Consider the following 55,689-nt stretch of genomic DNA (forward strand, 5'->3'; position numbering starts at 1 on the left):
AGGGTGACCGGCACCTCGAAGCGCAGCTGTGCTGCTCGATGGCCGTGATGCGGCTCGTGCAGGGCGATCTCGACGAGGCGGAGACCTGGTTCGACGGGGCTCTGCGACAGGCTCGGGCCCTCGGCGACGCGCATCGGGTGGCGGTGGTGTTGCGGCGGTTCAGCCGCCTGCACGACCGGCGCGGCGACCCGGACGCGGCGCTGAGCTGCCTGGGGCAGGCGCTGACCACGTTCGAGGAGCTGGCCGACGAGCGGTGCGCCGCGTACACACTGCTGGAGGTCGGCCGCGTGCACGCCGGTCAGCACTACCGGGACCGGGCGGTGCCGGCGTTGGAGCGTGCGGCGGACCTGTTCCACCGGCACGGCGACCGCCACGACGAGGCCGAATGCTGGCAGCTGCTCGGCGACCTGGCCGCCGCTGCCGGCCTCGATGACCTGGCTCTCGACCACCGACGACGGGCGCAGCGGCTGTGGCAGACGATCGGCGACGTTCCGTCGCGGCCGTCGTCTCCCTAGAGCTCCAAGATCGTCCCGTCGGGGACGACCTCGACGCCGCCGAGCCCGCCGGACTCCCGGGAATCGGGGTCCAGCAAAGGATTCGTGTTGTTGAGGTGGGTGTAGATCCGGCGCATGCCGGGGAACTTGCCCAGGTGCGCCAGGCTGCCGTCGTCGCCGAAGACGGGGATGTGGCCCATCCTGGACTGGCCCTTGGCGTCGCCGGTGCTCGTCCCCATCTCGTCGGGGGAGCAGAAGGTGCCGTCCAGCAGCAGGCAGTCGACGCCGTCGAGCAGGGCTTCGAAGTCGGCGGACCAGTTCGCCAGGCAGGGCGCGTAGAGCAGCGTGCCGCCGGTCGACGGGTCGTGGATCCGGTAGGCCACGACCCAGGGGCCCGGCAGCTCGCTGGTGTACTTGGGGCGTTTGACGCCGACGGCATGGGCGGTGGCGGTCAGGCCGCCGGTGAGCTCGAACGGTTGCCCCGGAACGGCTTCGTGCCACGACCAGCCGGCGTAGCGGTCGAGGACGCCCCGTAGGCCGAGGTCCTCGCTCAGCGCGGTCAACGCATTGGCTGGGGCGTAAAGGGATTGGCCCCCGCCCTCCCGGAGGGAGAACACCCCGAGGGAGTGGTCCAGCTCGGACGAGGTGAGCAGCACGCCGCGTACGGGTGTGTCGCGGCGGCCGGGACCGGGGGCGAGCTCGGGGCAGCCCAGGAGCTGCACGCGGATGTCGGGGGAGGCGTTGAGCAGCCACCAGTCGCAGCCGTTTCCGCTGACGGCAAGGCAATCCTGGGTCCGGCTCGGCAACTCGCCGGCTCGGGCCCGCACGCACAGCGCGCAGGCGCAGTTCCACTGCGGGAAGCCGCCGCCGGCGGCCGTCCCGAGCACGACGACCCTCACACCGACCGCCTCATCGCCAACTCCGGCCGCACCGGGATGATCTCGGCACCCAGAATGTCCTGCACCAGGCCATGATCCGGCGACAGCGTGCACACCGGGTCGGTGGCGGCCGCGTCGCCGGTGAGCTGGAACGCCTGGCACCGGCAGCCGCCGAAGTCGATCTCCTTGCGCGGGCAGCTCCGGCACGGCTCCCGCATCCACTCCGTGCCGCGATAGGCGTTGAACGTCTCGGAGTCGTACCAGATCTCCGCCAGCGAGGACCGCCGCACGTTCTGCACCGGCAAGGTGGTGATCACGCTCGCCGCCGGGCACGGCAGCACATCGCCGTTGGGGGCCACGGTCAGCTGCCGCGCGCCCCAGCCGTACATGCACGGCTTGGGGTTCGCCTCGTGGTAGTCGGCGACCACGTATACGATCTCCATCCGCCCGTCGAGACGCTGCTTCGCCTGCTGCACAACGGGTCCGGCGGCGGCAAGCTGCTCGCGGGTCGGCAGCAGCGCGGCTCGGTTGCGCAGCGCCCAGCCGTAGTACTGGGTGTTGGCCAGTTCCAGGCGGTCCGCACCCATCCGCTCGGCCAGCTCGATGATGCCGCCGATGTTGTCGAGATTCGCCTTGTGCAGCACCGCGTTCACCGTCAGCGGCAGCTCGGCGTCCTTGATCAAAGCGGCGGCGGCGAGCTTGCGGTCGTAGCCCTTCACGCCGGCGATCAGGTTGGCGTTGCCGGGATCCGAGTCCTGCACCGACAGCTGCACGTGGTCGAGCCCGCGCTCGACCAGGTCGGCCAGCCGCTCGGCGGTCAGCCCGAGGCCGCTGGTGACGAGATTGGTGTAGCAGCCCAGGCCGCTGGCGTGGGCGAGCAGCTGCGGCAGGTCCGGCCGGGCCAGCGGCTCTCCGCCGGACAGGTGCACCTGCAACACGCCGAGTTCCCGGCCCTCGTCGAAAACCCGTTGCCACGTGGCGGTGTCCAGCTCGTCGGCCCGCTGCACCAGCTCGATCGGGTTCGAGCAGTACGGGCAGTGCAGCGGACAGCGGTGGGTCAGCTCGGCGAGCAGCCCCAGCGGCGCCTCAGTCAACGTCCACCACCCTTCGTGCCACCAACCGATCGACCACCTCGATCACGTCATCGGGTTGCACGCCCTCGAACTCGTCGGCCAGCGCCAGCGCGATGTCGCCGATGCTCGCCGCGCCGTCGCACCGGGACACCACGGCCGCGGCCGTCTCGTTCAGCAGCAGCACACCCTCCGGGAAGAGCACGACATCGCTGTCCCGGGTCTTGTCGTACGTGCACCGCACGCCGCGCCGCACCCGTGGCACGGAGTCCAGCGACGTCATGAGTGGTAGTCCACGGTGTCCAGGATCGCTTGCAGCACATCGCACTTGAACGCCAGCGCCGCCAGGCAGGCCTCCTGCTGCTCACGGGTCCGCGCGTGCTCGACCACGATGTCCAGAGTGGACTTGCCCTCGCCGGCGATCACCGTCAGCCGGGACACGAAGTAGGCGAAACCGGACTCGCCGATCCACGGGTACTTCTCGCGCATGTCGGCCAGCCGCCGGCGCATCAGCCCCGGAGAGAACATCTCGGTCAGCCCGGAGGCGACCGACTCCACCCACGGCTTGGTGCGCGCGAAGTTCACGTAGGCGTCGACCGCGAACCGCACGCCCGGCAGCACGTGCCGCTCGTCCAGCACCTCGGCCCGGTCCAGGCCCACCGCCTCGGCCATGCGCAGCCAGTTCTCGGCCCCGCCCTCGCCGTCGCGGTTGCCGTCGTGATAGACGATCCGCTCCATCCAGTGCCGCCTGACCTGCGGCAGCGGGCAGTTGGCGAGGATCGCGGCGTCCTTCTGCGGCAGGCTGCGCTGGTAGTACCAGCGGTTGGCCGCCCACCGCTGGAGTTCCTCGCGGCTGAGCTCGCCGGCGTGCAGGCGCAGGTGGAACGGGTGGTCGTGCCAGTAGCGCGGCGCCAGCGCCCGCAGCTCGGCGATGAATTCCTCGGCCGCCAGCATGATCGACTCCTCGATGCGCGTGGGTGAAAGGACCATTCCCGCACCCAACGTGAGGAATGGTCCTTTCCAAGCGAGAAAACCTTGACAGGTCAGACGCGCGCGGAGTACGCGGTGACCTCCATCGGGGTGTCGTACTCGCTGAAGTCCGGCTTCACCCAGGGGCGGCGGGTGGGCTTCTGCACGGCCTTCTCGGCGCGCTTGACGGTCTTCGGTGCGGACATCGCTCACTCCTTGGACGACGTACGTGGGCAAGGACGCGGCGGACCCCAACAGTAAGCCCTTTCTGCGGCCCGCGGCTAGACACCTTCAGACCCGATGCGCGCGTCTTTCGTAGGATGACCGGCTCTCAGTTGTGCGCTGCCGGCAGCGCCCGCAGCGACGTCAGCACCGCCGGATCCTGGAGTTGCAGCCACTGGATCACCTGCGTGTACGTGGCGCAGACGGTCTCCGACTTGGCGCAGGTCTCGCTCATGAACTGCTCGACCGCGCCGGAGAAGGCGCCGCCGGCCCAGTCGTTGAAGTGGTTGGCGATCACCAGCGGCGCCCGGTTGCCGTTGAACGCGGCCTGGTACACCGACCGGTAGGTGTCCAGCACGATCGGCGTGAACTCCGGCCCGCGAGCGTCGTCGCCCTCCTGCGCGCCGTCCAACAGGTACCAGAAGTTGTAGTCCATCATGACCACGTTCTTGTCCAGCGCCGGCACCCGCACCTCGGGCAGCGGGAACTCCCACAGCCCCCGGTCGACCGTCGGCCAGGTCACGCCGAACGAGACATGGCTGGTGTCATAGACGAAACCGTGCGCCCTCATCGACGGGAACAGTTGGTCCCAGTTGCCCTCCAGGCACGGCGTGCGGCCGCCCTTGATCATGTCCGGGGTGATCTTCAGGCCCTTGCCGTCGATCTCCTTGAGGAAGGAGAAGAACTGGTCCAGCTCGGTGTTCCAGCCGGCGGTCGACCAGAAGCCGACGCTGGGCTCCACGCCCTGGCAGAAGTGCCCGTTGTAGTGCGTGCCGAACTCCATGCCGTCGGCCGCCGCCCGGTTGAGGTAGGCGACGCGGGTCCGGATGTCGGCGTCGGAGCCGCCGAAGCCGATCTCGCTGGTGCCGGTCGGATGCCCCGGCCCGGTGTACTCGTCCTTCTCCCGGTCCGGGATCAGGTACGGCCCGGACAGCATCGCCGTCACCTTCGCCCCGGTCCGCTCGGCGATCGGCAGCACCTTCTCCCAGTGTGGGCCGGACGCGCCGCCGTCGAAGGAGAACAGGATGAACTGGGGAGGCTTCTCGCCGGGCGCGAGCTTGTGCATCCACTTCGGCTGCGGGCCGGTCGGCGCCGGCAGGGCGGGGGTGGGGCCGGCGGCCGGACCGGCCTGGCCGGCGGGTGTGATCGGCCCCGGATTCGTCGTGGTCGTGGTCGGCCCCGGCTGGGCCGTGGTCTGCTGTCCCGACTGCTGTCCCATCACGATCACGACGACCACGGCCAGCACCAGCGCCACCGCGGTCGTCAGCCAACCCCACCTCTGCCTGAGCCCCATGACCGGTGAGACGACGCAGCGCCCGGCCGGGTTGTCGCCGAGGAATGGGATTCAGGGCACGGGATGCGCGATCACAACGCGGTTCTGGTCATAGCCCAGGGCCCCGCCGACCCACTTGCCACCGCACGTGACCAGCACCAACCGGTGCGATCCGGTCTGACCGAAAAGCTCGTCCGCGTGCTGCGGGAGATTGTCCTTGTCGACGGTCAGCACCTGGTCGATGACGAAGGTCAGCGGCTTGCCGCTGCCGTCGATCACCGTGACGGTCTGGCCGGCCTGCGCGCCCCACAGCTCGGCGAACGGCCCGGCGGCGCCCGCCCAGTTGATGTGCCCCGCCAGCAGCGTCGCGCCGGTCGGGGAGTCCAGGGCCGCACCCCACAGCGCCGCCTGCGTGATGCTGTTGGGGATCTGGAGCGTGCCGTCCCCGGCGACACCGCTGCGCACCAGCGCCGCGCGGCCGCCCTTGGGCAGCAGGACGGTGTTCGGCGCGGGCGGCTTCGGCGCTTCCGCCGTCGTGGTGCCGGTGATCGCGTTGGTGGTCGGCGGCGGCACGGTGACCGGCGCCGGCCCGGCCTGCGGGTCGACGGTCTGGGTGTGGCCGACCGGCAGCGGCGAGCCCGGCACCTGCTGCGGCTGGCCCACCAGCGTCGCGCCCGCCGCCAGGACGATCATCGTCAGCCCGACCGCGCCGCTGACCGCCGTGGTCGCGGCGGCCGTCGGGTTCCGGTAGCGGGACCGCCCGGCGACGGGAAACCCGCCGGCCGCCACCGGCCAGCGGGTTCCCGACGCGCGATGCCTACCCACGCGAGGCGAGCCTCCGGCGACGCAGCACCAGGCCGACGCCCGCGAGGGCGGCCAGCACGAGCCCGCCGACCGCGGCCAGCGCGCCCGGGTTCAGCTCGGTCGCCGTGCCCGCGGTCAGGACCGGCGGCGAGCCGCCGGCCGGGATCTTCACCGGCACCGTCGGCGTGTTCGGCGTGTTGGCCAGTTGCAGCGTCAGCGTCTTGCCCGGCTCCACCGATCCGCACACGGTCGGCGGTGAGGACGCGTCGAAGTTCTCGTCGTACCCGCTGGGCGCGGCCACCTCGACCAGGCAGATGTCCTGCGGCGTGCGCAGACCGTCCACAGTGGCCGCGCCGTCCGCGCCGGTCGTGACCACCAGCGGCTTGCCGGCGGCGCCGTTGAGCGGGCTGCCGTCCTGCTTGACCGCCGCGGCCGTCTTGTCCGAGCCGGTCAGTCGCAGTTGGACGCCCGCGATGGCAGCATTGGTCTTGCTGTCCACCTTGGTCACCTTGACCGAGCCCGGCGCGGTGGTGGCGGTGGTGCTGACCTCGTTCTTGACATTGGTCTGGCCGCCGGTGGTGACGGTCCACTGGTAGTTGCCCGACGCGTCCTTCGGCTGCTGCACGACCGGCTCCGCCGTGGGTGAGGTCACGTCGGCCTCCACCGTCGGGTTCGGACCCGTCGGCGTCACGTCGACCGTCAGCGGGCTGCCGTCGTCGGGCGTGGTCACGGTCTTCTTCTTGACCGTGCCGTCGGTGACCTTCAGCTTCACCGGCACGCCGGTGATCGCCTTGCCGTCGCCGCCGTCCCGGTTGACCGCGATCGTCCACTTGTCGGGGGTGCCGATGACCTGCGCCGCCGTCGGCGCGGTCACGGTCACCTTCCACGGCCCGAAGTTGGCCTTGACGTCGGCCTGAATCTTGGCCACGTCGTCCTGGGCCGCGGCCGGCAGCTCCTTGAGGTGCGCCGCCGCGTCGTAGCCGATGTCCTTGAATCCCTTGGCAGGGTCGGTGCTGCCGGTGGCGGTGTAGGTGTGCAGCAGGTGCGCCACCGCCGCGGCCTGGTTGTCGTCACTCGTGTCGCCGTAGCGCAGCAGCAGGTACGAGACCTCCGCGCGAGCCTGCGGATCGAGCGTCGTGCCCCACTTGTCGGCCAGCTGGCCGTCCGGCGTGTACTCGGTGTCCGCCTTGGGGGCGTTGAACTCCCACTTGACGCAGTACACCGCCTTGCCGTTGACCAGGTACTGGCCGAGCCAGTCCTGAGTCTGCTTCGGATCCTTGTCCGCATAGGGCTGGGCCGGTGTCAGGACGCCGGCGCCCCCGTTGGTCGGCTTCTCGTCGGCGCTGGCCGTCGGCGCGGCCACCACGGCCAGTCCTACGGTCAACATCGTGATCCCGGTCACCCCAGCGACCAGTTTGCTCAGTCCCATGACGGTCCTGCGCTCCCTCGTGGGCGCCGTGCCGCTTCCCCGCGGCGCGGTGCCCTTCGTCTTGGTCGGACGTAAACGACAGCGGCGGTCCGGGGACTCGTTCCCCCGACGGAACGAGAAGGCCGTGGTGGGCCGCCCTGCGAGCCTGGCTGGCCCGCGGACGGCGGGCAAGCCGCCAGCGGGAGGATCTCCGAGGTCACCGAACGTGTCAAGGCGGCGTGAGATCGTCGATCACTAGACTGAACGGATCAGTGCACGTTCGTCCCTGTTGGTAAAGTCACCTTTGCCTCAGTGGGAACCGATCGAGCCCGGTTACCGTTGCACTAGCAGTAGGCGCCATACGTTCCAGGAGGACCAGGTGCGCACATCGAGCAACCCGGCGTTCCGCAACCTGCCCGGCAACGGCCAGGGCGGCTACGCGAACTTCGGCTACCAGGGTCAGACGCAGACCCAGCCCGGGTACGGCTACCCGCAGGGCCCGGGATACCCCGCGCCGCCGACGGCCGCGGACCGGCCGATGACGATCGACGACGTGGTCACCAAGACCGCGGTCACGCTGGGCACGGCGGTGGTCACCGGCGGCCTGTCCATCATCGCCGGACTGCCGTACGGCTGGGCGTTCGTCGCGCTGATCGTCGGCTTCGCGCTGTCGATGTTCATCATCTTCCGGCAGTCCAGCAACCCGGCGCTGATCCTCGCGTACTCCGCGGCCGAGGGCGTGTTCCTGGGCACCATCACCGAGCTGTTCAACCGCTGGGTGCCCGGCGTGGCGCTCCAGGCCATCGTCGGCACGGTCGCGGTGTTCGGCGTGATGCTGATCGTCTACAAGACCGGCGCGGTCAAGGTCACGCCCCGGCTGACCAAGTGGATCATCGGCGCCACTGCGGGCGCGCTGGCCCTGGTGGTCTTCAACCTCATCTTCTCGCTGTTCGGGGTGGACCTGGGCCTGCGCAGCGGCCACGGCGCGCTGTCGATCATCGTGAGCCTGCTGTTCATCGGCATCGCGGCGTTCAACCTGCTGCTGGACTTCGACATGGCCGACCGTGCCATCCGCGCCGGCGCGCCCGCCCGGTTCGGGTGGTACATCGCCTTCGGCCTCATGGTCACGCTGGTCTGGCTCTACCTGGAACTTCTGCGACTGTTCGCGAGCCTTCAGCGAAACTAGCTCACAGCGTCTTGTCAGGAACGCCGGCATCCGTCAGGATGTCGGCGTTTTCCGTGTCACGGGTCGATTTCCATCTCGACTGAACCCGAACCGAACCAGCGGCGTAGTCGCTACCGGGGAAGTGGGTTCTCGAGGAGGAGACACCGGTGAGCGAGCCGAAGATGCGCTGGAAGACGATCAGACCGACCTTTGTGTTACCCCAACTGAAGAAGCTGTCCGTGCGCAGCCGGCTCGCCCTGGGCGTGCCCGCGCTGGCGGTGCTCGGCGCGGCCGTGGCCGTGGTGGCAACTGTTGCCGTGCAAGGGGATCCGCAGCTCGCGGCCAACCAGACCAACGTCCCCACGCCGAACTGCACGCTGATCGTGCCGGCCAACCCGTTGTCGGCCAAGGGACTCGCCACGCCGTACCAGCTGACCGCGACCGACGGCGGCCACTGCACCGAGACCAACGCCGACCAGTCGGCCTTCGTGCAGGCCACCATCCTGGACCCGGCGACCGGCAAGCTCTCCGTGTTCGATCCGCTGGTCGTCGACAAGGGCAGCCGGCCGGAGGTCGCGCCGACCCCGCCCGCGCTGCCGGCCGGCGCCGCCGTCGGCATCTGGTTCGGCTTCAACGGCACCAACCTCACGCTGCGCGGCGACACCGGCTCGTGCGTGAACGGCGACGGCAACTCGATCTTCGGCCAGTACGCCTACTGCAACGCCCAGCCGTTCTTCGCCGCCGCCAACAACGCGATCGCCCGCAAGAAGCTGGTCATCCCGCCGCTGGGCACCGGCAAGGACGGCAAGCCGTGCATGACCACCCGGGACTACGGGCTGGTCGACCAGGACCAGAGCGACAACGTCACCACGACGTATCTGCAGGCCCGCGACGGCCGCATCGCGCAGGACACGCCGGCCAACGAGGCCAGGCTGGGCGCGGCCAAGGTACGCCCGAAGACCAAGGCCAAGGTCGTCGCCAAGCTGAACAACGGCAGCGACAACCTGCTGCTGGACGCGTTCGTCGACCCGGCACTGGGCTGCACCCCCTACACCGCGACCGACCTGGCCAGCGGCAAGCAGGTCACCTCGCTGGCCCTGGACGAGCTGCAGGCCGCCGCCCGGCAGGCCGCGCCGATCGCCCTCGTGCCCACCAACGACCCGATGACCATGGACGGGACCAGGTTCAGCGTCAACAAGACCAACCTGTACCGGGTCGGCGTCGACATGCCGCAGATCAACCCGCGCACCGAGACGCCGCAGGCCTACTGCCGTGCCCTGTTCACCACCGGCCTGCAGCGCACCAAGCTGGACGAGCGCTTCACCAAGACCGGCCCTTCGCCCGATCCCGGCGCGGCCAGCAACCTGTTCACGTTCCTGGCCCAGCGGCTGTCGGGGTCCTTCGACAACCTCGGCTGCGGCAAGCTGCTGCACACCGGCAACCCCGTCCACCTGACCACGAACAAGGCCGGCGTCGTGGTCGACGCCGGCCTGTGATCGTCAGGACTGGGGGATCGTCAGCTCAGGCGCTCCAGCACCATCGCCATGCCCTGGCCGCCGCCGACGCACATCGTCTCGAGGCCGAACTGCTTGTCGTGGAACTGCAGCGAGTTGATCAACGTGGTGGCGATGCGCGCGCCGGTCATGCCGAACGGGTGGCCGACCGCGATCGCGCCGCCGTTGACGTTCAACTTCTCCAGCGGAATGCCGAGGTCCTTGTACGACGGGATGACCTGCGCGGCGAACGCCTCGTTGATCTCGACCAGGTCGATGTCCGAAATGGACAGGCCGGCCTTGGCCAGCGCCTTCTTCGAGGCCTCGACCGGGCCGAGGCCCATGATCTCCGGCGACAGGCCGGAGACGCCGGTGGCGACGATGCGGGCCAGCGGCGTCAGGCCGAGCTCCTTGGCCTTGGTGTCGCTCATGACCACCAGCGCCGCCGCGCCGTCGTTGAGCGGGCAGCAGTTGCCGGCCGTGACCCGGCCGTCGGGGCGGAACACCGGCTTGAGCGTGGCCGTCTTCTCCAGCGTGATGCCCGGCCGCGGGCCGTCGTCGGCGGAGACGACCGTGCCGTCCGGCAGCGTCACCGGGGTGATCTCCCGCTGCCAGAAGCCGTCCGCGATGGCCTTCTCGGCCAGGTTCTGCGAGCGGACGCCGAACTCGTCCATCTCCTCCCGGCTGACGTTCTTGGCCAGCGCCAGGTTCTCCGCGGTCTGGCCCATCGCGATGTAGACGTCGGGGGTGTTGCCGTCCTGGCGCGGGTCGTGCCACTCGCCGCCGCTGTTCTCGGCGGTGGCCACCGTGCGCGCCTCGGCGTCGGCGAACAGCGGGTTCTTGGTGTCCGGCAGGCCGTCCGAGCTGCCCTTGGCGAAGCGGGAGACCGTCTCGACGCCGGCCGAGATGAACACGTCGCCCTCGCCGGCCTTGATCGCGTGGAAGGCCATCCGGGTGGACTGGAGGCTGGAGGCGCAGTAGCGGGTTACCGTGCAGCCGGGCAGGTGGTCGAAGCCCAGCAGCACCGAGACCACGCGGCCGATGTTGTAGCCCTGCTCGCCGCCGGGCAGGCCGCAGCCCATGATCAGGTCGTCGATCTGCGTCGGGTCCAGCGCCGGCACCTTGGCCAGCGCCGCGCGCACCATCTGCACGGCCAGGTCGTCGGGGCGGATGGACACCAGCGATCCCTTGCCGGCCCGACCGATCGGCGAGCGGGCTGCGGAGACGATCACGGCCTCGGGCATCGCGAAACTCCTTCGGTTCGCTACTGATTGGTAACCTGCGGAGTCTAGCGACCGGACCCGGTTCGTGACTGTGTCGGAGCTCTCGAAATCCCCCGCCCGACCCAGGGGGGCGGCCCCGTCGCCAGTCTACCGGTGGCGGGGCCTAGTCGATCTTGATCGCGGGCTGCCTGTGGATAACTCGGGTCACTGCGCGAGCTCACGCACCGGGCGGCCGAAGCGCAGGTTCAGGCGGGCGATGAACTTCGCGGTCGGCCGTCGCGACTCGGCCACGGCGGAGCGGACCGGCAGCCGGGGCAGCGGCCCGCCGGTCCACACCCCGGCGACGGTGCACAGCGCCGGCAGCAGGACGGACACCGCCGCGTCGTAGCCGATGGAACTGGGGTGGAACTGGTCCGAGCTGAAGAAGTCCCGCGGCCGGGCCAGGAACTCCGGCGCCAACAGGTCCGCCAGCGGCACGGGGATGGCGCCGATCCGGGCGACCATCTTCCGCTGCGCCCGGGCCAGCAGCAGGCTCCAGGTCCGCGCGATGGACTTGAGGGGCTGCGCGATCGGGCGGATCACGCCGAGATCGGGGCACGTCCCGACGACCACGCCGCACCCGGCGTCCATCAGCGTGCGAATCACCCGTTCGAGGCCGTCGACGGCGTCGGGCACGGTGGTCAGGGTGGTGACGTCGTTCGCGCCGACGATGATCACGGCGACCTGCGGTGGATTCAGCAGGGCCTGTTCGACCTGCGCGGGGAGGTCCCGCGTGGCGGCGCCGACGACGGCGTACGTGTCGAGCCGAACGGGCCGGTCGGCCTCCTCGGCCAGCCCCCGCGCCAGCACGACGGCCGGCAGCTGGTCGGGGCCGTCGACGCCCAGGCCGGCGGCCATGGAGTCGCCGAACATGGCGAACCGCAGCGCGCCGTCCTCCTCGGCCGGCGGGACCGGGCCGGAGCCGTCGGGCAGGTAGACGCCGTCGGCCAGGTGCGGTGGCGCGACCGGCGGCCCGATGATCCGCTCCGCGCGCCGCGCCTGGCCCGTGAGCAGCCCGTACGCGGCGCCGTAGACACCGCCGAGCGTGCCCGCCGCCAGGGCGACGAACCGAAGTCCCCGCATCACACCCATGTCGACCTCCCCCGATTCATTCTCCACCAGTGAGATCGTCGGACGGGGCATTGGGATTAACACCACGTGACCCGATGGTTCCCCGGAACGAGTTAGGCTGCGGCCAGTTCACGAGACGAACGAGAGGGCCTTCGGTGGAGTACGTCGATCACGTAGTCGACCTCGTCGGCAACACCCCGCTGGTGCGGTTGAACGCGCTCGTCGACGGCCTGGCGCCCCTGGTGCTGGCCAAGGTCGAGTACTTCAACCCCGGCGGCAGCGTGAAGGACCGCATCGCGCTGCGCATGGTGGAGGCCGCGGAGCGGTCGGGCGAGCTCAAGCCCGGCGGCACCATCGTGGAGCCCACCTCCGGCAACACCGGCGTCGGCCTGGCCCTGGTCGCCCAGCGCCGCGGCTACAAGTGCGTCTTCGTCTGCCCGGACAAGGTCAGCGAGGACAAGCGCAACGTGCTCAAGGCCTACGGCGCCGAGGTCGTGGTGTGCCCGACGGCGGTCGCCCCGGAGCATCCGGACTCGTACTACAACGTCTCGGACCGGCTGGTCCGCGAGATCCCCGGCGCCTGGAAGCCCAACCAGTACGCCAACGAGGAGAACCCGGCCAGCCACTACCACTCCACCGGCCCGGAGCTGTGGCGGCAGACCGAGGGCAAGATCACGCACTTCGTCGCGGGCGTGGGCACCGGCGGCACCATCTCCGGCACCGGCAAGTACCTCAAGGAGGTCTCCGGCGGCCGGGTCAAGATCATCGGCGCGGACCCGGAGGGCTCGGTCTACTCCGGCGGTACCGGCCGGCCGTACCTGGTCGAGGGCGTCGGCGAGGACTTCTGGCCGACCACCTACGACCGCGACATCTGCGACGAGATCATCCCGATCTCCGACGCCGACTCGTTCGACGTCACCCGGCGGCTGGCCCGCGAGGAGGGCCTCCTGGTCGGCGGCTCCTGCGGCATGGCGGCGGCCGCCGCCGTCGAGCTGGCCCGCCGCTGCGGCCCGGACGACGTGATCGTGGTGCTCCTTCCCGACGGCGGCCGCGGCTACCTGTCCAAGGTCTTCAACGACACCTGGATGTCCTCCTACGGCTTCCTGTCGCCCGACCACTCCGGCGCCACCGCCGGCGACGTGTTGCGCCGCAAGGACGGCACCATGCCCGAGCTGGTGCACGTGCACCCGAACGAGACGGTCGCGGAGGCCATCGCCATCCTCCGCGAGTTCGAGGTGTCCCAGATGCCGGTCGTCAACGCGGAGCCGCCGGTGATGGCCGCCGAGGTGGCCGGCGCGGTCAACGAGCGGGACCTGCTGGACGCCCTGTTCACCGGCAAGGCCCAGCTCGCCGACCGCGTCGAGCAGCACATGTCGCCCCCGCTGCCGACGATCGGCGCTGGTGAGCCGGTCGGCGCGGCCATGGACGCGCTCTCGGCCGCGGACGGCGCGATGGTGCTCGTGGACGGCAAGCCGGCGGGCGTGGTCACCCGGCACGACATCCTCGGGTTCCTCGCGGGCCGGTGAGTCCCGCCGGGCGCGCGGCGCTGATGTGGCGTATGGGCTAGCGTTACCTGCGACGTGACGTCAAGGGCCCAAGGGGGTTGGAAACCCGATGAGTGATCCACAGCCGCCGGAGACCGGTGACTCCGCGGTGAACCCGGAGGCCACGCAGGTGGTCGGGGCGGGATCCCAGCCGCCGGCCGCCACGAGCCCCGCGGACGCCAACGCCACCCAGGTGGTGCGACCGGGCGAGCTGTCGTCACCGCCCGTGACGCCTCCGCCGCCGCCCGCGGACTCCACCCAGGTGGTGCCGCCCGGCATGCAGCCGCCGGCCGGCCCGACCTACAGCCCGCCCGGCTACTCGAACCCGGCCAGCGGCCCGATGCCGGCGCAGCCGGCGGCGGCCACGCCGCCGGCCGCCCCGTCCTTCGGGCAGCCGCAGCCGGCGCCGAGCCCGTTCGGCCAGCAGCCACAGCCCTTCGGCGCGCCGGCCAGCGGCGGCTTCCCGCCGGCGCCAGGGCAGCCCGCGCCGGGCATGCCCGGCCAGCCGCCCCAGTTCGGGCAGCAGCCGTTCGGCGCGCCGCAGCCGCAGCCGTGGGCGACCCAGCAGCCGCCGACCGGCGGCTTCGGCGCCGCGCCGATGGGAGCCGCTGCCGGCGGTCCGGACACGTTGATGATCGCTATGTGGGCGACCATCGGCCTGATGGCGCTCAACCTGGTCATCAGTGTCATCAGCCTGATCGGCGTCCTCGGCACGGCCGGCGCGTACGGCAGCGGCCTGGTGATCGGCGTTGCCATCTTCGGCCTGGTGATCGCCGTCGGTGTCGCCGCCTGCGCGTGGTTCGGCGGTCAGGGTCAGAACTGGGGCCGCATCACCATCACGGTGCTGCTCGTCCTGGGCGTCCTCGGCTCCCTGGGCGGCATCGCGCTGAGCCCGGTCTTCTCGCTGATCCGGATCGTGCTGATCATCGGCCTGCTGGTGCTGTGGTGGCTGCCGTCCACCTCGGCCGGCATGGCCGCCAAGCGCGCCGCGGCCGGTCCGGGCGCGGGCTACGGCCAGCCCTTCGGCGGGCAGCCCCAGTACGGCCAGCCGCAGCCGGGTCAGCCCTACGGTCAGCCGCAGGCGCCCTACGGCCAGCCCCAGCAGCAGTTCGGGCAGCCCCAGTACGGCCAGCCCCAGCCGGGCCAGCCGTACGGCCAGCCCCAGCAGCCGCCGACCGGCGGCTTCGGCCAGCCGGCCCCGTACGGTCAGCCGCAGCAGCCGCCGGCCTCGCCCTACGGCCAGCCGCCGCAGCAGCCCCAGCAGCCCGGCCAGCAGCCGGGTCCGTACGGCTACTGACGCAACGGATTCACCCGGCCGCCGTCGGGACGGTTCCGCCATTCGGCTGCGAACCGCCCGGCGGCGGCCTATTTTGTGGTGATGACCCAGCCGCGTGTCTCGGCCGCCACCACCGTGATCGCCGCCGTGCTGGGGCTGCTCGTGGTGGCGGAGCTGGTTGTCCGCAACTGGTCGCTGCCCGACACGGTCCCGCTGCTGACCGGCCACGCGGGCCCGCTCGAGTGGCTCTTCTACCTCGTTCTCCCGGTGCTGCAAGGCGTACTGCTGCTGTTCGGCACGATTCTGATGGTCGCTCGGGTCCGCCTGGGACGGTCGCTGGCCATTGTCGGCGCGGCCCTGGTGCTCGTCACGCCGGTGGCCTTCGGCGTCGCCAACGGCCGGTTCTTCTGGCAGGTCGACCTGCCGGCGCTGACCGCCGTGCTGGACTACGGCACGCTGCTGCTCGCGGCGGCCGTGATCGCGTTGGCCGCGCTGCCGGCCACCGGCTCCTACCTGCGTGGCGGCGGTCACCGGCCTCTCCGCGCGGCGAGCCCGGCACCGTAGGCTCTGTACATGACGGACAGCACCGCCCGACACGGTTTCGAGACCAGGGCGATTCACGCCGGGCAGGAGCCTGACCCGCACACCGGTTCGGTCATCGTGCCCATCTACCAGACGTCGACGTTCGCTCAGGACGGCGTCGGCGGCCTGCGGGCCGGCGGCTACGAGTACTCGCGCACGGCCAATCCCACGCGCACCGCGCTCGAGGAGTGCCTGGCCTCGCTGGAGGGTGGCCGGCACGGGCTGGCGTTCGCCTCCGGCATGGCCGCCTCCGACATCACGCTGCGCACGCTGGTCCGCCCCGGCGACCACGTGATCATTCCGGACGACGCCTACGGCGGCACCTTCCGCCTGGTGGACAAGGTGCTCAGCCAGTGGGGCGTCGAGCACACCCCCGTGCACCTGTCCGATGTGGACGCCGTGCGGGCCGCGGTTCGCCCGGAGACCAAGGCGATCTGGGTGGAGACGCCCACCAACCCGCTGCTCGGCATCGCCGACATCGCCGCCCTGGCCGGCATCGCGCACGAGGCCGAGGCCCGGCTGGTGGTGGACAACACCTTCGCCACGCCGTACCTCCAGTCGCCGCTGGGCCTGGGCGCGGACATCGTGCTGCACTCCACCACCAAGTACCTCGGCGGTCACTCCGATGTGGTCGGCGGCGCGGTCGTCACCGACGACGACGAGCTGCACGAGAAGTTCGCCTTCCTGCGCAATGCCGCCGGCTCGGTGCCGGGCCCGTTCGACTCGTGGCTGACGCTGCGCGGCCTGAAGACGCTCGCGGTGCGGATGGATCGGCACAGCGACAACGCCGAGCGCGTGGCGGAGGCGCTGGTCAATCACCCGAAGGTGACTCGCGTCTACTACCCGGGCCTGGTCGAGCACCCCGGCCACGAGGTCGCCGCCAAGCAGATGCGGCGGTTCGGCGGCATGGTGTCGTTCACCGTCGCCGGCGGCGAGCAGGCCGCGCTGGACGTCTGCGCCCGGACGCGGCTGTTCACGCTGGCCGAGTCGCTGGGCGGCATCGAGTCGCTGATCGAGCACCCCGGCAAGATGACCCACGCCAGCACCGCCGGCTCGGCCCTCCAGGTGCCCGACGACCTGGTCCGCCTCTCGGTGGGCATCGAGTCGGCCGACGACCTCGTCGAGGACCTGCTGACCGCCCTGGCCTGACGTGACACACAGGGGAGGTGGCCCGAACGGGCCGCCTCCCCCGTTGCGTTGCTCGTGCCGTCTACGGGCGGACGCCGGTGGCGCTGTTCTGCGCGCCCGGGAAGTCCTGCTTGTCGACGCAGCTGCCGACGAGTTCCACCACGTTGTTGCTCACGACGTAGTGGCCGGCGTCGGCGCAGCCGGCCTGCGACACGGTGAACACCGCCGCGCCGGCCAGGGCCGCCGCGCACGCCACCGCACCGACCAGCGGCAGCACCCCGGCGATGCGGGCCACGCGTGCCATGCCACCTCCACGAAGTCCATGTCCCCGGCCGTGCTTGTTCTACGTCCCGATGACCGCGCGTGGTTCAACGGTCACCGATGCCGGGTGAGAATGCCGTCAAGCCTACCCGTATCGGGCCGCCGGTGTGGTGGCTGACAGCACACTGGCAGGATCGGGCGGCATGGAGCTGGTCACCGTCGAGCGCGTGCGTGCGGCGCAGAAGTTGCTCTCGAACGTCGTGCAGCAGACGCCGATGGAGCATTCGCGGGTGTTGGGGGAGTGGCACGGCGGCGAGGTCTTCCTCAAGTGCGAGAACCTCCAGCGCACTGGATCGTTCAAGATTCGCGGTGCCTACGTGCGGATGCACGGCCTGGACGCCGAGGAGCGCTCGCGCGGCGTGGTCGCGGCCAGCGCCGGCAACCACGCCCAGGGCGTCGCGCTCGGGGCGTCCCTGCTCGGCATTCCGGCGACGGTCTTCATGCCCCGCCGCGCCCCGCTGCCCAAGCTCGCCGCGACCCGCGGCTACGGCGCCGACGTGCGGCTGACCGGTGAGGCGTTCGACGAGACCCTGGCCGCGGCGATCGTCTTCGCGCAGCGCACCGGTGCGGTGTTCATCCACCCGTTCGACCACCCCGACGTGATCGCCGGGCAGGGCACCCTCGGCCTGGAGATCCTGGACCAGCTGCCCAATGTCGGCACGGTGTTGCTGGCCGCGGGCGGCGGCGGACTGGTGGGCGGCGTCGCCGCGGCGATCAAGGGCACCCGTCCGGACGTCAAGGTGGTAGCCGTGCAGGCCGAGGCCGCCGCCGCGCTGCCGGAATCGCTGAGCACCGGCGCGCCCGTGAAGTTGCCGACTGTGCGGACCATGGCCGACGGCATCGCGGTGGCCAAGCCCGGTGCGCTCACCTTCCGGCACGTCCGCGATCTCGTCGACGAGGTCGTGACCGTCACGGAGGACTCGCTGGCCCGGGCGGTGCTGCTGTGCATGGAGCGGGCCAAGCAGGTCGTCGAGCCGGCCGGCGCGGCGGCGGTCGCGGCGCTGATCCAGCACCCCGGACGGTTCGAGGGACCGGTGGTCGCCGTGCTGTCCGGCGGCAACGTGGATCCCTTGCTGCTCAACCGAATCATCCAGCACGGCATGACCGCCGCCGGCCGCTACCTGGCGCTGCGGCTGCGTATCGACGACAAGCCCGGCAGCCTCGCGGGACTGCTGACGATGCTCGGCGACCTCGGCGTGAACGTGCTCGACGTGGAGCACACCCGGATCTCCGAGTCGCTGCGCATCGGCGAGGCGGAGGTGTCGCTGCACCTGGAGACCCGCGGCACCGACCACTGCGCCGAACTGGTCACCGCCCTCCGCGCCGCAGCCTTTACCGTCCTCCGGTAACGCCTCTTGTTGCCACATGCGCTTCCCACTTGCGTCCTGATGCCACATACGAAGCGCATGTGGCATCAGGCGAGGCAAGTCAGAGGTTCCCGCGGCGCTCCTGTTCGCGCTCGATGGCCTCGAACAGCGCCTTGAAGTTGCCCTTGCCGAAGCCCAGCGAGCCGTGCCGCTCGATGAGCTCGTAGAACACGGTCGGCCGGTCGCCGATCGGCGCGGTGAAGATCTGCAACAGGTAGCCGTCCTCGTCCCGGTCGACCAGGATCCGGTGCCGCTTGAGCTCCTCGATCGGCAGCCGCACCTCGCCGATGCGGGCCCGCAGCGCCGGGTCGTCGTAGTACGAGTCCGGGGTCTCCAGGAACTCCACGCCGGCGGCGCGCATCGCACTGATCGTGGCCACGATGTCGTTGGTGGCCAACGCGATGTGCTGGCAGCCGGGGCCGCCGTAGAACTCCAGGTACTCGTCGATCTGCGACTTCTTCTTGGCGACGGCCGGCTCGTTGAGCGGGAACTTCACCCGGTGGTTGCCGTTGGACACCACCTTGCTCATCAGCGCCGAGTAGTCGGTGGCGATGTCGTCGCCGACGAACTCCGCCATGTTCACGAAGCCCATCACCCGGTTGTAGAACTCCACCCAGTAGTCCATGCGCCCGAGCTCGACGTTGCCGACGCAGTGGTCGACGGCCTGGAACAGCCGCTTCGGCGCGCCCTCGGGCCGGGTCACGGTGGAGGTCTTGACCACATAGCCCGGCAGGTACGGCCCGTCGTAGCGCGAGCGGTCGATCAGCGTGTGCCGGGTCTCGCCGTACGCGGCGATGGCGGCGCGGCGAACGGTGCCGTGCTCGTCGGAGACGTCGTGCGGCTCCTCCAGCACGGTCGCGCCCTGCGCCCGGGCGTGCGAGATGCACTGGTCGACGTCGTCGACCTCCAACGCCAGGTCGACCACGCCGTCGCCGTGCTTGCGGTGGTGGTCGAGCAGCGGGCTGTCCGGCGCCACACCGCCGTTGATGACGAACCGCGCCGAACCCGACTTCAGCACGAACGACTTGTGGTCGCGGTTGCCGGTCTCCGGGCCGGAGTAGGCGACCAGCTGCATGCCGAAGGCCACCTGGTAGAACCACGCGGTCTGGGTCGCGTTGCCGACCACGAACACCACCGCGTCCATCGCCCGCACCGGGAACGGATCCTTCGACGCGTCGTAGTCGACCAGCCCGACCAGCTGCTTGAGCGACTCGAAGCTGACGTCGTCCATCATCTCGGTCATGGCGGTCCTCCCGGCGGTGGTGGTGGGCAATCAGCCACCCGAAGAATGTGCTGCGCCGGCATCGTGCGCAACAGTCGCCGATTCAACTGCACACCTTGTCCAGTCAAATGTGGATTCCGCCGGCAGAACTGGGCAGACTGACCAGGTGGACCGGGAACCGATGGACGCGCTCGACGCGAAGCTGTTGCTGCTGCTCACCGACGAGCCGAGGCTGGGCGTGCTGGAGTGCTCGCGCCGGCTCGGCGTGGCCCGCGGCACCGTGCAGGCCCGGCTGGACCGGCTGACCGAGCGGGGCATCTTGCGCGGCTTCCCGCCGGCGGTGGACCTGGCCGCGATGGGCTACGGGCTCACCGCGTTCGCCGTGCTGGAGATCGCCCAGGGCCGGCGCTCCGAGGTGGCGGCGCAGCTGGCCGCCATCGACGAGGTGTGCGAGGTGCACGCCACCACCGGCCAGGGCGACCTGCACGTGCGCATGGTGGCGCGGTCCAACGACGACCTCCAGCGCGTCGTGGACGAGGTGGTGGCGGTGCCGGGTGTGCAGCGGACGTCGACCGCGATCGCGCTGTCCACGCCCATCGAGCCGCGGGTGCGGCCGCTGCTGCGACGGATCGCGGACGAGCAAAAGCCCTGGTCACCGTGACGGTGACCAGGGCGTGTCGGCGTGGCCGTCAGCCGCTGTAGGGGACCGCCTTGACCAGCGTCACCTTCATCAGCTTGCCGTTGGGCAGCTCGTACTCCCGGGTCTCGCCCTCCTTGGCGCCCAGCAGCGCCCGGCCGAGCGGCGACGCCGGGGAGAACACCTCCAGCGGACCCTCGGCGCCCTCCTCGCGGGTGGCGAGCAGGAACTGCTCGGTGTCGGTGTCGCCCTCGTAACGGACGGTGAGCACCTTGCCGGGCTCGGCGAAGCCGTCGTTCTTGGGGGCCTCGCCGACCTTGGCCGCGCGCAGCAGCTCCTGGAGCTGGCGGATCCGGCCCTCCTGCTTGCCCTGCTCCTCGCGGGCGGCGTGGTAGCCGCCGTTCTCCCGGAGGTCGCCCTCCTCGCGCCGGGCGTTGATCTCGGCGGCAATGACCGGGCGGTTCGCGATCAGCTCGTCAAGCTCATGCTTGAGCCGGTCGTAGGATTCCTGGGTCAGCCAGGTCACCTGGGTCTCGCTCACGGTCACCAACTCCTCGTCGTACTCCGGGCCCGCGCTCCTAACACGCGGGCGCCGGCATGCCAGTGGCATGCCGGGAACTTCCGGGCCGTGAGGCCCGGAACGGAAAAACACGGCCCGTGAAATGGGGCCGTGCTGTCGAGCGATTCTAGCACGCCGGCAGTGCCCGGCGGCGGAATTTTCGCAGGTCCACGACGGCTTGCGGGCCGGTTCACCCGCTTGGCGGCTAGCCGTTCTTGAGGTATGGGGGGACCTGGTACGAGCAGCCGTACACCTCTACGATCACTGCCCGTTTCGACGTGTGCACCAGGGTGTCAACTGTCCTTTGAGCGCCGCCGGCGGGCACGTAGACCTCCCGCGCGCCGGCCTCGTCGCCGTCGCCCGCGCGGGCCCGTACGATGCAGTCGGCGGGCTTGGACGGGTCGTCCCGGGTGACCGTGAAGCCGAACTTGACCGAGCCGTCGTCGACCACGCTGTAGCTGGCCGACTCGGTGGTGATCGGGCCGTCGCCGAGGTTGACGTAGGCGACGTAGGCCACGACTAAGCCGGCCACGACGAACACGGCCAGCACCGCCCAGTACACCCAGCGTGGACCGCGGCGCTTGTCCCGCGAGCCGTAGCGACCGGCCGGGAGTTCACGCTGGGTGACCATGTCGCCTCCTCACTCGGGACTGTCGGACCCCTTTGGAACAATGTCGCTCGACGCCTGCGTTGAGTATCCCTGGGCCCCCGGTGGAGACGGCGGGCAGGGTGGATACGACGATGAGGGGACCATGGCCGAGAAGCTGCGCCTGATGGCAGTGCACGCACACCCCGACGACGAGTCCAGCAAGGGCGCCGCCACAATGGCGCGCTACGTCGCCGAGGGCCACGACGTGATGGTCGTGACCTGCACCGGAGGCGAGCGGGGCAGCATCCTCAACCCCGCGATGGACCGGCCGGACGTGCTGGAGAACATGTCGGCGATCCGCCGCGAGGAGATGGCCAACGCCGCCAAGATCCTCGGCATCCAGCACCGCTGGCTGGGCTTCGTCGACTCCGGGCTGCCCGAGGGCGACCCCAAGCCGCCGCTGCCCGAGGGCTGCTTCGCGCTGGTGCCGCTGGAGGAGTCCACCGAGGCGCTGGTCCGGGTGGTGCGCGAGTTCCGGCCGCACGTGATCGTCACGTACGACGAGAACGGCGGCTACCCGCACCCCGACCACATCCGCACCCACGAGGTGTCGGTGGCCGCCTTCGACGCCGCCGCCGACCCGGACCAGTTCCCCGAGGCCGGCGAGCCCTGGCAGACGCTCAAGCTGTACTACTCGCACGGCTTCCTCAAGGCCAAGATGACGGCGTTCCACGAGGGCCTGCTGGCCCGCGGCGAGGAGTCGCCGTACACGGAGTGGCTGGCCAACTGGGACCCGAACCGCCGGGACAACATGGAGCGGGTCACCACCCAGGTGCCGTGTGCCGACTACTTCGAGGTCGGCCTGGAGGCGCTGCGGGCGCACGCCACCCAGATCGATCCCACCTCCCGGTGGTTCGCCGTACCCTTGGAGATGCAGCGCGAGGTCTGGCCGACCGAGGAGTACGAGCTCGTCCGGTCGCTGGTGGACACCACGCTGCCCGAGGACGATCTGTTCGCCGGAGTTCGAGAGAAGGTGCACGTGTGACCGGCTTCCCGGTCCAGGAGGTGGCGCTGGCCGCGACGACCACCGCGACCACCACCCCCGCCAACACCGACCAGGGCGGTCAGGGGGAGGACTTCGGCAAGTCCACGCCCGTCGGTTTCGTGGTGCTGATCCTGTTCTTCGTGGCGGTGGCGTTCCTGATCCGGTCGATGACCAAGCACCTCAAGCGGGTGCCGGCCAGCTTCGACGACCCGGCCGACAGCAACGCCTCGAAGACCGGGGAGTAGGTGGACCACGACGACGTCGTCCGGTGGTACGGCCCGTGGGCCATGGTCAAACCGGACGACGCCGTAGCGCTGTGCGCCGGTCTCGAGGTGCCCTGGTGGATCAACGGCGGCTGGGCGATCGAGGCCTATGCCGCCGTCCGCCGGGAGCACGGCGACATCGACATCGGCGTGTTCGAACGTGACGTCTACGCGGTGATCGCCCACTTCTCGCGGCGGTTCCACGTGTGGGCAGTCGGCGACGGTGCGATGAAGCCCGTGCGCGACGCCTCGCAGCTGCCGTCGTGGACGGACGGGCTGTGGGTCCGGGAGCACGCCACCGCGCCGTGGCTGCTGGACATCCAGCTCACCGGCGACCGCGACGGCAAGTGGGTGTACCCGGGGGATTCGACGCTGGCGATGCCGCTGACCGAGGCCACCTGGGAGGCGCGCGGGATCCGGTACCTGCGGCCCGAGCTCGTGCTGCTGTTCAAGGCAGGTGAGGCGTCCGCCCGGGACGAGACCGATCTCGTGGCGACCCTGCCGTGGCTGGACGCCGCCGGCCGGCACCGGTGCGCCGACCTGATTCGGCAGCAGCATCCCGCGCATCCGTGGCTGGAGATCCTCGCCTGAGTACGCGGCCGCTCGTACGGCCGATTGTCGCCTCCGGGCCGACGCGCCGGCCGGCCGTGGCCGGGACCCTGGGCCCATGGCACGCGGATTCGGTTACCTCATGATCGTGGAGGCGGCGACGTTCCTGGTGGCGTCGCTGCTGCACCTCACCGTCGAGTGGGAGCCGGCCGCCGCCGGTCCCGAGGCGGTGATCGGGGTAGTGGTGGCCGCCGGGGCGGCGTGCGTGCTCGTCGGCCTCCGGCGAGCCCGGGCCATCGCCCTGTGGAGCATTGGCTTCGCCACCTTCGGCACCCTCGTCGGCATCACCGCCATCACCGCCGGCACCGGCCCCCGTTCCGTCCCCGACCTCACCTACCACGCCCTCATCCTGACCACGCTCGTAGCGAGCCTCGTCCTCTTCGCCAGGTCCCGAACCCCCGCGAGTCGCGCTTAGGGACACACCGAATGTAGGTTTCAGGCAGAACTGAGACTGGCGGCTCGCTGAAGGCCTTGTTTTTTTGGCGGGACTTTTGGCTACATTGGGCTCGTGACGACGATGCCGCTCGGCGACGCCCGAGACCACCTGTCCGAGGTGGTCAGCGAGGTGCAGCGGACCCATGACCGGGTGACCATCACCCGGCACGGACATCCGGCGGCGGTCATCATGGCCCCCGAGGATCTTGCGGCGCTCGAGGAGACGATCGAGATCCTGTCGACGCCGGGCGCGCTGCTCGAGATCCAGACCGCGGAGGCGGACATCGACGCCGGCGACTACGTCACCGGCGAGGACCTCGCGGCCGAATTCCTCGGTGACCGGTGAACGAAGCTCCCTGCCAGGTGGCAGTCGCGCCTGGCGCTCGTCGCACGTTGCAACGACTGCCCGAGAAGATCGCCGCGGCCTGCGTCGAGTTCATCCTCGGGCCGCTGGCCGAGAACCCGCATCGGATCGGCAAGCCGTTGATGGGGCCGCTGGGCGGCTGGCACTCGACCCGTCGCGGCGCGTACCGCGTCGTCTACCGGACCGATGACGCGGCTCGTCGGATCGACGTGGCGAGAATCGATCACCGTGCCGACGTCTACCACGCCTGATCAGGTCTTGAGCCTCAGGGTCACGACGAAGTCGTGGAGGTGGGGCTCGGCGGTGGGCTGCTCGGGGAGGGTGGAGCGCTCCTGGGCCTCGACGAGCGCCGCCAGCCACTGCTCGTACGTCCGCCACAGCAGCTCCGGCGCCGGCCCGCCGCTGAGGGTGAGGTGCTCGCCGGCGGCCTTGGCGGCGACGAGGTCCGGCAGGAACGAGGGGCCGCCGAGGTCGGCGACCAGCACGGGCAGGTTGGCCTCGACGACGCCGGTGCGCATGAGGTGAATGCCGGTGAGCAGCGCCCGGAACGTGTACAGCAGCGGCTTGAGCTCGTTGGTGCGGCCGAACAGCTGCCACTGGGTGCGGGCGAAGCCCCGGTAGTGGTGGGCGTGCCGCCGGGTGACGCAGTCCCCGGCGAAGCCGGCGAGCTCGGCGTGGGCGTCGGAGGTCTGCACGACCAGCGGCGACAGCAGCTGCTCCAGCACGTACCCGTTGGGCCGCAACAGGAGTCGGGCGAACTTGAGCAGGTCGTGGGTGACCAGGTCCAGCTCCACGCCGTCGCGCTGCCACATCCGCTCCAGCGTCTCCGGCCCGTGCCGCAGCCCGACGACCTCGTCGGCGGGCAGCAGGTGCACGCCGCGCAGGTCCACATCGGAGTCGGCGGACGGGAAGCCGTACAGATGCGCGCCGGAGACGGTCGCGAACAGCAGCTGGTACGGCTGTTCGGCGACGACCTCGCGCAGCCCGGGAACGTCCACGGCGGTCACCGGCCCACCTCGCTAGCGCTCGGCGGGTCTGCGACCCAGGTCCCTGTGTTGAACGGTGCCCTCGCAAGCTCGGTCACTGGCCCTCCAAAGCGGATCTCCGGCGCACCGACACCAGCCAGTCCTCGACCGCGGCGGTGTCGGGCACCGCGGGCAGCGGGGAGCGGAGCACGGCCCGCGCGGTGCGGTCGCGCAGATCCTCCACCCACTTCACGACGTCCGGCCAGGGCACATCGCCTTCCTTGACGGCCAGCAGCTGCGACCGGTGCTCGCCGACGCGCAGCACCAGCTCCCCGCTGGTCAGCATCCGGTCGCACTGGGTCAGCAGCCGGATCACGTGCATGACCTGCTTCCACCGGGGCGTGCCGCCGCTGGCCATCGCGGCGGCGGCCCGCGCGAACTGCTGCGCGGTGGCCCGCCGGTAGCTGTCGGCGACGCGTTGGGACAACAGCGCCGGCAGCAGCGCCCGCAGCTCGTCGCCGAGCGGCGTGCACGTCTCCAAAAGGTCGGAGGCGAGCACCTCCAGCACGTTGGGGTTGCCCTTCAGCCCCAGCGCGAGGAAGTGCTCGACCTCCCAGCTCAGCCGCTCCTGCTCCGGCCCGTCGACCGAGGCCGGCGGCTTCTCGAACCGCCAGAACAGCGCGGTCGGCGGCACGTACACGCCCCGACGGTCCACATCGGACTCGCCGGTGTCCAGGCCCTGCGCGTGCGAGCCGACGATCACGGACAGGACGGTGTGCTCGATCATCTACAGCCTCGGATCCACGGGTTCGGACTCCAGCGCCAGCACGGCGAACACGCATTCGTGCACGCGCCACAGCGGCTCGCCGCGGGCCAGCCGCTCCAGTCCCTCGATGCCCAGCGCGTACTCCCGTGCGGCCAGCGACCGCTTGGCCGCCAGGCCCCGCTGCCGCAGCCGGTCGATGTTGCCCGGCTCGGTGTAGTCGGGCCCGTAGATGATCCGCAGGTACTCCCGCCCGCGTACCTTCAGCCCCGGCTGCACCAATCCGCGCCGACCGCGCGTGAGGTTGGCCAGCGGCTTGACGACCATGCCCTCGCCGCCGGCCCCGGTCAGCTCCTCCCACCAGCGCACGCCGGACCGCACCGACTCGGGGTCGGTCGTGTCCACGGTCAGGTTCGCCGTGGTGGCAAAGAGTTCCGGGTCGGCGGCCGACAGCTGTTCGGCAACGGAGAGGTGCCACGAATGCGGCCGGTCGTGGTACGTGGCGCCCTCCGACGCGAGCAGCTGGAACGGGGCGATCCGCATGCCGTTCAACCCCTCCGTCGGCCAGCAGTACCGCTCGTACGCCGCACGGTAGGCGGCCGCGTTCACCGAGCGGGACTCCGTTCGTGCCAACAACTCCGACACGTCCACGCCGCGTCCGGAAGCTTCCCGTAGCACGTCCACCGCCGCCGGCAGCGCGCCCGAAGCCGCCGCGCCGACGGCCGCGTACTGCTCGCGGATCAGCGCGCCCGCCTTGGCGTTCCAGGGCAGCAGCTCGCAGTCCAGCAGTAGCCAGCCGCTGTCCAAAGAGGACCAGAGCGCCGCCTTTCCCGCGGCAGAGCGGATCCGCTCCAGCAACCGTCCGGTCAGCTCCTCGTCGAAGAACGACCGGCCGGTGCGGGTGTGCACGGCGCCGCCGTCCCTCGATACCAGCACGACCGCCCGCGACCCCATGTGCTTCTCCTCGCACACCACGCGATCCACGCCGTCGTGCAGGTACCCGGCGAAGGCCTCCTCCGGGTGCTCCAACACCTCCGGACGCTTCGACGTGGCCACGGGCGCCATGGTCGGCGGCAGGTACAGCAGCTTCGCCGGCTCGATCGCGAACCGACTCATCACCTCGATCGCCGCCGCCGCGTTCTCCGCGCGCACGGTCAACCGCCCGTGCGACGACGTCTGGACGGTGCGCTTGCCCAGCACGTCGGTGACGTCCAGCTCCTCCGGCGGCCGCACCGGGGCCTCCGGCGCCAGCGGCCGCACCGGCTCGTACCAAACCTGCTGCGCCGCAACGGAAACGAGTTCCCGCTCCGGGTATCGCAGCGCGGTCAGCGAGCCACCGAAGACGCAACCGGTGTCGAGGCAGATGGTGTTGTTGACCCATTCGGCCGACGGCACCGGCGTGTGCCCGTACACGACGGTCGCGCTGCCGCGATAGTCGTTGGCCCACGGGTACCGCACCGGCAGCCCGTACTCATCGGTCTCGCCGGTGGTCTCCCCGTACAGCGCGAAGCTCCGCACCCGCCCGGACGCCCGCCCCTGGTAGCGCTCAGGCAGCCCGGCGTGTGCGACCACCAGCTTGCCGCCGTCCAGCACGTAGTGCGACACCAGGTCGTAGCAGAACTGCTCGGCCTGCTTGCGGAAGTCGTCGGACTGGTCGGCAAGCTGCGCCAGCGACTCCGCCAGCCCGTGCGTCACCTGCACGTTGCGACCACGCAGCGCGCGCACCAGCTTGTTCTCGTGGTTCCCGGCCACGCACAACGCCGTGCCGGCGGCGACCATGTTCATCACCAGCCGCAGCACGCCCGGCGTGTCCGGCCCGCGGTCCACGAGGTCGCCGACGAACACCGCGCGTCGGCCCGCCGGGTGCGACGCGAAGTCGCCCTCGACGTGATATCCCAGTCGTGTCAACAGTTCCGTCAACTCCAGCCGGCAGCCGTGCACGTCGCCGATGATGTCGAACGGTCCGGTCTCACCCCGCCGGTCGTTGACCAGCGGCTCGCGGCGGATCGTGGCGGCCTCGATCTCCTCCACCGAGCGCAGCACGTGCACGCGGCGGAAGCCCTCCTTCTCCAGGAACCGCAGCGACCGGCGCAGGTCGTTGCGCTGCCGTCGGATCACGTGCACGCCGAAGTCCCGGTCGGCCCGGGCCTCGTTGCGCTCGGCGCACACGGACTCCGGCAGGTCCAGCACGATCGCGACCGGCAGCACGTCGTGCTCGCGGGCCAGCCGCACCAGCCCGGCGCGCCCCTCGCGCTGCACGTTGGTCGCGTCCACCACGGTCAGCTTCCCGTTGTGCAATCGCTTCCCGGCGATGTAGTGCAGCACGTCGAACGCGTCGCCGGTGGCCGACTGGTCGTTCTCGTCGTCGGACACCAGCCCGCGGCAGCGGTCGCTGGAGATCACCTCGGTGGCGCGGAAGTGCTTGCGGGCGAAGGTGGACTTGCCGGAGCCGGACGCGCCGACCAGCGCGACCAGCGACAACTGCGGAATGACCAGCTCGCTCAAGACCCCTCCTCCCTCGTGAACACGGCCATCTGCGTCGGCGGACCCAGGTCCGGATCCACTTCTCCGACGGGAAGGTACTGGACGCGGTAACCATGCTGTGCGGCAACGGCTTCCGACCACGCCGAGAACTGCGCCCGAGTCCACTCGAACCGGTGGTCCGGATGGCGGAACGCGCCCGCCGCGAGCGTCTCGTAGCGCACGTTGTATTCCACGTTCGGGGTGGTCACGACCACGGTCCGCGGCCTGGCCGCGCCGAACACCGACCGCTCCAGCGCCGGCAGCCGCGGCGGGTCGAGGTGCTCGACGACCTCCATCAGCACCGCCGCGTCGTAGCCGGCCAGCTCCGCGTCCTTGTACGTCAAGGCCGACTGCCGCAGCGTGACGCGCCGCAACTCCCTGTCGCCCAGCCGATCGGCCGCCGTGCGCAGCGTCGACGCCGACACGTCGACGCCGAGGATCTCCTCGAACTGCGGATCCTTCACCAGCAGCCGCAGCAAGGCCCCCGGCCCACAGCCGAGATCGACCACGCGCCGGGCCCCGACCTGCCGCAACACGGCCAGCACCGCCCCGCGCCGGAGTTCGGCGAGGGACTCTCGGCGCTCGACCGGGGCCACGTCCTCCGGGTCGAACTCGTCCACCTCGCCCAGCCGCTCCAGCGCCGAACGGACGTAACCTCTTTGGTGCGCAAGGTATCGACGGCTGATCAGCTCCCGCTCGGGGTGGCCGGCCAGCCAGCCCTCGCCGGCCCGCAGCAGCTTGTCGATCTCGTCGCGGGCCACCCAGTAGTGCTTGCCGTCATCCAGCACGGGCAGCAGCACGTAGAGGTGGTTCAGCGCGTCGGCCAGCCGGAGCGAGCCGGTCAGCGTCAGGTCGACGTACCGCGACTCCTCGACCGGCACGGCGTCCACGGTCCATCCCAGCGGCTCGAACAGCCGCCGCACGAGGTCCGCGCCGCCACGGGCCGGCACGACCGGCAGGTGGACGCGCAGCGGCAGCTCCCGGCCCGGCAGCTCCGGCTTGAGGTCGCAGCGGCCGTTCATGGCCGTCCGGAACACCGCGCCGATCGCCACCGCCAGCATCGAGTTGGCGGTGTACGGCCGGTCGTTGACGTACTGGAACAGGCCTTGACCTCGGTCGCCCCTGACCAACGCGATCGGGTCGATCTCCAGCAGCAGCGCCGCCGTGCACTCCGCGTCGGTCGCGCGGGGGTAGAACACGTGCGCGGCGCCCGCGGACACGGTGAACGTCTGCGCCTTGTCCGGGTGCTTGTGCAGCAGGAAGCCCAGGTCAGTGGCCTGGGGCATGGTGGTGGTCAGGGTCAGGAGCACACGCGCCAGTGTTCCCGATGGTCGCGGGGGCGCGCATGTGGATTCCCCGAGTGGCAGGCTGGGGCGCATGGCCAACCGCCTCGCTGACTCGACGAGCCCCTACCTGCTGCAGCACGCCGACAACCCGGTCGACTGGTGGCCGTGGTCGGAGGAGGCGTTCGCGGAGGCGCGCCGCCGCGACGTGCCGGTGCTGCTGTCCGTGGGCTACGCGGCGTGCCACTGGTGTCACGTGATGGCGCACGAGTCCTTCGAGGACACCGAGACCGCCGAGATCATGAACCGGAACTTCGTCAACATCAAGGTGGACCGCGAGGAACGCCCCGATGTCGACGCCGTGTACATGGCGGCCACGCAGGCGATGACCGGCCAGGGCGGCTGGCCGATGACGTGCTTCCTGACGCCCGCCGGCGAGCCGTTCTACTGCGGCACCTACTCGCCGCCGCTGCCGCGCCCGGGCATTCCGTCCTTCCGTCAGCTGATGGCCGCCGTCGTGGACGCGTGGACCACTCGCGGCGACGAGGTGCGGCAGGCGGCCGGTCAGATCGTGGCGGAATTGGCGAAGAACGCCCGGCCGCTGCCGGAGTCCGCCGTGGACGCCGAGGTGTTGGACGGGGCCGTGGTGTCGCTGCTGGCCGAGTACGACCGGACACACGGCGGATTCGGCCGCGCGCCGAAGTTCCCGCCGTCGATGACGCTGGAGTTCCTGCTGCGCCACCACGAGCGCACCGGCTCCGTGCAGTCGCTGTCGCTGGCCGAGGGCACGTTCGAGGCGATGGCCCGCGGCGGCATGTACGACCAGCTCGCCGGCGGCTTCGCGCGGTACAGCGTGGACGCCGGCTGGGTGGTGCCGCATTTCGAGAAGATGCTGTACGACAACGCGTTGCTGCTGCGGGCCTACGCGCACTTCGCGCGGCGCACGGGATCCCCGCTGGCGTCGAGGATCGCCATCGAGACCGCGGAGTTCCTGGCCGGCTCGCTGCGCACCGAGGAGGGGGGCTTCGCCGCCGCCCTGGACGCCGACACCGACGGTGTCGAGGGACTGACCTACGTCTGGACACCCTCGCTGCTGGTGGATGTCCTCGGCGCCGAGGACGGGGCGTGGGCGGCCGAGATCTTCGAGGTGACGGAGGAGGGCACCTTCGAGGAGGGGGCCTCGACTCTCCAGCTGCTGCGTGACGTCGAGGATCTTGACCGGCTGACCTCGGTGCGGGCGCGGCTGCTGGCGGCGCGGATGGAGCGTCCGCAGCCGGCCCGTGACGACAAGGTCGTGACGGCATGGAACGGGTTGGCCATCGGCGCCCTGGCCGAGGCCGGTGCCGCGTTGGGACAGCCCGCGTGGATCGCGTTGGCGGCCACGGCGGCGTCGCTGCTGGTTCGCGTGCACCTTGTCGACGGTCGGCTGCGGCGGACCTCCCGTGACGGCGTCGTCGGCACCGCTGCCGGCGTGTTGGAGGACTACGGCTGCCTCGCCGAGGGGCTGCTGGCGCTGCACCAGGCGACCGGCGCGGCGGAGTGGCTGGAGATCGCCGTGCAGCTGCTGGACACGGCGCTGGAGCGGTTCGCCGACCCGACGGAAGCGGGCGTCTTCCACGACACCGCCGACGACGCCGAGCAGTTGGTCGGGCGGCCCGCCGACGTCAGCGACAACGCCAGCCCGTCCGGGGCGTCGTCGTTGGCCGGTGCGCTGCTGACGGCGTCCGCGCTCGTCGGGTACGACCGCGCCTCGCGCTATCGGGCCGCCGCCGAGGCCGCAGTCACCCGTGCCGGCCTGCTCGTGGCGCGGGCGCCACGGTTCGCCGGGCACTGGCTGACGGTCGCCGAAGCCATCGCGCAGGGCCCCATCCAGGTCGCCATCGCCACCACCCACGGCGACCCGCGCGGCGAGTCGCTCCGTGACGTCGCCCTGGCGCACGTCCCCGGTGGGGCGGTCGTGCTGGCCGGAGCGCCGGACTCGGTGCCGCTGCTCGCCGACCGTCCGCTGATCTACGACGCCCCCGCCGCGTACGTCTGCCGCGGCTACGTCTGCGACCGCCCCGTCGGCTCCACGGACGAGCTGGTCGTGGCCCTTGAACGCCATTAAGTAGCGCCTGAACACCGTTCAATTTTCTGCACATGCGCTTCCTATGTGGCGTCAGATGCCACATAGGAAGCGCATGTGGCGTTTCTGCCGCCGGTGAACGACCCTTGTTGCACGCGTTGCCGCGCGTACTGTGAAGCGGTGTAATCATGTAATCAAGCGGTAGGAGGGCGTCATGCACGGACGCTTCGCACGGGGTCGCGGCGGCTGGCAGCAGGGCGAGGTGCCGTCCGCCGAGGACGCGCCGGCCTGGTTCGCCGGGCGGCTGCCGGACGGCTGGTTCACCGGCGCGCCGGAGGTCACCATCGACCGCGAGGAGATCGTCGTCGTCGGCGAGCTGCCGGCGCTGGAGGGCGACTTCGCCGACGACGCGGCAAGAGCCGCCGCCGAGTCGGGCCGGATCAGCCGGTTCCGCGAGCAGACCCGCGACGAACGCATCGAGATCGCCCGGCAGGCCGAGCACCGCTACGGCCGCAAGGTCGCGTGGGGCGCGAAGCAGGGCGGCAGCACGGAGCTGTTCACCACGCTGTCCGCGCCGGTGATGACGAGGCTGCGCCAGTCCGAGCGGCTGGTGCTGGACACGCTCGTCGACGCCGGCGTCGCGCGTTCCCGCTCGGAGGCGCTGGCCTGGGCGGTGCGGCTGGTCGGCGAGCACGCCGACACATGGCTGACCGAACTGCGTCAGGCCATGCAGAAGGTGAACGACGTTCGCAACCAGGGGCCGGATTTGGGCTGAAAACCTCTACCCGTGGGCGGTTCGTCCGCTCACGGGTAGAGCGCGAACCAGATGGCGATGTAGTGGCAGAGCGCGGCCAGCACGGTCGCCGCGTGGAAGAACTCGTGGTACCCGAACACCTTCGGCCACGGGTCCGGCCACTTCGTGCCGTAGAAGACGGCCCCGGCGGTGTACAGCGCGCCGCCGACGAGCAGCAGCACGAACGACGCGATTCCCGCGTGGTGCAACAAATCGGGCAGCACGAACACGGCGACCCAGCCGAGCGCGATGTAGATCGGCACGCCCAGCCAGCGCGGCGCGTGCGGCCACGCCATCTTCAGCGCCACGCCCAGCAGCGCGCCGCCCCACACCACCGACAGCACGATGGTGCCGGTCGTGCCGGGCAGGGCCAGCAGGGCGAACGGCGTGTACGTGCCGGCGATGAACACGAAGATCATCGAGTGGTCGAGCCGCTTCATCACGGTCCGGGCCCGCACGCTCAGCCAGGTCCGGCGGTGGTAGAGCGCGCTGACCCCGAACAGGCCGAGAATCGTCAGCCCGTACACGGAAGTCGCGATCGCCGCCTTCGCCGACACGGTGGCCGCGGCGACCGACACCAGGGTCGCGCCGGTGGCCAGCGAGGCGAAGAACGACCAGAAGTGCAGCCAGCCGCGCAGCCGGGGCTTCGGCGGCGTGGGTGGGATTTGGTCGAGGGTCGCAACGGTCACGCGTCCGAGGTTACGGCACCGTAGGTTGTGCGGTCACCGTGATGTGACCCGATCGCCTGCCCCGGCGTACCCTCCGGTGACGTGGGTCTTCGCAAGCGCCTGAGCAGGGTTGTCTACGGCCTGTACGAGATGCGCCTCAACCAACAGATCACCGCGGCCAGCCGGCGGCCGAGGCACGTGGGCGTGATCCTGGACGGAAACCGCAGATGGGCCAAGGAAGCCGGCTTCGAGGACGTCGCCGACGGCCACCGCGCCGGCGCCCGCAAGATCGCCGACCTGCTGGAGTGGTGCCGCGAGGCCGATGTCGAGGTCGTCACGCTGTGGCTGCTGGCCACCGACAACCTGAAGAAGCGGTCCAGTGAGGAACTGTCCGCGCTGCTGCTGATCATCGCCGACGTCGTCGACGAGCTGGCCGAGCCCGGCAATCCCTGGCGGCTGCGCATCGTCGGCGCGCTCGACCTGCTGCCGACCGACATCGCGAACCGGCTCACCGCCGCCGGGCAGCGCACCGCCAACCGCACCGGCATGGAGGTCAACGTCGCCGTCGGCTACGGCGGGCGGCAGGAGATCGCCGACGCCGTGCGCAAACTGCTGTTGCAGCACGCGGAGGCCGGCACGCCGATCGAGGAGCTGGCCGAGGTCCTGGACGTGGACCACATCGCCGAACACCTCTACACCTCCGGCCAACCCGACCCGGATCTGCTCATCCGCACCTCCGGCGAGCAGCGGCTGTCCGGCTTCCTGCTCTGGCAGTCCGCGCACTCGGAGTTCTGGTTCACCGAGGCCTACTGGCCCGAGTTCCGCCACGTCGACTTCCTGCGGGCGCTGCGGGACTTCGCCTGGCGGCACCGCCGGTACGGCTCGTAGCGGCCCTGAACACGGCGAGGGCGCCGGGACCACGGTCCCGGCGCCCTCGTGCGTGTGGGGCTGACTCAGCCGCCGTGGTGGTCGCCACTGGTGGAGGCGGCCACACCGTCGACGCAGTCCTTGACGAACGTCGGGTTGAGCGCGTTCACCGCGACGGCGACGAGGCCGCCGGCGATGGTGTTGTTGGTGGCGCACACCGGGATGTCGACATTCTCCAGCACGTGGTCGTCGTTGACGGCGTGGATGTCGTTGACGTTCACGGTGCCGGCCTGGTCCGGGCCCTCGTGCATCGGGGACGCGAACGCCGGGGAGCCGGCCAGCGCCAGGCCGGCGGCGGCGATGGCGACGACGGCAGCCTTCTTCAGCACGTCTGCTCACTCCTTCTCGGGGAAATTCCGGCGAACTGCTCGGTCACCGGTCCTGCTCGGTAGCGAAACCTACTCGGTGTTTCCGCTCGGCACCGGCCGACTAACACCATTGTGTGATCATCTCGGCGTGTCGCGATCGGGTAGGCGCTTTAAAACAGCCAAAAGCACCGGTGCGCAGAAATGCGCTCCGGTGCTTTCGGTCAGGGCTGGGCCGAGATCAGCCGCCGTGGTGGTCGCCGCTGTGCGAGATCGCGGCGCCGTCCACGCAGTCCTTGACGAAGGTCGGGTTCAGCGCGTTCACCGCGACGGCGACCAGACCGCCGGCGATGGTGTTGTTCGTGGCGCAGACCGGAACGTTCACGTTCTCCAGCACGTGGACGTCGTTCAGCGCGTGCACGTCGTTCACGTTGACGACGCCGACCTGGTGCGGGGTGTGGTGCCCCTCCATCCAGTGGCCCTCGCCGGGGGTCCCGGCGAACGCGGGCGCGCTGAGGACCATCACGCCCGCCGCAGCGGCAGCGGCGACTACGCCAGCCTTCTTCAGCACTTCCAACACTCTCCTTCGTACCGGGGAAATACCTCGGAACTCCGAAACCCGGATTCCCGAGGCTCGGGGCCCTTCGGACGGAAAACCTACTCGGATCATGGTCGTGTCGACCACCGCGCTACCACCATTGTGTGATCGGTTCGTCGCGACGCGTCGCACGTTCCGGTGTTCTTTCGGGAGCCTGCATTTCTCGCTCGGCACTTTGCTCCGGACGGTGGTAGGAGTCGGCTCGCGCCGCCGCCTAGGCTGCCAGTTCTCATGGAACTCCAGGTCGTACGCGAATATCTGACGCTTGGTCTGCGAATGGACCGGGTGCAGCCGGGCGCGGTCGACGCGTACACCGGACCGGCGGAACTGCGCGTCCGGGTGGCCGGCGAGCCCGTCCCCGATCCGGGTGAGCTCCGGGTGCGGGCTGCGGAGCTCCGCCGTGCCGTCGCCGACGCCGACCTCGCGGCGGAACGCCGAGGCTTCCTCACCGCCCAGCTGATCGCAATGGAGACCACCTGCGCCCGCCTCGCCGGCGCGCCCATCGGCTTCGTTTCCGAGGTCGAGGCGTGTTTCCAGACCGCCATCGGGCTCGGTGACACCGACATCTACGCGCAGGCGCACCGCCAGCTGCGGGAGGTGCTGCCGGGGTTCGGGTCACTGCGCCGCAGGGTCGGGAGGTATCGAACGAGTGAGGAGATCCCGAAGGAGCGCATCGCCGACTGCGTTCGGGTGCTGTCCGCCGACCTGCGCAGCCGCACGGCGGAGCGGTTCGGTCTGCCCGCCGGGGAGTCCGTCGAGTACGACATCGTCGACAACCGGGCGTGGAGCGGTTTCAACAGCTACCTGGGCGACTACCGGTCCCAGGTGGCGCTCAACGTCGCACAGGGACACCGAGTGTCCACGTTGGCCCATCTGATCGCGCACGAGGCGTATCCAGGGCACCACACCGAGCACTGCCGCAAGGAGGCCGGGCTGATCCGGGCCGAGGGGCAGGGCGAACAGAGCATGTTCGTGCTCAACACGCCGCAGTGCGTCGTCGCCGAGGGCCTGGCCGAGCTGGCTGTCCACGCGGCCGTCGGGCCGCACTGGGGCCGCTGGGTCACCGAGCTGTTCGCCGAGGTCGGCGTGCGGGTGGACGGCGAGCTGCTGGAGGCCGTCGATCTCGCCGCCACCACGCTGGCGGCCGTGCGGCAGGACGCGATGCTGATGCTGCACGACCGTCACGCCGACGAGGAGGACGTGGTCGCCTATCTGTCGCGCTGGCTGCTCGTGCCGGAGTTCCGGGCGTACCGGCTGCTGCCGTTCCTGGTCGATCCGCTCTGGCGCTCGTACACCACTACGTACGTGGAGGGCGCTCGCCTCGTGCGGCGGTGGCTGGCCGGCTCGCCGTCACTGTCCATGCGGTACGCCCGGCTGTTGGACGAACCGCTGATCCCGTCAACGCTTCGCGCAGAGCTGACAACTACTCCCCGTAGTCTCCGATGATCGCCTGTTCGCCGTATCGGCGCAGGTGAGAGACGGTGTTCCGGGGTTCGCGGGCCGCCGGTCGATCTTGACTGTCCGTGGAACTTCGATGACGACTGCGTGAATCACCTGTGTGGCAGCCTGCAAACAGGGGCATCCCGCAGGTAGCTTGCGAAGTGACGGGTCGTGTCCAATGCGAACCGTCCCGGGAGGCCCTGGTCGTGACGGTGAGCGCGAGGGGGCCGGCACCCGGCCCTCTTGGGGCGGGAGCCTGACGCCGGAAGGCGTCGGACGACCGTTCCAGCTGGGTGGTGTGCTCGGCCCATCGAGGGAAGCGGGTGCGGGTGCCGCACTCGCGAGGGAGTTGCCGTGACTGCACGACGTCCCGCCAGCCGTTCCTCAGGCTCTGCCCGTAGTGCCGCGAAAAGGCGCACAACCCCCACCTTCGTGCTGGACACCTCGGTCCTGCTGTCCGATCCATGGGCGCTGACCAGGTTCGCCGAGCACTCGGTCGTGCTGCCGCTCGTGGTGATCTCTGAATTGGAGGGCAAGCGCAACCACCCCGAGCTGGGCTGGTTCGCCCGGGAGGCGCTGCGCCTCCTCGACGAGCTCCGCCTGCGGCACGGAAGGCTGGACTCCCCGGTCCCGATCGGCGACCAGGGCGGCACCCTGCACGTCGAGCTCAACCACACCGACCCGGAGGTGCTGCCCGCCGGCTTTCGCACCGACTCCAACGACGCCCGCATCCTGGCGTGCGCGCTGAACCTGAAGGCCGAGGGCCTCGCGGTCACCCTGGTGACCAAGGACATGCCGCTGCGGGTCAAGGCCGGCGCGTGCGGCCTGGACGCCGACGAGTACCGGGCCCAGGACGTCGTCCCGTCCGGCTGGACCGGCATGACGGATCTGGACGTCGACCAGGAGGTCATCGACACCCTCTACAAGGAGGGGTCGATCGAGCCCGCCCTGTTCGACCTCGGTGACGCGGCGGATCTGCCGTGCCACACCGGCCTGCGGCTGCTGTCCGGAACCGCGTCCGCGCTGGGCCGGATCACCGCCGACAAGCAGATTCGCCTGGTCCGCGGCGACCGCGAGGCGTTCGGCCTGCACGGCCGGTCCGCCGAGCAGCGCATCGCCCTGGACCTGCTGCTCGATCCGGAGATCGGCATCGTGTCCCTGGGTGGCCGGGCCGGCACCGGCAAGTCCGCGCTGGCCCTGTGCGCCGGGCTCGAGGCGGTGATGGAACGCCGCCAGCACCGCAAGGTCGTCGTCTTCCGACCGGTGTACGCCGTCGGCGGTCAGGAACTCGGCTACCTGCCCGGTTCCGAGACCGAGAAGATGCAGCCCTGGGCCCAGGCCGTCTTCGACACCCTGGGGGCGCTGGCCAGCCAGGACGTCCTGGACGAGGTCATGGACCGTGGCATGCTCGAGGTGCTGCCCCTGACCCACATCCGCGGTCGGTCGCTGCACGACGCGTTCGTGATCGTGGACGAGGCCCAGTCCCTGGAGCGCAACGTGCTGCTCACGGTGCTGTCCCGGCTCGGCGCCAACTCCCGCGTCGTGCTCACCCACGACGTCGCGCAGCGGGACAACCTCCGCGTAGGCCGGCACGACGGCGTCGCCGCCGTCATCGAGAAGCTCAAGGGCCACCCCCTGTTCGCCCACGTCACCCTGACCCGATCGGAGCGTTCGCCGATCGCCGCCCTGGTGACCGAGATGCTGGAGGACTACGCCAACTGAGCTGGACAGGCCGGTGGCCCGGGACTCCCTGTCCCGGGCCACCGGCCTTGCTCTTTCCGCTTTCGGGCTGCCGTCCTGCTGCCAGCCCTTTCCCCGTCGGCTCGCCTTTCCCTGCTGGCCTTGCTCTTGCTGGCCTGGACTGCCCTCGGTCTTTCCCCGCGCCGCCTTCAGTCCAGTGCCCGGCGCATGAACCCCCGGACCCCGGTCGCCCCGAACAGCGCGATGGCCGCGAGCAGCACCAGCAACGACACCCACAGCGCGATGTTCTGGCTGTTCGGCAGCAGCACCGCCCGCATCGCCTCGCTGGCGTAGGTCAGCGGGTTGAGCGCGCAGACCACCTTGAACCACAACAGGTCGTCGTTCAGCGAGGACCACGGGAACTGGGTGGAGCCGGTGAACATCAGCGGCGTCAGGATGACCGCGAACATGATGTTGATCCGGCGCGGCGGCACCGAGGTGCCGACCACCATGCCGATCGCGGCCCCGGCCAGCGAGCCGAGGATCAGCACTACCAGCACCATCGGCAGGCTGGTGGCGGGCCAGGTCAGGCCCAGGATGGCGAAGCCGATCGGGATCATCAGGATCGCCGCGAGCAGGCCCCGCAGCGCGCCGAAGACCATCTTCTCCACGGCGACCATCGCGATCGGCATCGGCGCCAGCAGCCGGTCCTCGATCTCGCGGGTCCAGGAGAAGTCCAGCACCAGCGGCAGGGTGGTGTTCTGCAACGCGCCCAGGAAACCGTTGAGCGCCACCACGCCCGGCAGCAGCACCTCGCTGAAGTTGCCGTGCACGAAGCCGATCTGCGTGAGCACCTTGCCGAAGATGAAGAGGGTGAAGAACGGCTGGATGATCACCTGCGCCAGGAAGCTGGGCAGTTCTCGACCGGTGACGAAGATGTCCCGGCCGAGGACGGCGTTGAAGGTGCGCAGGGCCGTCACCGGAGTTCCCTTCCCGTCAGGTGGATGAACACGTCCTCCAGGCTGGGCTTGCCCAGCGCCAGATCACTGACCTCGCAACCGAGCTCGCCGAGCGCGCTCAGCGCCGGCGGCAGCACGACCGCGGCCTCGAAGTCGGAGTACAGCCGGAACTGATTGGGCTCCGGTGCCCCGCCGTCACTTGCCCCACCGGCACCCGCGCCTGCGCCGCCCTGGCCGCCACTGGGCCCACCGCCGCCGGCCATGCCCGCCCACGGTGCCCCGCCGCCGGGGAATCCCCCATTGGCCGCGGCGATCTGCTCCACCCGCTCCACACCGTCCACAGCGGACAACTTCGCGGCGACCTCGCCGCTCGCCACCGTGCCGAGACTGACGGTGAAGGTGATCGTCGTCCGGCCCGGCAATGTCTTGGTGAGCTCGACCGGCGTGTCCAGGGCGAGCAGCTTGCCGTGGTCGACGATGCCGACCCGGTCGCACAGCTTCGCCGCCTCGTCCATGTCGTGGGTGGTCAGCACCACCGTCACGCCCTCGGCGCGCAGTTGCGCCACCCGGTCGTGCACGAACAGCCGGGCCTGCGGGTCCAGTCCCGTGGACGGCTCGTCCAGGAACATCACCTTCGGCCGGTGCATCAGGGCCCGCGCGATCATCACGCGCTGCGCCTGGCCACCCGACAACGTGTCGATGGCCGCGTTGGCGTGCCCCGTGAGCCCCATCCGGTCCAGGATCTCGTCGGCCAGCTTCGTCCGCTCCGCCCTCGGCACGCCGTGGTAGGCGGCGTGGAAGAGCAGGTTCTGCCGGACGTTCAGCGACCGGTCCAGGTTGTTGCGCTGGGGCACCACCGCCAGCACCTGCCGGGCCCGCTGCGGGTCGGCGACCACGTCGACGTCCTGCACCAGCGCCCGGCCGGCGGTCGGCAGCACCCGGGTGGTGAGCACCCCGACCGTCGTCGTCTTGCCGGCCCCGTTCGGGCCGAGCAGGCCGAACACCTCGCCGGCGCGGACGGTGAAGCCCAGGCCGTCCACCGCCGGTCGCGGGTTCTTGCCGTACCGCTTGACCAGCTCTTCGACCACGACCGCGTCAGTCACGGCGCAACCCTAAGACCGCTGGTTAATGGGAGCAACCCATTTCTTTGTCACCGACCGACCTCTGTCCGAAGGTGGCCGCCGCGACCCCGAGCGGCCGCCCGGACCAGCGCGCGAACCACCGACGACGCCATCACCCAGGTCCTGACGGACCGCCGCGCGAACCACCGGCCTCGCCGCCGCTCACCACGACAAGAGCCGACGCTCAGTCAGTCGATCATGACCGGAGGTCCACCGACCGGCACCCACCCACCCGCTGCCCAACCGGCGGCCCGATCGGGCAGCCAACCGCCCAATCCGACGCGACACCCAGCCGCCCGGTGCGACGCGACACCCAACTGGCCGGTCCGACGCGACACCCAGCCGCCCGGTGCGACGCGATCCCCAACTGGCCGGTCCGACGCGACACCCAACCGCTCGGTGCGACGCGACACCCAACCGCTCGGTGCGACGCGATCCCCAACCGACCCACCCGATCGGACACCTGACCGACCAGCTCGATCCCATACCCAATGAACCAGCTCGATCCCATACCCAGCAGACCAGAGTCGATCTGACTGCCATTCGGCCGTCCCAATTCGGCTGCCTACCAGCCAGCCCCGATCTGACCGTCGACTGGCGGGTCCCGATCCGGCGGCCGGCTGGCCTCGACTCGGCGCTCAGCCGGCCGACACGGTCCGGCGGCGAGCTGCCCCCGTCCGATCCAACGCCAACCGACCGGCCCGGCCGATGTTCAGCCGGCAGGCCCGGATCGGCGACCAAACCCGCAAGCGCGGCCTGGCACCCGACCTGCCGGTGCGCCGGCTCGGCTCACCAGCCGCCCGGCAGCGGTCGGCCCTCGGCGAAGCCCGCCGCGGACTGCACGCCGAGCACCACCAGCTCGTGGAACTCCTTCAGGCTGTGCGCCCCCGCGTAGGTGCACGAGGACCGTACACCGGCGCAGATCGAGTCGAGCAGATCCTCGACGCCCGGCCGCTGCGGGTCCAGGCGCATCCGCGAGGTCGAGATGCCCTCCTCGAACAGGCCCTTGCGCGCCCGGTCGAAGGCGTTGTCGCCACGCGTGCGCGCGCCCACGGCCCGCTTCGAGGCCATGCCGAACGACTCCTTGTACGGACGGCCGGCCTCGTCGCGCTGGAGGTCGCCGGGCGACTCGTAGGTGCCGGCGAACCACGACCCGACCATCACGCTGGACGCCCCGGCGGCGAGCGCGAGCGCCACGTCCCGCGGGTGCCGGACGCCGCCGTCGGCCCACACGTGCTTGCCCAGCGCGCGGGCCTGCGCGGCACACTCGGCGACGGCCGAGAACTGCGGCCGACCGACGCCGGTCATCATCCGCGTGGTGCACATCGCGCCCGGACCGACGCCGACCTTGATCACGTCGGCCCCGGCCTCCACCAGGTCCCGCACGCCGGCCGCGGTGACCACGTTGCCTGCGACCACCGGCACCGACCCCAGGTCGAGCTTGCGCACCGCTTGCAGCGCGCTGAGCATCTTCTCCTGGTGACCGTGCGCGGTGTCCACGACCAGCACGTCCACACCGGCGTCGAGCAGCTCCGCCGCCCGGGCGCCGACATCGCCGTTCACCCCGGTCGCGGCCGCGACCCGCAGCCTGCCGTCGGCATCCAGCGCGGGCGCGTAGATCTCCGCCCGCAGCGCCCCGACCTCGGTCAGCACCCCGGCCAGCCGGCCCTCGCCGTCCACACCGAGCGCCACCCTGGTGGACCGCCCGTGCAGCCGGTCGAAGACGTCCCGCGGCGCGGTGTCCATCGGCAGCGTCACCACGTCCGGGTTGGCTACCTCGCCGACCCGAGTGAAACGGTCGACGCCGTGGCACGCGGCCTCGTCCACCACACCCAGCGGCCGGCCTTCGCCGTCCACCACGACCACGGCCCCGTGGGCCCGCTTCGGCAGCAGGTTGACGGCGTCCGCGACCGCGTCGCCGGCCCGCAGCACGAGCGGGGTGTCCCAGACCGTGTGCCGGGTCTTCACCCAGGCGGTGATCTCGGCGACCGCGTCCGGGGCCACGTCCTGCGGCAGCACCACCAGACCGCCCCGGCGGGCGACGGTCTCGGCCATCCGGCGGCCGGCCACCGCGGTCATGTTGGCCACCACGATCGGGATCGTGGCGCCGGTGCGGTCGGAGGTCGCGAGGTCGACGTCGAACCGCGACTCCACGGTGGAACGGCCCGGGACGACGAAGATGTCGTCGTAGGTGAGGTCGTAGTGGGTCTCATGCCCGTCTAGGAAGCGCACGAGACTTCAGAATACGGAATGGTCAGCCCGGCAGCAGCGCTCTGACCTGATCGATCGTGTCGGCCTCGCTCACCTCCTTGTCCGGCCGGTAGCGCAGGACCCGCGCGAACCGGAGCGCCACACCCCCCGGATAGCGCGGACTCACCTGCACACCGTCCAACTCGATCTCCACCACCATCTCGGGTCGCACCTGCACGACCCAGTCGCCGGAATCGGTCGCGATCGCCTGGAACGCCTTGGTCTGCCAGGCCAGCAACTCGTCGGTAAGGCCCTTGAAGGTCTTGCCCACCATCACCGGCGGGCCGCCGTCCGGGTCCCGGGCGCCGAGGTGCAGGTTGGAGAGATAGCCACGGCGCCTGCCGTGACCCCACTCCGCGGCCAGCACCACGAGATCCAGGGTGTGCACCGGCTTGACCTTCTGCCACGACTTGCCACGCCGTCCCGCCGCATAGACGGAGTCCAGTGCCTTCACCATCACGCCCTCGTGCCCGGCGGCGTGCGCCGACGCGGCGATCTCGGCGGCCTTGTCGGCGTCCGGTTCCATCGCGCCCGGGATGCGGAATGGCCCGGCGACCTGCTCCAGCGCGACCAACCGATCACGCAGCGGCAGATCGAGCAGGTCCTTGCCGTCCAGGTGCAAGCAGTCGAAGTAGTAGGGCCGCAGCAACAGCTCCCGGGAGATGGTCGCCCCGAACCTGCTCATCGTCTCCTGGAACGGACGGGGACGGCCGTCGTCGTTGAGCGCCAGTGTCTCGCCGTCGAGCACGACCGACTCGCAGGGCAGGCCGCGGACCTGCGCCACGAGTTCGGGCACGCTCGCGGTGATCTCACGCAGCGTCCTGGTGTAGATGTGCACCTCGGACCCGTTGCGGTGCACCTGGATCCGCGCCCCGTCGAGCTTGTACTCGACGGTCACCGCGCCCAGTTCCGACAGCGCCGACTCCAATGACTCGGCCGGCGAGGCCAACATCGGCCGGATCGGACGGCCGACCTCCAGCCCGAACGCGGCAAGTGCCGCCGCGCCGCCGGAGCGGGCCTGCTCGGCCGTGGTGTGCAGCCGGCCGCTGAGCATGAACGCCCGGCGGACCGCGTCTGCCGGCACCTCGAACGCGGCGGCCACCGCGTCCGTCATCACTCCCTCCAGTGCGCCCTGTCGGAGTTCGCCGGTGAGCAGCCGCAGCAGGAAGTCCTGCTCTGGCACGGTCGCCCGGGTCAGCGCCGCGGTCAGCAGGTCCGCGCGCCGCTGGGTCGATCCCTTGCCGCTGGTGCCGGCGACCTGGGTCAGCAGGTCGTCGACGTCCAGAATGGTCAGGTCCGGCTCGGCCGCGGCCGGCACCTCGATCGAGAGCAGCGTGCGCCAGCCCGCGCCGACCTTGCCCTGCCTGGGCAGGCCGACCAGGAACGCGGTGGCCGCCTCGACCTCGTGCGGGTCCTCGAGCTGCCGCAGCAGCTCGCTGAGCGCGGCCACCTTCGCCAGCCGTGACCTGGTTTCGGCCACGGCTGCTGATGTCGAGACGACGTCGGCGAAGCGCATGCGCCCATCTTGCGCCCCGCCCCTGACAATTTCGCGGCACACGATCGGGGGGGCGGCTCGAGCGGTACTCGGTTAGGCCGAAAAGGCGGCCTGGACCTGCGGGAGCACGAAATTGTCAGGGGTGCAAGGCAGGGTGGAGCTCGGGCCGGGCAGCGCCGTGCGGACCCGGATTGCCAGGAACGAGGTGCATAGTGGGTCGCACCCCGACACGGAAAGGAGGCGATCTATGACGCAACGGAGGCGATGACGTCCACGGCCGACCGGAGGCGGTCCGGACCGAGCGACGCGTAGCCGACGACGAGACCTGGGTAGGGCGGGATCCGTCCACTCGGGACGTACCCGGACAGCGCCAATGCGTTGACCCCGCTCGCGGCGAGTGCCCGCTGGAGCGCGAGATCGTCGACGCCGTCCGGGAGCCGCAGCACCACGTGCAGACCTGCCGCCACACCGACGGCCTGCCACGAGGGCAGCCGTTCCGCGACTGCTGCGAGCAACGCGTCCCGACGACGCCGGTACAGCGCTCTGGTCCGCCGCAGATGCCGTTCGTACCCACCCGTCCGCAGCAGGTGGGTGAGGGCGGCCTGGGGGATCGGGCTGCCGCCGAGGTCGTTGTAGTGCTTGGCGTCGACGACGTCCGGGCGTAGTGCCGGCGGCGTGATGAGCCAGCCGATCCGCAGCGCGGGCGACAGCACCTTGCTGACGCTGCCGAAGTAGGCGACGCGCGTCGGATCGAGGGCTTGCAGTGCGCCCATGGCATGCCGGTCGTAGCGGTGTTCGGCGTCGTAGTCGTCCTCCAGGATCAGGGCATCGCGCTCACGCGCCCACGCCACCAGCGCCCGCCGGCGCTGCGGGCAGAGGACGACGCCGAGCGGGAACTGGTGGGCCGACGTGACGTGCACGGCACGGCAGTCGGTCGCGGCCAGCTCGTCGACGCGGATGCCGCGATCGTCGACTGTGACCGGGACCGGTCGCAGGCCGTGCGCCGTGAACAGCTCGGCCTGGCCCGGGTGGCTCGGGCATTCCACGGCGACGCTGGTGTGCCCGGCGGCCCGCAGCACGCGGGCCACCAGGCCCATGCCCTCGGCGACGCCGTTGGTGATGACGACGTCGTCGGGACCGGCGGCGACCGCCCGGACCCGGCCGAGGTAGCCGGCGAGCTCGGCGCGGAGCTGGGCCAGCCCCGTGAAGTCGGGGTAGCCCAGCGCGTCGTCCGGCAGCTCGGCCAGGCCGGCCTTGGTCGCCGCGACCCACTCGGCGCGGGGGAACGCGCTCAGCGCCGGGATGCCCGGCCGCAGGTCGTAGCGCCAGCGGACGGGCCGGTCCGGCGTCGCTGCCGGTGGCGGCGGGCCGCATTCGGCGTCGGCGACGACGGTGCCGGAGCCGTGCCGTGCGACCAGGTAGCCCTCGGCGATCAGTTGGGCGTATCCGGCGGTGACGGTGCCTCGGGCCAGCCCGAGCTGGCCGGCGAGGTCGCGGCTGGACGGCAGCCGGGTGCCTGGCCGCAGTCGGCCGGTTCGGATCGCCTCACGCAATGCCGACTCGAGGGCTCGACCGCGGGTGCGTACGGGTTCGGCCGAGACGGCGGGGAGCAGCAGTTCACGTGTTGACGCTGTCGTGTTCGTGGTCATGAATACGGCGGTCCGCCGCCGGGCGGTTGTCGGTCGACTGGCATCACCAGTCGAGCATGCCCGAGAACCACCCGCCGGCTAGGGCCCGCACGTGCTCACGCGGCCGCCTGGGCGCCGGTCACCAGCGCGCGGCCGGCTGTGGTCAGCACGGCCGGCACGCGCTGGCCGGGCGTGCCCGGCTGGCCCGGGCGGACCAGGCCCTCGTGTGCCAGCACGTGGGCGGTGAACTGGTCGCAGCACGGCATGCCGTCCACGAACAGGTCCGGTTCGGCGCTGCAGGTGAGCTGGGCTCGGCCGGCGTCGACGGCGCGCAGCATGGCCAGCACGCGGTGGTTGACCGCGGGCGGTTGTGAGGTCGCGTGCGGTGTGGTCATGTCAGTCCTCCCAGTGCGGTGGCCGCCATGTGATGGCAGCCACACCCCCATCAAGCAAGAGCGCGAACCGGTCGCCGAGATGCCCTGCCGACATGGTCAGTCACCGCGAGTTGGCCAAACACTCAAATGCGCAGACTGTGGCAACTCGCTCAAGTGGTCCGTCAAACGATGGGTCAAGTGGTGCAGGTACACAGACCAGTTGCGTCACAGACTTGGGAACATGACGAACACGGGGGACATCAGGGCGGTGGCGTTCGGCGCGGGCAGCATCCTGACGGTGGGCGCGTCCTTCCCGGTGACCGGGCTGCTCGAGGGCTACCCGGTGCTGGCCGGGCAGGCGATCCGGTACACGATCGGCGGCCTGATGCTGCTCGTCGTGCTGCTGGCGCGCGGCCGCCGGCTGCCGCTGCCGGGCCTGCGCGACCTGGCGGGCCTGCTCGGCATGGTGGTGGCCGGCATGCTCGGCTTCAACGCGGCCATCCTGGTCGGCGAGCGCTACGCCACGCCGGGATTCGTCACGGCCGTCGTCGGCTGCACACCGCTGGTCCTCGCGATCGCGGTGCCGCTGCTGGGAAAGCGACGTCCGGCGATGGCGGCCGTCCTCGGCGCGGCGATCGTGGTCGGCGGCGTCGCCGTGCTCACGGGCGGCGGGTCCTGGCACGGTCCGGGTCTGCTGCTGGCCATCGCGTGCATGGTGGGCGAGGTGCTGTTCACCTTGTGCGGCATCGGGCCGGTGCAGCGGCTGGGTGCCATGGAAGCGTCCACTTGGGCCTGTTTCCTGGCGGCCATCGGCGGCGCGGGCGTTGCGACCATTGTGGACGGTGGCGGCGCGTGGCGTCTGCCGTCGACCACCGAGACGACGGCGCTCATCATCTTGGGCGTCCTCGTCAGTGCCGTCGCCTTCACCGGCTGGTACACGTGCGTCGCGCGGATCGGCGCCGACCGGGCGGGCGTGCTCGTCGGACTGATGCCGGTGTCCGGGCTTGTCGTGTCGGTGCTGCTGCACGCCCAGGCGCTGACCGTCACTGCGGTGTTGGGGGCAGCCTCCGTCGCCGTCGGCTGCACCCTCGGCCTGTACCGCCGTCGGGTCAGCGCCCGCCGCGAGCCATCCGCAGCACGTCCAGAGCCTCGTCAAGCTGTTCGACGGTGATCCGACCGGCGTCCACGTGCCCGCGGGCCAGCACGACCTCGCGGATCGTGCGCCGCTCCTTGAGCGCCTGCTTGGCGATCGCCGCCGCCTCCTCGTAGCCGAGGTACCGGTTCAGCGGCGTCACCACCGACGGCGAGGACTCGGCGTACTCCCGCATCCGGTCGACGTCCGGCGTCGCGCCCGCGATCACCTTGTCGGCCAGCAGGCGGGCCACGGCCGCCAGCAGACGCGCCGACTCCAGCACGTTGCGGGCGATCACCGGCAGCATCACGTTCAGCTCGAAGTTGCCCTGGGTGCCGGCGAACGCCACCGCCGCGTCGTTGCCGATCACCTGGGCGACGACCATCATCGTCGCCTCCGAGATCACCGGGTTCACCTTGCCCGGCATGATCGACGAGCCCGGCTGGAGGTCCGGCAGGGCCAGCTCGGCCAGGCCGGTGCGCGGCCCGGAACCCAGCCAGCGCAGGTCGTTGGCGATCTTGAACAGGGACACCGCGACGGTCCGCAGCTGGCCGGAGATCTCCACCACGCCGTCCCGGCTGGCCTGCGCCTCGATGTGGTCCCGGGCCTCCGTCAACGGAAGTCCGGTCAACGAAGCCAGTTCCGCCGCGACCGCGGCACCGAAGCCCTCCGGCGCGTTCAGCCCGGTGCCCACCGCCGTGCCGCCGATCGGCAGTTCCCCCAGCCGGGGCAGGCTGGCCTGCAACCGTTCGACGCCGTAGGCGACCTGCGACGCCCAACCGCCGGCCTCCTGCCCGAGCGTGATCGGCACCGCGTCCATCAGGTGCGTACGCCCCGACTTGACCAGGTCGGACCATTCCCCGGCCCGCTTGCGCAGCACGCCGACCAGGTGCTCCAGAGCCGGCACGACGTCGCGGACCACGGCCTCCGTCGCCGCCACGTGGATGGTCGTCGGGAAGGTGTCGTTGGACGACTGCGAGGCGTTCACATGGTCGTTGGGATGCACGTCACGACCCAGCGCACGGGTGGCCAGGGTGGCGATCACCTCGTTGGCGTTCATGTTCGACGACGTGCCCGAGCCGGTCTGGAACACGTCGATCGGGAACTGGTCGTCCCAGGCGCCGTCGGCGACCTCGCGAGCCGCCGCCACGATCGCGTCCGCCATGTCGTCCGGCAGCACGCCCAGCCGCTTGTTCACGCTGGCGGCGGCCGCCTTGAGCAGGCCCAACGCCCGGATCTGCGATCGTTCCAGCCCTCGCCCGGAGATCGGGAAGTTCTCCACCGCGCGCTGCGTCTGCGCGCGCCACAGCGCCTCGGCGGGGACCTTGACCTCGCCCATCGTGTCGTGCTCGATCCGGTACTGCTGCTCAACCATGCCTTCGAGTCTGGACCTCCGAACGGTCGCGGGCAGCATGGCGAGCGGCACGCCAGGATCTCGGAATATCCCGTGATCTTCTGCCGCCCGCGGCGCGTATCGCACTAGAGTCGGCAGTGTTCGCGATCACTGCCTCCCACCACAGGCGGAAAGCGGGGCCAACGGCGATGGATGACATCGAGGTCGATCTCCTGGTGATCGGCGCGGGGCCGGTAGGCCTGTTCGCCGCCTACTACGCGGGCTTCCGGGAGCTGTCCACCGCGCTGGTGGACGCGCTGCCCGAGGCCGGCGGCCAGGTCACCGCGATGTACCCGGAGAAGATGATCTTCGATGTCGCCGGTTTCCCCGCCGTGCGCGGCCGCGATCTGATCGCCGCGCTGGTCGAGCAGGCCGCGCAGTGGAAGCCCACCTACCTGCTGGGCCGCCAGGCCCGCACCATGGAGGACGGCGAGAACGGCCTGGTCGTGGGCTTGGCCGACGGCACCACCGTGCGCGCCGGCGCAGTGCTGATCACCGCCGGCATGGGCGAGTTCAACCCGCGCCCGCTGCCCGCCGGCGACGGCTGGGTCGGCAAGGGCGTCGTGTACTTCGTGCCGTCACTGGAGGCGCACCTCGGCCAGGACGTGGTGATCGTCGGCGGCGGCGACTCCGCCTTCGACTGGGCGCTGGCACTGCACCCGATCGCCAACAGCGTCACCCTCGTGCACCGGCGGGCGGCCTTCCGCGCGCACGCGGCCACCGTCACCAAGGTCCGCGAGCTGGGCGTCCCGATCATCACCGACGCCCAGGTCACCGAGCTGCGCGGCGGCGACAACGGCCTGCTCGCCGAGGTGGAGATCGAGGTCAAGGGCGGCGGCCGCAAGGTGCTGCCGGCCCAGACGGCCGTGGCGGCGCTGGGCTTCACCGCCGACCTGGGTCCGATCGAGTCCTGGGGCCTGGAGTTGGACCACCGCGCGGTCTCCGTCGACACGACCATGCTCACCGCCCGCCCTCGCGTCTACGCCGCTGGCGACGTCGCCACGTATCCGGGCAAGGTCAAGCTGATCGCCACCGGCTTCGGCGAGGCCGCGACCGCGGTCAACAACCTCGCCGTGGTGCTGAACCCCGAGGCGCACCTGTTCCCGGGGCACAGCAGCAACGACGGCTGACCCGGACTCAGGCCACGACCTCGACCGGGTCGCCCACGTCGAGCTGCGAGTAGAACTCCGCGGACGCCGCCATCGACAGGTGCACGCAGCCGGCCGACGGCCGGCTCAGGCTGCCCTCGTGGAAGGCGATGCCGCCGTCGGCGAAGAACACCGAGTTCTCCATCGGCGCGTTGTTGAACTCGCTGCTCTTGTGGTGCTTGTCCTTCCACTGCACGTGGAAGAAGCCGGTCGGGGTCGGCTCGGACGCCTTGCCCGGCATCATCGGCACCGGCCCGTAGGTGACCTTGCCGTTGTAGATCAGCCACGCCTGGCCGGTGCTCTTGTCCACGCACGCCGCCATGGTCGCCCGGCACGGCGTGCCGGGCGCGTTGCCGGTCAGCGGCGGCTTCGTGGTCGTCGTGGGTGGCGGCGGAGGCGGCGTGGTGGTTGTCGTGGTGGGCGGGGGAGTCGTGGTGGTCGTCGGGGCCACCGTGGTGGTCTTCGTCGTGCTGGTGGCGCTGGCCGAGGTGCTCGCCGGCGACGCGTTCGACGCCAGGTTCACGCCGGTCGAGCACGCCGTGGCCAGCGTGGCGGCGCCGACGGCCAGCGCCAGCACGATCTTGTTCACCCGCACGGATTACTCCCCTGCAACGCCCGGAATCACGCCCGACACCAGCAACGACGCGTCACTGTATTCCGGGGTTGTCGCGGAAATCCGTTACTGGGTAACGGTTGGGACTCCGGTTGGCTACGGCAGCGGGGGAAGGGCGCCCGCGACCTCCGACTCGGTCAGCCGGTCGAAGTCCACGGAGGAGTACTGGCGCAGCTTCGTCAGCCGGTGGAAGCCGTCGATCACCCGCACGGTGCCGGACTTGGAGCGCATCACGATCGACTGCGTCGTGCAGCCGCCGGCGCGGTACTGCACGCCGCGCACCAGGCTGCCGTCGGTCACGCCGGTCGCGCAGAAGAACACATTGTCGCCGCGCACCAGGTCGTCCGTGGTGAGCACGCGGGTCAGGTCGTGTCCGGCGTCCAGTGCCTTCTGCCGCTCGGCGTCGTCACGCGGCCACAGCCGGCCCTGGATCGCGCCGCCCATGCACTTCATGGCGCAGGCGGTGATGATGCCCTCCGGCGTGCCGCCGATGCCCAGCAGCAGGTCGACGCCGGTGTCCGGGCGGGCCGCCGAGATCGCGCCGGCCACGTCGCCGTCGGCGATGAAGTGGATCCGGGCGCCGGCCTCGCGGACCTCCTTGACCAGCTGCTCGTGCCGCGGCCGGTCCAGGATGCAGACGGTGACGTCCTCGACGTCGCTGTGCTTGGCCCGCGCCACGCGGCGGATGTTCTCCGCGACCGGGGCGGTCAGGTCGATCACGTCCGCGGCCTCCGGGCCGGCGGCGATCTTCTCCATGTAGAACACGGCCGACGGGTCGTACATCGAGCCGCGCTCGGCGACCGCGAGCACCGCGACGGCGTTGGGCATGCCCTTGCTCATCAGCGTGGTGCCGTCGACCGGGTCCACGGCCACGTCGCACTCGGGGCCGTCGCCGTTGCCGACCTGCTCACCGTTGTACAGCATGGGCGCCTCGTCCTTCTCGCCCTCGCCGATGACCACCACGCCGCGCATCGAGACGGTTCCGATGAGCTTGCGCATCGCGTCCACCGCGGCGCCGTCGCCGCCGTTCTTGTCGCCCCTGCCCACCCATCGGCCGGCGGCCATCGCGGCGGCCTCGGTCACGCGGACCAGTTCCATCGCGAGGTTGCGGTCGGGTGCCTCCGGCGCTCGCCGGGGCTCGGTGGTGGTCATGGCGGCCTCCTGTTCTGCTCGTGGCAGGACTACCCGGAAATCCTCGCAGATCACCCGGCTCGACCCGGTCCGTGATCGATTCCGCGGTGAGAAACAGCACCCGGTGCGGGGCGGTAGGGCCAGCTTGAGACGATGGCGGGGTGCCCGACACGCAGACGCCAGCCCCACGCAAGCCAGGACGCGGCGCGCAGACCGCCCGCGACATGATCCTGTCGCTCGGCGCGCTGCTGTTGATCATCGTGGCGGTGTTGGGCTTCAGCCGAGGCTGCTCGTTCAGCCCGGGCGGGCCGACGATCGACACCAGCTCGGCACCCTCGGTGGACGTCGACAGCGTGTTGCCGGGCATCGCCGCCGGCATGGACTTCCCGGTGCGGGAGCCCAAGCTGCCCGCCGGCTGGCACGCCAACTCGACCGACACGATCACGGTCGGCAAGGGTGACCAGGCCCGGCCGGTGGTGCGGGTCGGCTGGCTGACGCCCGGCGGCGGCTTCCTGCGGCTGTCCCAGACCCAGGGCGCGGCCCGCGACCTGATCGCGTCCGAGACCGACGACCCGAACTCCGAGCCCGCGGCCACCGGGACCATCGACGTCGCCGGCGTGAACTGGACGATCTATCCGGCGCGGCGCAGCGAGAACTCCTGGCTGGCCGACGTGGGCGGCGTGCGGCTGCTGATCAGTGGAAACGGCAAGGAGGCCGACTTCCGGACGCTGGCGCAGGCCGTGCAGACCGCGCCGCCGCTGCCGAAGAAGTCCTAACCCTCGGCCACGTCCTCCTCGACCACGGCGAGCGCGGTCTCCACCCGCTGCCGCGCGCCGGCCAGGTGGCCCTCGCAGACTTTGGCCAGGGCCTCGCCGCGCTCCCACAGCGCCAGCGAGTCCTCCAGCGACAGGCCGCCGGCCTCCAGCTTGCGGACGACATCGGCCAACTCGTCGCGCGCGGCCTCGTAGCCGAGCGTCGGTTCGGTCATGACGCGTTGGTTCCCATCTGGCTCTGCACCCGGACCACAACCGCCGCGACGGCCTGGTCGTACCCGACGAACGCCTCGGCGAACTCGGCGCCGTCGCCGTCGGCCACCGCCTCACCGATCCGGTCCTCGGCATCGGCCACGCGGCGCCGGTGCACGGATCCGTCGCCGTACCACCACTGCGTCCCCACATAGACCGAGGTGGCCTCGGTCAGCTCGTGGAGACGCGAGGGTAACGCCCGGCGGCCCGGATAGTCGCAACCGGCCAGCATGGCGGTCCACGTGTCGACGGCGGCCTCGTTGGCCGCCTCCGCGCAGTACTGGACGACGCGGGCGCCGCGGGTGAGCTCGGCCGACCCGGGGGCGTCGGCGGCGTCTCTGGCGGTCGCCACCGTCAACGGGAGGAACGTGGGTTCACGCGCCGGGTATGGCACCCCTACCTCCGCTCACGGGTGTCGTCGTCGGTTACGACGGCACGGACCGCCCCGTCAACGAGCCGGACCCGCACGTGCGTTCCCGGCGGGGCGTCGTCGACGGACCGGAGCACGGAGGTGGCCCCGTCCTCGGCCACGCTCTGCACCACGGCGTATCCCCGGGCCAGCGTGGCGGCTGGTCCGAGGGTCGTCAAGCGTGAACGGATGGCCGACTGGGCACTTTCCTCGTTAGCGAGCATCGAGCGGATCTCCCGACGCCCGCGGTCACGCAGTGTGGTCACCTCGTCGGCGCGCCGCTGCAACGGCGTGAACGGGTCGGCCAGCACCGGCCGGCTGCGCAGCGCGTCCAGCAGCCGGCGCTCGCGGTCCACCCAGCCGTGCAGGGCCCGCCGCGTGCGGTCCCGCAGCTGGCGGATGCGCTGGGTCTCCTCGGCGACGTCCGGCACGACCCGCTTGCCGGCGTCCGTGGGGGTGGAACACCGCAGGTCAGCGACGTGATCGAGCAGCGGGGTGTCCGGCTCGTGGCCGATGGCGCTGATCACCGGCGTGCCGCAGGCGGACACCGCCCGGCACAGGGTCTCGTCGGAGAACGGCAGCAGGTCCTCCACGCTGCCGCCGCCGCGGGCGATCACGATGACGTCCACGTCGGGGTCGGCGTCGAGGGTCTTCAGGGCGGTCATCACCTGCGGCACGGCGGTCGTGCCCTGCACCGCGACGTTGATCACCCGAAAGTGCGCCGCGGGCCAGCGGCCGCGGGCGTTGGTCAGGACGTCCCGCTCGGCGGCGGAGGCGCGGCCTGTGATCAGCCCGATGGTGTGCGGCAGGAACGGCAGCGGCCGCTTGCGGCGCGGGTCGAACAGACCCTCGGCGGCCAGCAGGCGGCGCAGCCGCTCGATGCGGGCCAGCAGTTCGCCGACGCCGACCGCGCGGATCTCGTCCACGCGCAGGCTGAGCGTGCCGCGGCCGGTGTAGTAGCTGGGCTTGCCGTGCACGACCACGCGGCTGCCGTCGGTCAGCGGCGGCTCCATGCCGCGGACCAGCTGCGTCGAGCAGGTCACCGAGATCGACACGTCCGCGCTGGCGTCACGCAGCGTGAGAAAGGCCGTCGCGGTGCCCGGACGGGCGGAGATCTGGGTGACCTGTCCCTCGACCCAGACGGCGCCGAGGCGGTTGATCCACTCGGCGATCTTGAAGGTGACCGTCCGCACCGGCCAGGGGTTCTCGGCGGTGGTCGGTCCTGCGGCGGTCACGAGTCGGTGTTCTCCTGGGCCCGTACGGTGGCGATGCGCCTGGTCAGCATGCCCAGGTACGCGGGGCGGGCGGCGTGCTCGCGCTCGTAGGCCAGCAGCTGCTCGAGGTCGTCCAGGGTGAGCCGGCGCAGCCGGGCCCGCAGCTGCGGCACCGACAGCTCGTCGTACTCCGGCAGCGCGTCCGGGCCGTCCGCGGCGACGTCGTCCTCGCCCTCGTCGACGGTGTCCTCGTGCTCGGAGACCGCCCGCTCCTCGGCCAGCCACGGATCCTCCGGCTGGGCCGGCGGCTCGGGGTCCTCGTCCTCGTCGAAGGTCGCCCATTCGGGGGTTTCCTCCACCGGACGCAGCGAGGCCAGCGCGTCGTCACCCTTGATCGCGAGCTCGGTGACCCGCTGCTGCACCCGCATGGACAGCTGGAGCGCCTGGCTCACCACCGTCACCGGCAGCCCGGTCAGCTGCTCGGGGAGCTTGCGGGCCTGCTCGACCGCGGTGACCGCGAGTCCGGCTGCGATGCGCACCGGCAGCGGCAGTGACGACTTCATGGTGCCTAGCCTGCCGCAGTCGGCCCGTCCTGCACAGTTTTCGGTGGCGAACGGGTGACGAAACGAACGTCGCTCACGCGAAGTGCTCGGCCGCGCGCCGCTACCCTTGGGCCATGACCACGTCGAGCCCAGGAGCTGACCGGCCCAAGCGCGTCTTCCTCGCCAAGCCACGCGGCTACTGCGCGGGTGTGGACCGTGCCGTGGTGACCGTGGAGAAGGCGCTCGAGACGTACGGCGCGCCCGTCTACGTGCGCAAGGAGATCGTGCACAACAAGTACGTCGTGGAGACCCTCCAGGACCGCGGCGCGATCTTCGTGGACGAGACCGACGAGGTGCCCGAGGGCGCGTTGGTCGTGTTCTCCGCACACGGTGTGTCACCGGCCGTGCACGAGGAGGCGGCCGAGCGCAATCTGCGCACGATCGACGCGACCTGCCCGCTGGTGACCAAGGTGCACCAGGAGGCCAAGCGCTTCGCCCGCGACGACTACGACATCCTGCTGATCGGCCACGAGGGTCACGAGGAGGTCGAGGGCACCGCCGGCGAAGCCCCCGAGCACGTGCAGCTCGTGGACACCGCCGAGGACGTGGCCAAGGTCGAGGTCCGTGACCCGTCCAAGGTCATCTGGCTGTCCCAGACCACGCTGTCGGTGGACGAGACGATGGTCCGGGTCGAGCAGCTCAAGCAGCGCTTCCCCGACCTCCAGTCGCCGCCGAGCGACGACATCTGCTACGCCACGCAGAACCGCCAGGTCGCGGTCAAGGCGATGGCGCCCGAGTGCGACCTGGTGATCGTCGTCGGGTCGCAGAACTCGTCCAACTCCAAGCGGCTGGTCGAGGTCGCGCTCCAGCACGGCGCCGAGGCGTCGTACCTGATCGACTACGCCAAGGAGATCCAGGAGGAGTGGCTGGACGGCGTCCGCACGGTCGGCGTGACCAGCGGCGCGTCCGTGCCGGACATCCTGGTCCACGAGGTGCTGGCCTACCTGGCCGAGCGCGGCTGGGGTGACGTGGAAGAGGTCACCACGGCCAACGAGAAGATCGCCTTCCAGCTGCCGCGTGAACTCCGCAAGGACCTCGTGCGGTAAGTCCCGTACGCAACGAAAGGGCCATTTCTCGCAGCTGATGCGAGAAATGGCCCTTTCGCTACGTCTCAGTACTCGTCGTCCGGCCGACG

General features: G+C 70.9%; 58 protein-coding genes and 1 pseudogene (2 of these 59 only partly in view). 24 read left to right on the forward strand and 35 right to left on the reverse strand.

The window, feature by feature from the left end; genetic code table 11:
- Window positions 1–515: the 3' portion of an AfsR/SARP family transcriptional regulator gene (locus BCF44_RS30595; protein ID WP_116177885.1), read on the forward strand. 2,323 nt of this gene lie to the left of the window's left edge; the window shows 515 of its 2,838 coding nt (coding positions 2,324–2,838); its start codon lies off the left edge, out of view; its stop codon occupies window positions 513–515.
- On the opposite strand, the gene pqqB is transcribed toward BCF44_RS30595, so the two are convergent.
- The 8 genes from pqqB to BCF44_RS30635 all read right to left on the reverse strand — a co-directional run bounded on the left by pqqB (window position 512) and on the right by BCF44_RS30635 (window position 7,139).
- Window positions 512–1,393, reverse strand: a complete 882-nt coding sequence (gene pqqB, locus BCF44_RS30600) for a pyrroloquinoline quinone biosynthesis protein PqqB (protein ID WP_116177886.1) — start codon at window positions 1,391–1,393, stop codon at window positions 512–514. The genes BCF44_RS30595 and pqqB overlap by 4 nt on opposite strands.
- Window positions 1,390–2,466 carry a pyrroloquinoline quinone biosynthesis protein PqqE gene (pqqE, locus tag BCF44_RS30605; RefSeq protein ID WP_116177887.1) on the reverse strand — a complete coding sequence of 359 codons (1,077 nt, stop codon included), beginning with the start codon at window positions 2,464–2,466 and terminating at the stop codon, window positions 1,390–1,392. Before pqqE ends, pqqB begins: the two co-directional genes overlap by 4 nt.
- Window positions 2,459–2,725: a pyrroloquinoline quinone biosynthesis peptide chaperone PqqD gene (gene pqqD, locus BCF44_RS30610; RefSeq protein ID WP_116177888.1), complete on the reverse strand. Its 267-nt coding sequence runs from the start codon at window positions 2,723–2,725 to the stop codon at window positions 2,459–2,461. The genes pqqE and pqqD overlap by 8 nt, the downstream gene beginning before the upstream one ends.
- Window positions 2,722–3,432, reverse strand: coding sequence for a pyrroloquinoline-quinone synthase PqqC (gene pqqC, locus BCF44_RS30615; RefSeq protein ID WP_246015757.1), 711 nt, complete (start codon window positions 3,430–3,432; stop codon window positions 2,722–2,724). Before pqqC ends, pqqD begins: the two co-directional genes overlap by 4 nt.
- A 53-nt stretch (window positions 3,433–3,485) precedes the next feature.
- Complete coding sequence (gene pqqA / locus BCF44_RS57900; protein WP_116177889.1) at window positions 3,486–3,617, reverse strand: pyrroloquinoline quinone precursor peptide PqqA; 132 nt, start codon at window positions 3,615–3,617, stop codon at window positions 3,486–3,488.
- A 125-nt stretch (window positions 3,618–3,742) separates the two neighbouring features.
- Window positions 3,743–4,927, reverse strand: coding sequence for a polysaccharide deacetylase family protein (locus tag BCF44_RS30625; RefSeq protein ID WP_116177890.1), 1,185 nt, complete (start codon window positions 4,925–4,927; stop codon window positions 3,743–3,745).
- A gap of 51 nt (window positions 4,928–4,978) precedes the next feature.
- Window positions 4,979–5,731 (reverse strand): class F sortase, encoded by a 753-nt coding sequence (locus tag BCF44_RS30630; protein ID WP_246015759.1) that lies wholly within the window; start codon window positions 5,729–5,731, stop codon window positions 4,979–4,981.
- The gene (locus BCF44_RS30635; protein WP_116177891.1) at window positions 5,724–7,139 is read right to left on the reverse strand and encodes a SpaA isopeptide-forming pilin-related protein; all 1,416 of its coding nucleotides are present in this window, start codon (window positions 7,137–7,139) and stop codon (window positions 5,724–5,726) included. The genes BCF44_RS30630 and BCF44_RS30635 overlap by 8 nt, the downstream gene beginning before the upstream one ends.
- A gap of 358 nt (window positions 7,140–7,497) precedes the next feature.
- Here BCF44_RS30635 and BCF44_RS30640 point away from each other — a divergent pair, with 358 nt between their 5' ends.
- Complete coding sequence (locus BCF44_RS30640) at window positions 7,498–8,304, forward strand: Bax inhibitor-1/YccA family protein (RefSeq protein ID WP_116177892.1); 807 nt, start codon at window positions 7,498–7,500, stop codon at window positions 8,302–8,304.
- A gap of 146 nt (window positions 8,305–8,450) precedes the next feature.
- Window positions 8,451–9,779: a hypothetical protein gene (locus tag BCF44_RS30645; RefSeq protein WP_211353293.1), complete on the forward strand. Its 1,329-nt coding sequence runs from the start codon at window positions 8,451–8,453 to the stop codon at window positions 9,777–9,779.
- A gap of 20 nt (window positions 9,780–9,799) precedes the next feature.
- Here BCF44_RS30645 and BCF44_RS30650 read toward each other — a convergent pair whose 3' ends face one another.
- Window positions 9,800–11,020, reverse strand: a complete 1,221-nt coding sequence (locus BCF44_RS30650) for an acetyl-CoA C-acetyltransferase (protein ID WP_116177893.1) — start codon at window positions 11,018–11,020, stop codon at window positions 9,800–9,802.
- A gap of 183 nt (window positions 11,021–11,203) precedes the next feature.
- Complete coding sequence (locus tag BCF44_RS30655; protein WP_116177894.1) at window positions 11,204–12,130, reverse strand: SGNH/GDSL hydrolase family protein; 927 nt, start codon at window positions 12,128–12,130, stop codon at window positions 11,204–11,206.
- A gap of 134 nt (window positions 12,131–12,264) precedes the next feature.
- Here BCF44_RS30655 and BCF44_RS30660 point away from each other — a divergent pair, with 134 nt between their 5' ends.
- The 4 genes from BCF44_RS30660 to BCF44_RS30675 all read left to right on the forward strand — a co-directional run bounded on the left by BCF44_RS30660 (window position 12,265) and on the right by BCF44_RS30675 (window position 16,660).
- Window positions 12,265–13,635, forward strand: coding sequence for a cystathionine beta-synthase (locus BCF44_RS30660; RefSeq protein ID WP_116177895.1), 1,371 nt, complete (start codon window positions 12,265–12,267; stop codon window positions 13,633–13,635).
- Window positions 13,636–13,723: 88 nt separating this feature from the next.
- The gene (locus BCF44_RS30665; protein ID WP_116177896.1) at window positions 13,724–14,950 is read left to right on the forward strand and encodes a hypothetical protein; all 1,227 of its coding nucleotides are present in this window, start codon (window positions 13,724–13,726) and stop codon (window positions 14,948–14,950) included.
- A gap of 81 nt (window positions 14,951–15,031) precedes the next feature.
- Entirely contained in the window at window positions 15,032–15,493 is a 462-nt protein-coding gene (locus BCF44_RS30670; RefSeq protein WP_116177897.1) for a hypothetical protein, read from the forward strand.
- 9 nt (window positions 15,494–15,502) lie between these two features.
- Window positions 15,503–16,660 (forward strand): cystathionine gamma-synthase, encoded by a 1,158-nt coding sequence (locus BCF44_RS30675; protein WP_116177898.1) that lies wholly within the window; start codon window positions 15,503–15,505, stop codon window positions 16,658–16,660.
- Between the two features lie 61 nt (window positions 16,661–16,721).
- Here BCF44_RS30675 and BCF44_RS30680 read toward each other — a convergent pair whose 3' ends face one another.
- On the reverse strand, window positions 16,722–16,943 hold the full coding sequence (locus tag BCF44_RS30680) for a hypothetical protein (protein WP_116177899.1): 222 nt from the start codon (window positions 16,941–16,943) through the stop codon (window positions 16,722–16,724).
- Between the two features lie 160 nt (window positions 16,944–17,103).
- Here BCF44_RS30680 and ilvA point away from each other — a divergent pair, with 160 nt between their 5' ends.
- A complete protein-coding gene (gene ilvA / locus BCF44_RS30685) occupies window positions 17,104–18,309 on the forward strand; it encodes a threonine ammonia-lyase (RefSeq protein ID WP_116177900.1) in 1,206 nt (401 codons plus the stop codon).
- Window positions 18,310–18,388: 79 nt separating this feature from the next.
- Here the strand turns inward: ilvA and hppD are convergent, their stop codons facing one another.
- A complete protein-coding gene (hppD, locus tag BCF44_RS30690; protein ID WP_116177901.1) occupies window positions 18,389–19,570 on the reverse strand; it encodes a 4-hydroxyphenylpyruvate dioxygenase in 1,182 nt (393 codons plus the stop codon).
- 160 nt (window positions 19,571–19,730) lie between these two features.
- Here hppD and BCF44_RS30695 point away from each other — a divergent pair, with 160 nt between their 5' ends.
- Complete coding sequence (locus tag BCF44_RS30695) at window positions 19,731–20,210, forward strand: Lrp/AsnC family transcriptional regulator (RefSeq protein ID WP_116178094.1); 480 nt, start codon at window positions 19,731–19,733, stop codon at window positions 20,208–20,210.
- Window positions 20,211–20,238: 28 nt separating this feature from the next.
- On the opposite strand, the gene greA is transcribed toward BCF44_RS30695, so the two are convergent.
- Both greA and BCF44_RS30705 read right to left on the reverse strand, forming a co-directional pair.
- Window positions 20,239–20,736 (reverse strand): transcription elongation factor GreA, encoded by a 498-nt coding sequence (greA, locus tag BCF44_RS30700; RefSeq protein WP_116177902.1) that lies wholly within the window; start codon window positions 20,734–20,736, stop codon window positions 20,239–20,241.
- A 214-nt stretch (window positions 20,737–20,950) separates the two neighbouring features.
- A complete protein-coding gene (locus tag BCF44_RS30705; RefSeq protein WP_116177903.1) occupies window positions 20,951–21,376 on the reverse strand; it encodes a DUF4307 domain-containing protein in 426 nt (141 codons plus the stop codon).
- A gap of 121 nt (window positions 21,377–21,497) precedes the next feature.
- On the opposite strand from BCF44_RS30705, the gene mca reads away from it, so the two are divergent.
- The 6 genes and pseudogenes from mca (at window position 21,498) to BCF44_RS30735 (ending at window position 24,301) form a co-directional block, all read left to right on the forward strand.
- The gene (gene mca / locus BCF44_RS30710; protein WP_116177904.1) at window positions 21,498–22,379 is read left to right on the forward strand and encodes a mycothiol conjugate amidase Mca; all 882 of its coding nucleotides are present in this window, start codon (window positions 21,498–21,500) and stop codon (window positions 22,377–22,379) included.
- 20 nt (window positions 22,380–22,399) lie between these two features.
- A pseudogene (locus BCF44_RS30715) lies at window positions 22,400–22,609 on the forward strand (hypothetical protein); the annotation flags it as partial.
- Window positions 22,610–22,624: 15 nt separating this feature from the next.
- The gene (locus tag BCF44_RS30720) at window positions 22,625–23,233 is read left to right on the forward strand and encodes a sucrose phosphorylase domain-containing protein (RefSeq protein WP_116177906.1); all 609 of its coding nucleotides are present in this window, start codon (window positions 22,625–22,627) and stop codon (window positions 23,231–23,233) included.
- Window positions 23,234–23,309: 76 nt separating this feature from the next.
- Complete coding sequence (locus BCF44_RS30725) at window positions 23,310–23,666, forward strand: hypothetical protein (RefSeq protein ID WP_116177907.1); 357 nt, start codon at window positions 23,310–23,312, stop codon at window positions 23,664–23,666.
- A 102-nt stretch (window positions 23,667–23,768) separates the two neighbouring features.
- Window positions 23,769–24,032, forward strand: coding sequence for a type II toxin-antitoxin system Phd/YefM family antitoxin (locus tag BCF44_RS30730; protein ID WP_246015805.1), 264 nt, complete (start codon window positions 23,769–23,771; stop codon window positions 24,030–24,032).
- A 17-nt stretch (window positions 24,033–24,049) separates the two neighbouring features.
- Entirely contained in the window at window positions 24,050–24,301 is a 252-nt protein-coding gene (locus tag BCF44_RS30735) for a type II toxin-antitoxin system RelE family toxin (protein WP_116177909.1), read from the forward strand.
- On the opposite strand, the gene BCF44_RS30740 is transcribed toward BCF44_RS30735, so the two are convergent.
- From BCF44_RS30740 to BCF44_RS30755, 4 genes are all read right to left on the reverse strand, one after another.
- A complete protein-coding gene (locus tag BCF44_RS30740) occupies window positions 24,302–25,057 on the reverse strand; it encodes a nucleotidyltransferase domain-containing protein (protein WP_116177910.1) in 756 nt (251 codons plus the stop codon).
- A gap of 73 nt (window positions 25,058–25,130) precedes the next feature.
- On the reverse strand, window positions 25,131–25,802 hold the full coding sequence (locus tag BCF44_RS30745) for a nucleotidyltransferase domain-containing protein (protein ID WP_116177911.1): 672 nt from the start codon (window positions 25,800–25,802) through the stop codon (window positions 25,131–25,133).
- Window positions 25,803–28,283, reverse strand: a complete 2,481-nt coding sequence (locus BCF44_RS30750) for a polynucleotide kinase-phosphatase (RefSeq protein ID WP_116177912.1) — start codon at window positions 28,281–28,283, stop codon at window positions 25,803–25,805. It abuts the gene before it with no gap.
- On the reverse strand, window positions 28,280–29,611 hold the full coding sequence (locus BCF44_RS30755) for a 3' terminal RNA ribose 2'-O-methyltransferase Hen1 (protein ID WP_116177913.1): 1,332 nt from the start codon (window positions 29,609–29,611) through the stop codon (window positions 28,280–28,282). The genes BCF44_RS30750 and BCF44_RS30755 overlap by 4 nt, the downstream gene beginning before the upstream one ends.
- A 67-nt stretch (window positions 29,612–29,678) precedes the next feature.
- Between BCF44_RS30755 and BCF44_RS30760 the strand changes: the two genes are divergently transcribed.
- The gene (locus BCF44_RS30760; RefSeq protein ID WP_116177914.1) at window positions 29,679–31,691 is read left to right on the forward strand and encodes a thioredoxin domain-containing protein; all 2,013 of its coding nucleotides are present in this window, start codon (window positions 29,679–29,681) and stop codon (window positions 31,689–31,691) included.
- A gap of 172 nt (window positions 31,692–31,863) precedes the next feature.
- Window positions 31,864–32,424 (forward strand): hypothetical protein, encoded by a 561-nt coding sequence (locus tag BCF44_RS30765; protein WP_116177915.1) that lies wholly within the window; start codon window positions 31,864–31,866, stop codon window positions 32,422–32,424.
- A 29-nt stretch (window positions 32,425–32,453) separates the two neighbouring features.
- On the opposite strand, the gene trhA is transcribed toward BCF44_RS30765, so the two are convergent.
- Complete coding sequence (gene trhA, locus BCF44_RS30770; RefSeq protein WP_211353295.1) at window positions 32,454–33,131, reverse strand: PAQR family membrane homeostasis protein TrhA; 678 nt, start codon at window positions 33,129–33,131, stop codon at window positions 32,454–32,456.
- An 81-nt stretch (window positions 33,132–33,212) separates the two neighbouring features.
- Here trhA and BCF44_RS30775 point away from each other — a divergent pair, with 81 nt between their 5' ends.
- Window positions 33,213–33,998 (forward strand): isoprenyl transferase, encoded by a 786-nt coding sequence (locus tag BCF44_RS30775; protein WP_170217837.1) that lies wholly within the window; start codon window positions 33,213–33,215, stop codon window positions 33,996–33,998.
- Between the two features lie 65 nt (window positions 33,999–34,063).
- Here BCF44_RS30775 and BCF44_RS30780 read toward each other — a convergent pair whose 3' ends face one another.
- Both BCF44_RS30780 and BCF44_RS30785 read right to left on the reverse strand, forming a co-directional pair.
- Window positions 34,064–34,366 (reverse strand): hypothetical protein, encoded by a 303-nt coding sequence (locus BCF44_RS30780; protein ID WP_116177916.1) that lies wholly within the window; start codon window positions 34,364–34,366, stop codon window positions 34,064–34,066.
- Between the two features lie 217 nt (window positions 34,367–34,583).
- Entirely contained in the window at window positions 34,584–34,913 is a 330-nt protein-coding gene (locus BCF44_RS30785) for a hypothetical protein (protein WP_116177917.1), read from the reverse strand.
- 258 nt (window positions 34,914–35,171) lie between these two features.
- Between BCF44_RS30785 and BCF44_RS30790 the strand changes: the two genes are divergently transcribed.
- Window positions 35,172–36,386, forward strand: coding sequence for a DUF2268 domain-containing putative Zn-dependent protease (locus BCF44_RS30790; RefSeq protein WP_116177918.1), 1,215 nt, complete (start codon window positions 35,172–35,174; stop codon window positions 36,384–36,386).
- A gap of 426 nt (window positions 36,387–36,812) precedes the next feature.
- Window positions 36,813–38,102 (forward strand): RNA 5'-3' helicase PhoH2, encoded by a 1,290-nt coding sequence (gene phoH2 / locus BCF44_RS30795; RefSeq protein ID WP_116177919.1) that lies wholly within the window; start codon window positions 36,813–36,815, stop codon window positions 38,100–38,102.
- A gap of 167 nt (window positions 38,103–38,269) precedes the next feature.
- Here the strand turns inward: phoH2 and BCF44_RS30800 are convergent, their stop codons facing one another.
- The 6 genes from BCF44_RS30800 to BCF44_RS30825 form a co-directional block, all read right to left on the reverse strand.
- Window positions 38,270–39,040: an ABC transporter permease gene (locus tag BCF44_RS30800; protein WP_116177920.1), complete on the reverse strand. Its 771-nt coding sequence runs from the start codon at window positions 39,038–39,040 to the stop codon at window positions 38,270–38,272.
- Window positions 39,037–40,122: an ABC transporter ATP-binding protein gene (locus BCF44_RS30805; protein ID WP_116177921.1), complete on the reverse strand. Its 1,086-nt coding sequence runs from the start codon at window positions 40,120–40,122 to the stop codon at window positions 39,037–39,039. Before BCF44_RS30805 ends, BCF44_RS30800 begins: the two co-directional genes overlap by 4 nt.
- An 807-nt stretch (window positions 40,123–40,929) precedes the next feature.
- Window positions 40,930–42,372 carry a GuaB1 family IMP dehydrogenase-related protein gene (locus tag BCF44_RS30810; RefSeq protein WP_116177922.1) on the reverse strand — a complete coding sequence of 481 codons (1,443 nt, stop codon included), beginning with the start codon at window positions 42,370–42,372 and terminating at the stop codon, window positions 40,930–40,932.
- A 22-nt stretch (window positions 42,373–42,394) separates the two neighbouring features.
- On the reverse strand, window positions 42,395–43,906 hold the full coding sequence (locus BCF44_RS30815) for an ATP-dependent DNA ligase (RefSeq protein WP_116177923.1): 1,512 nt from the start codon (window positions 43,904–43,906) through the stop codon (window positions 42,395–42,397).
- A 224-nt stretch (window positions 43,907–44,130) separates the two neighbouring features.
- On the reverse strand, window positions 44,131–45,534 hold the full coding sequence (gene pdxR / locus BCF44_RS30820) for a MocR-like pyridoxine biosynthesis transcription factor PdxR (protein ID WP_116177924.1): 1,404 nt from the start codon (window positions 45,532–45,534) through the stop codon (window positions 44,131–44,133).
- A gap of 95 nt (window positions 45,535–45,629) precedes the next feature.
- Window positions 45,630–45,908, reverse strand: coding sequence for a hypothetical protein (locus tag BCF44_RS30825; RefSeq protein ID WP_116177925.1), 279 nt, complete (start codon window positions 45,906–45,908; stop codon window positions 45,630–45,632).
- Between the two features lie 220 nt (window positions 45,909–46,128).
- Between BCF44_RS30825 and BCF44_RS30830 the strand changes: the two genes are divergently transcribed.
- Window positions 46,129–47,058, forward strand: a complete 930-nt coding sequence (locus BCF44_RS30830; RefSeq protein ID WP_170217838.1) for a DMT family transporter — start codon at window positions 46,129–46,131, stop codon at window positions 47,056–47,058.
- On the opposite strand, the gene BCF44_RS30835 is transcribed toward BCF44_RS30830, so the two are convergent.
- Complete coding sequence (locus tag BCF44_RS30835; RefSeq protein ID WP_116177926.1) at window positions 46,997–48,394, reverse strand: class II fumarate hydratase; 1,398 nt, start codon at window positions 48,392–48,394, stop codon at window positions 46,997–46,999. The two genes, BCF44_RS30830 and BCF44_RS30835, sit on opposite strands and share 62 nt — an antisense overlap.
- A 167-nt stretch (window positions 48,395–48,561) precedes the next feature.
- On the opposite strand from BCF44_RS30835, the gene BCF44_RS30840 reads away from it, so the two are divergent.
- Window positions 48,562–49,542: an NAD(P)/FAD-dependent oxidoreductase gene (locus tag BCF44_RS30840; RefSeq protein ID WP_116177927.1), complete on the forward strand. Its 981-nt coding sequence runs from the start codon at window positions 48,562–48,564 to the stop codon at window positions 49,540–49,542.
- A gap of 7 nt (window positions 49,543–49,549) precedes the next feature.
- Here BCF44_RS30840 and BCF44_RS57905 read toward each other — a convergent pair whose 3' ends face one another.
- On the reverse strand, window positions 49,550–50,155 hold the full coding sequence (locus BCF44_RS57905) for a L,D-transpeptidase (RefSeq protein WP_246015762.1): 606 nt from the start codon (window positions 50,153–50,155) through the stop codon (window positions 49,550–49,552).
- Between the two features lie 114 nt (window positions 50,156–50,269).
- A complete protein-coding gene (glpX, locus tag BCF44_RS30850; RefSeq protein WP_116177928.1) occupies window positions 50,270–51,325 on the reverse strand; it encodes a class II fructose-bisphosphatase in 1,056 nt (351 codons plus the stop codon).
- A 140-nt stretch (window positions 51,326–51,465) separates the two neighbouring features.
- On the opposite strand from glpX, the gene BCF44_RS30855 reads away from it, so the two are divergent.
- Window positions 51,466–52,080, forward strand: coding sequence for a DUF4245 domain-containing protein (locus tag BCF44_RS30855; protein WP_147328700.1), 615 nt, complete (start codon window positions 51,466–51,468; stop codon window positions 52,078–52,080).
- Here BCF44_RS30855 and BCF44_RS30860 read toward each other — a convergent pair.
- Genes BCF44_RS30860 through BCF44_RS30875 form a run of 4 tightly spaced genes read right to left on the reverse strand, consistent with a single transcriptional unit; the run spans window position 52,077 to window position 54,515 of the window.
- Window positions 52,077–52,292, reverse strand: a complete 216-nt coding sequence (locus tag BCF44_RS30860; RefSeq protein ID WP_116177930.1) for an exodeoxyribonuclease VII small subunit — start codon at window positions 52,290–52,292, stop codon at window positions 52,077–52,079. The genes BCF44_RS30855 and BCF44_RS30860 overlap by 4 nt on opposite strands.
- A complete protein-coding gene (locus BCF44_RS30865; RefSeq protein WP_342775670.1) occupies window positions 52,289–52,681 on the reverse strand; it encodes a sugar ABC transporter substrate-binding protein in 393 nt (130 codons plus the stop codon). Before BCF44_RS30865 ends, BCF44_RS30860 begins: the two co-directional genes overlap by 4 nt.
- Window positions 52,682–52,725: 44 nt before the next feature.
- Window positions 52,726–53,973, reverse strand: coding sequence for an exodeoxyribonuclease VII large subunit (xseA, locus tag BCF44_RS30870; RefSeq protein WP_116177932.1), 1,248 nt, complete (start codon window positions 53,971–53,973; stop codon window positions 52,726–52,728).
- Window positions 53,970–54,515 carry a lipid droplet-associated protein gene (locus BCF44_RS30875; protein ID WP_116177933.1) on the reverse strand — a complete coding sequence of 182 codons (546 nt, stop codon included), beginning with the start codon at window positions 54,513–54,515 and terminating at the stop codon, window positions 53,970–53,972. Before BCF44_RS30875 ends, xseA begins: the two co-directional genes overlap by 4 nt.
- Window positions 54,516–54,628: 113 nt before the next feature.
- Here BCF44_RS30875 and BCF44_RS30880 point away from each other — a divergent pair, with 113 nt between their 5' ends.
- Window positions 54,629–55,600: a 4-hydroxy-3-methylbut-2-enyl diphosphate reductase gene (locus BCF44_RS30880; protein WP_116177934.1), complete on the forward strand. Its 972-nt coding sequence runs from the start codon at window positions 54,629–54,631 to the stop codon at window positions 55,598–55,600.
- Window positions 55,601–55,665: 65 nt separating this feature from the next.
- On the opposite strand, the gene BCF44_RS30885 is transcribed toward BCF44_RS30880, so the two are convergent.
- Window positions 55,666–55,689 carry the 3' portion of a DUF6542 domain-containing protein gene (locus BCF44_RS30885; RefSeq protein ID WP_116177935.1) on the reverse strand. Its footprint extends 768 nt past the window's final position, so 24 of the gene's 792 nt are visible here — the last part of the coding sequence; its start codon lies beyond the right edge, outside the window; it ends in the stop codon at window positions 55,666–55,668.

Source organism: Kutzneria buriramensis, from assembly GCF_003387475.1.
GTDB classification, from domain to species: domain Bacteria; phylum Actinomycetota; class Actinomycetes; order Mycobacteriales; family Pseudonocardiaceae; genus Kutzneria; species Kutzneria buriramensis.

Excerpts from the sequence above, each read along its gene's own strand:
- glpX (WP_116177928.1), bottom strand. The coding sequence starts at position 51,325 with ATGACCACCACCGAGCCCCGGCGAGCGCCGGAGGCACCCGACCGCAAC.
- BCF44_RS30695 (WP_116178094.1), top strand. The coding sequence starts at position 19,731 with ATGGACGCGCTCGACGCGAAGCTGTTGCTGCTGCTCACCGACGAGCCG.
- BCF44_RS30840 (WP_116177927.1), top strand. The coding sequence starts at position 48,562 with ATGGATGACATCGAGGTCGATCTCCTGGTGATCGGCGCGGGGCCGGTA.
- BCF44_RS30815 (WP_116177923.1), bottom strand. The coding sequence starts at position 43,906 with ATGCGCTTCGCCGACGTCGTCTCGACATCAGCAGCCGTGGCCGAAACC.
- BCF44_RS30650 (WP_116177893.1), bottom strand. The coding sequence starts at position 11,020 with ATGCCCGAGGCCGTGATCGTCTCCGCAGCCCGCTCGCCGATCGGTCGG.
- BCF44_RS30655 (WP_116177894.1), bottom strand. The coding sequence starts at position 12,130 with ATGGGTGTGATGCGGGGACTTCGGTTCGTCGCCCTGGCGGCGGGCACG.
- BCF44_RS30705 (WP_116177903.1), bottom strand. The coding sequence starts at position 21,376 with ATGGTCACCCAGCGTGAACTCCCGGCCGGTCGCTACGGCTCGCGGGAC.
- BCF44_RS30625 (WP_116177890.1), bottom strand. The coding sequence starts at position 4,927 with ATGGGGCTCAGGCAGAGGTGGGGTTGGCTGACGACCGCGGTGGCGCTG.
- pqqA (WP_116177889.1), bottom strand. The coding sequence starts at position 3,617 with ATGTCCGCACCGAAGACCGTCAAGCGCGCCGAGAAGGCCGTGCAGAAG.
- BCF44_RS30830 (WP_170217838.1), top strand. The coding sequence starts at position 46,129 with ATGACGAACACGGGGGACATCAGGGCGGTGGCGTTCGGCGCGGGCAGC.
- pqqC (WP_246015757.1), bottom strand. The coding sequence starts at position 3,432 with ATGGTCCTTTCACCCACGCGCATCGAGGAGTCGATCATGCTGGCGGCC.
- BCF44_RS30760 (WP_116177914.1), top strand. The coding sequence starts at position 29,679 with ATGGCCAACCGCCTCGCTGACTCGACGAGCCCCTACCTGCTGCAGCAC.
- BCF44_RS30790 (WP_116177918.1), top strand. The coding sequence starts at position 35,172 with ATGGAACTCCAGGTCGTACGCGAATATCTGACGCTTGGTCTGCGAATG.
- BCF44_RS30875 (WP_116177933.1), bottom strand. The coding sequence starts at position 54,515 with ATGAAGTCGTCACTGCCGCTGCCGGTGCGCATCGCAGCCGGACTCGCG.
- BCF44_RS30745 (WP_116177911.1), bottom strand. The coding sequence starts at position 25,802 with ATGATCGAGCACACCGTCCTGTCCGTGATCGTCGGCTCGCACGCGCAG.
- pdxR (WP_116177924.1), bottom strand. The coding sequence starts at position 45,534 with ATGACCACGAACACGACAGCGTCAACACGTGAACTGCTGCTCCCCGCC.
- BCF44_RS30765 (WP_116177915.1), top strand. The coding sequence starts at position 31,864 with ATGCACGGACGCTTCGCACGGGGTCGCGGCGGCTGGCAGCAGGGCGAG.
- BCF44_RS30725 (WP_116177907.1), top strand. The coding sequence starts at position 23,310 with ATGGCACGCGGATTCGGTTACCTCATGATCGTGGAGGCGGCGACGTTC.
- BCF44_RS30665 (WP_116177896.1), top strand. The coding sequence starts at position 13,724 with ATGAGTGATCCACAGCCGCCGGAGACCGGTGACTCCGCGGTGAACCCG.
- hppD (WP_116177901.1), bottom strand. The coding sequence starts at position 19,570 with ATGACCGAGATGATGGACGACGTCAGCTTCGAGTCGCTCAAGCAGCTG.
- BCF44_RS30825 (WP_116177925.1), bottom strand. The coding sequence starts at position 45,908 with ATGACCACACCGCACGCGACCTCACAACCGCCCGCGGTCAACCACCGC.
- BCF44_RS30860 (WP_116177930.1), bottom strand. The coding sequence starts at position 52,292 with ATGACCGAACCGACGCTCGGCTACGAGGCCGCGCGCGACGAGTTGGCC.
- ilvA (WP_116177900.1), top strand. The coding sequence starts at position 17,104 with ATGGAGCTGGTCACCGTCGAGCGCGTGCGTGCGGCGCAGAAGTTGCTC.
- BCF44_RS30680 (WP_116177899.1), bottom strand. The coding sequence starts at position 16,943 with ATGGCACGCGTGGCCCGCATCGCCGGGGTGCTGCCGCTGGTCGGTGCG.
- BCF44_RS30675 (WP_116177898.1), top strand. The coding sequence starts at position 15,503 with ATGACGGACAGCACCGCCCGACACGGTTTCGAGACCAGGGCGATTCAC.
- BCF44_RS30635 (WP_116177891.1), bottom strand. The coding sequence starts at position 7,139 with ATGGGACTGAGCAAACTGGTCGCTGGGGTGACCGGGATCACGATGTTG.
- BCF44_RS30730 (WP_246015805.1), top strand. The coding sequence starts at position 23,769 with ATGCCGCTCGGCGACGCCCGAGACCACCTGTCCGAGGTGGTCAGCGAG.
- mca (WP_116177904.1), top strand. The coding sequence starts at position 21,498 with ATGGCCGAGAAGCTGCGCCTGATGGCAGTGCACGCACACCCCGACGAC.
- BCF44_RS30880 (WP_116177934.1), top strand. The coding sequence starts at position 54,629 with ATGACCACGTCGAGCCCAGGAGCTGACCGGCCCAAGCGCGTCTTCCTC.
- pqqD (WP_116177888.1), bottom strand. The coding sequence starts at position 2,725 with ATGACGTCGCTGGACTCCGTGCCACGGGTGCGGCGCGGCGTGCGGTGC.
- BCF44_RS30835 (WP_116177926.1), bottom strand. The coding sequence starts at position 48,394 with ATGGTTGAGCAGCAGTACCGGATCGAGCACGACACGATGGGCGAGGTC.
- BCF44_RS30670 (WP_116177897.1), top strand. The coding sequence starts at position 15,032 with ATGACCCAGCCGCGTGTCTCGGCCGCCACCACCGTGATCGCCGCCGTG.